Below are 50,105 nucleotides of genomic sequence, written 5' to 3'. Positions count from 1 at the left end.
TTGTTCCATTTTAGAGATTTGTTTAAGATAAGATATAACTCATTGAGATGTGTCATAGTATTCGTCGTTAGAAAACAATTATTGTGACATTATTTCAATGAGTTATCTATTTTTGTCGTGTACAGAGGAATGATTGTTCAAATTTAGTTTTGCAATATCAGTGCCAACCTAGGTCTATGATGTCAGTTACCTAAGTACAGGCCTAAAAAAAGAGGAGCTAAGCTCCTCTTTATCCAAATATTTTTTTACTAGACTGCATGATGTGTATACCAATGTTCCGCGATATCACCACGGCGACAGATCCAGACTTTTTCATGTGATTGCACATAATCTAAGAATCGTTGTAGTGCTTTAAAACGGCCTGGTCGCCCTAAAATACGACAATGCATCCCTATCGATAACATTTTTGGCGCGCTTTCACCTTCTGCATATAGCACACCAAAAGCGTCTTTAAGGTATTGATAAAATTGTTCACCACTGTTGAAACCACCCGGTGAACAAAACTTCATATCATTGCTTTCGAGTGTATAAGGAATAATTAAATGTGGACGGGTTCGACCATTTTCATTTGTCAAACGACTCCAAAAAGGTAAATCATCACCATAGTGATCGCAGTCATATTTAATTTGCGGAAATTCAGCCAATAGCTGACGTGTGTTGGGACTGTCACGCCCTGTGTACCAGCCAATAAGCGTCTTTCCAAATAAAGCTTCAAGCACACTAATTGCCTGATCCATGTGCTGACGTTCTAGCTCTATCGGCATATCCTGATAATGTAACCAGCGTTGACCATGTGAAACGACATCATAGTTGGATTGTCTGATCGCATCGACGATATAAGGATTGCGCGCTAAAGCCATACCAACGCCAAAGATCGTCATGGGTAAATCACGTTTTTTAAATTCTTCATGAATCCGCCAAAAACCGGCTCTGGAGCCATATTCATACATCGAGTCCATCGACATATGTTTGGCAGGAAAACTGGCCGCTCCAATAATATCGGATAAGAATTGTTCTGATCCTGCATCCCCATGTTCGATATGGTTTTCTCCACCCTCTTCATAGTTCAACACAAACTGCACTGCGATACGTGCCTGATTAGGCCATACGACTTGAGGTACATCGCCATGATATCCAATTAGGTCTCTGGAATAATCCTGTTGTTGGATCTGGTCAATTAAGTCTTGCCCGCGTAAGTAGCCTGTAGTCACTTCAACTTCCTAATTTGTTATATCAAACAGTAAAAAATTAGGTAGAAGCAAGCAAATTATACGCCAATATCGTAGACGGCTAAATAACTTTTCATATCAATGACCATTGCCTTTTTTTAAAATATTGAATGGTTGCCCTGAATCATCTGCAATGATTGAAATTTGCCAAATTTCATCTATTTCTGGAAAATTCTGATGCAGTTGATCAATGAAATAGTAATAACCCTGTGTATTTTCGGTAATATAAATGATTGTATTTGAACACAATATATAGAGTTGAATCTCATCAATGGTTCCAATATTTTGGCGTACGACATCTATACTTTGAATATCTTTCCATAATATAGTTTTTGTGCTTATTTCAGGCCCAATTATAGTATATGTGAAACCATCATTAAAATATTCAAAATCACCTTTATCCTGTCTTAGACTCTCAAATTCAATTGTTTTATTCTTTATATCTTGTTTTAAATCAATTGAATCTACAAACCAAATATGAGGATGACAAATTATTGCATTCCAAATAATAAAAATACAAAGTGTAAAAAACCATATAATAGACTTCCTTCATAAATCATTTTTCAATCAATTTAATTGTTTATCTTTCACCCAATCTAAATTGTATATGCCAGCAAGTAAATTAAACCGCAGGTTTAATCTTTTACGACGATTTCTATATACACAAGATAAAATCTTAAAACATTTCATCCTTCCAAATACATGCTCTACTTGAATTCGTCTACGACCAATCTCTCTATTTAACTTTTTTAATTCAGAATCTAGTTTTTCAGTTTTCTTTGCTTTAGATGGCATGAGGCATCCAAAACCCAATTTTTTTATCCCTAAATACCCCTTATCAACGATAAAAAAGGGCTTAAATTTTAATTTCCTCATACTTTTTTTAAATATTTTAAAATCATGCATGCTTCCATGACTTCCACATACACTCAGTATTTCACCTGTTGTATAGTGCATAGATAGCTGAAATTTAAAGGTATGTCGCTTTTTTTTTACCGCTATACCATTTCTTCTGTTTTTTTTGGACGTTGAACTAATATTTCAGTTGCATCAATCACAACAACTTCCCAATCCACTTCATCTCGATTAGGAAGTTGTTTTGGCAAGTTAAATTTTCCAGAACGGATTAAGGTATCTTCAATAATACGTGTGATACGAATTGCACTCGTTTCAGATACACCGTAACTCATACCAAGATGGAAAAATGTTCGATATTCTCTCCAATATTCTATACATAAGAGCAAACGATCTTCCAACGATAATTTATGCGGTCGTCCTTTACCAATATGACCAGGTAAATGCTTATTTAGCTCGGCCAACATGAGGTTAAATGTAGCCCAACTAACACCGGTAAGCCTACGAAACTTAACGTCTGATAATTTTTGAATATCTTTGAATTTCATCCAAGGATTATCTCTTGAATTAAATAATTTTGCTGATTAATTTAAGATCAAATAAATTGTACGTTTTTTGATTTATGACGGAAGTCTATTAGCTGTAATTACTATCGTAAGCACTGCCAATATAAATAAGATAAAACCCAAATTTAGGTTTAAAAATAATATAGTTGAAGTTCTTATTGGTAGTTGTACTTTCATTGGCAACTGCTTGAATAAAATATTACCATCATTCAATTTTTCGTTATATTTAAAGTAAAAACAAATTGCCAGTATTAAGAATGATATTAAACTAATGAATGTAAAATGTTTTTCCCATATTTGCCAATTAGATAAAAAATATATAAAAATGACCATAAATATTGAAATTGAACAATACATCGTAAGTAAGGAATTTAAAAAAATATGCATTCTCATTGTTTGTTTAATCTAGTAATTTTTTAATGGTATAACTATACTTAATTATTGATAAATTTAAAGCGTCATGATGAAATGTCTTTGTAAAACTATCTCATCATGCTCTGGAAAATTAATTTTTATTTAATGATTTTTAAATAAGATTTAATATTTTTCAATGTTTTATAGGTTTAGTTACCTGCTTTCTCATAGGTATGTAGTGAATTCCCCATTGCTGAGTTAATTCACCTACAATCTCAAAGCCAAATTTTTTATAAATTTCTAAAGCATAGAAACTCGAATTTACCGTAATATGCTCAGGCTCATGCTGCATTATTACGCTTTCTATAAACTCCCACATTTGACGTCCAAAACCTTGGCCATGATATTCAGGTTTCAAGAAAAAATGCATGAGATGTGCAGGATGCACATAAGCTACATTGCCAACGATTTCTTGATTTATTTCAGCAACAAAATAATGGATTAAATCACGCTCAAAAATATGTTTGAGCATGTGGGGCTTAAAGCGCTCACGACCTTCTTCACTGCAAATAACATCATCGACAAATGGTTCAATGACTGCCGCGATTCCATCAACATCCTCTACACAGGCTGGGCGTATGATCATTTTTAGCATGTTGTTCTCTTTATAAAAGTAATCCTTAAACTTCCTCCGTCAAAGAAAATAAACTTTCTTAAAAGAGTCATTTAATGAATTATCACTTTTAGCTGTTATTTTTCAATACGTTTAAAAGTTACTTCAGCTAAATTTAAAGTAGATGTTGTACATACAATATGCAATTGTCATTCAAATATTTTTCAGCACAATTTTAAAATATATGTGAGGCATAAATGCTGAATGAATTCAGAAAACATAAAAATCCCCCACGTTTGGAGGATTTTTTACTTTATTTATTGAATAGCCATTATTTTTAATACACATCACGGCGGTAACGACCTGCTTTACGCAGTGTATGCAGTTGTTCAATGCCCAGTATCTCTTGCAAAGTGGCATCTACCGCTTTGGCCATATTCAAACTGCCGCAGATATAGAGACAAGCCCCTTGCTCTAGCCAATCAATCAATTCAGCTTTTTTTACAACTAGGACATCTTGCACATACTTTTCAGCAAATCCATCACGAGAAAATACCCGATCGATTTCTGCAATTTTACCTTGGCTTTGTAATTCATGCAGTTCATCAGCAAAAATTGCATCAAAAGCATGTTGACGTTCACCATAAATAAACCTGTTTTGATAGTGCACCGTTGCGACACGTTGCTTAAGATGTGAAAGCAAACCCGCCATTCCTGAGCCATTGCCAATCATAATTGCCGACTTAACGCCCTCTGCTAAGTCAAAATTTGGATTCGCACGAATATAGGCATGAATACATTGTCCAAGTTTTAAATCGTGCGTTAATAAACCAGAACCTAAACCTAGTTCATCGCCATGCTGCTCTTGACGTACGACGAGCTCTAAATCTTTTTAATTAAATAGAGTTTGATAATTTCACGCTTATACTAAACGACTGAATAAAGACTATAATAAAAATTAAAAATTCATTCGCCATTTGCGAAATCTTCGAGCAATCATGTCCAAAAATCTTGCAACGCTGATTGGATTCAGTGCAATCTTACAATGGTCTTCTATTGTTGGTTTACTTCAGAAAATTAGTTTCAGTATTAGCCCTGATCTTGCTGTGCTCTTTATGTATACCTTGAGCGCAATTATTCTATTGCTCTTATTTAAAATTCCAAACCTTAAACTGGTTCCGCGCCAATTTTTGATATACGCCACCCTTTTATTTGTGATTTATGAGTTGTGTTTTTCGTATGCCATTGCTTTGGCTCAAACTGCTCAACAAGCGATTGAAATCAGTTTAGTCAATTATTTATGGCCGAGTCTGACAATTGCCGCGTTAATTTTATTTAAAGAATTAAAATTTAACTTTTTCGTAATCATTGGTTTAGCCATTTGTTTGGGTGGCATCATTTTGATCCAAACGGGTAATGGAAGTTTTAACTGGTCTACAGTCTTTACGAACATTCAGTCTAATCCATTAAGCTATTTTCTTGCTTTTATGGGAGCGAGTTTATGGTCACTCTACTGTGTGATTACACGTAAATACAGTCTTGGACATAACCCTATTTCATTCTTTTTCGTCGTGATCACGATTATGCTATGGCTAAAAATGTTGATATTTCACGGTATTCCGCGAATGCCTGCCGTAGACTTACATACCGGTAAGTATATGTTAATCGTGTCCATTGTAACCGCTTTGGGTTATGCAGCGTGGAATGTAGGTATTATTAAAGGCAATATTACGATATTGGTGACTTTATCGTATTTTAGTCCGATTTTTTCTTCGGTTATTTCAATGTTTATATTACAGACACCACTGAGTTTAAGTTTTTGGCATGGTGCCATTTTGGTGACATTAGGTTCGCTGGTATGTTGGATTTCAACCAGTTGGCCACAAATTAAAGCCAGATTAATGCAATTGCGCCATGAATAATAAGAAGCAGTCACTTGGCTCATTTATCTTAAACTGAATAGCAAAACCGCGATTAGGCACAGCATATGAAGTAACTGTGTTGGTGCAAAATATAGAAAATATTTCCAGCCACCTGTGAGAAATGCATTCACACATTTTGAAATCGCATGGGCTGATAATCCAATCACCACAGCATAAACCAATGTTAAATTGTCGATATTACCTTGCATCACCACGGTTGCCATAGCTGCATGGACTTCAAAGAGTGATGCTAATAATGTCCCTAAAATTAAGCCTTTATCACCTAAAGCGAGATTTAATCCATAAACAAGTGCTTGGATCAAAGTAAGCGTGATGGCAATGATTGCCGCCTGTTTTAAGCTAAACATTCGACTATCAGTATTTTCTAACGGCATTGTTTCATTCGCCTCTACACGAAGCATTTCAGGTTCTGACTCTTTATTATGCTGAACTTGAGATGAGCCATAAATCAGATATAACGCAGTAAGGACCAATATCAAGATGCCGACGATACTTGGTATAACTAATATTTTAAACCAAGCAAAACTCACCCCAAGGACAATGATCAAAAGTTGAACCAATGTCGCAACACATGAAAAAAGTCCTGCCCCTGCATTACTTTTGGCACTGGCTTTTCCTGCTCGCACTTCCATGCCTAAGCTTGCGATTGTTGCTGTGCTCGACACAAAACCTGATGCCAAGGCCGATAAGATAATCGCTTTATCAGAAGATAGAAGCCGCTTGGCGATGTGCGCTAATGACTGCACCACCAAGATCAATATCAGTAATTTTAAAATCACATAGGGATTTAATACAGAACCCCAATAGGCCTGATTCGGCGTTAACGGTAAGGCAATTAGGATCAATGCCAGTAAAAATACACCATCTCTTAACTCATAGTCTTTGATCCAATGTGCTGCAAAATGATGTAAGCCTTTTTTTCCAACTAATATGAGGGTCAACACCACAGCCAAACACGCAGCCAATGGAATATTAAATACACAAGCAGCGCCGATTAAATAGGTCATAACAAAAGCTAGTTCTGTGGTTGTGCCAATATCTTGTTTTTGCTGGCTTAATCCATAATAGCTAAACATACTGACGACAATTGCACCGATTACACCAACAGCTAAATGGATTAAAAAACACAATGCTCCAAACAGCGCACAAATGGTAAATGAGCGTAAACCGGCAAAGCTCTGTTCACTGTCCAAATTGTTGTTACGTTGACGCTCCAAACCGATGAGCAATCCACAGCCTAAAGCCGAAGCTAAAATAGTTAACAACGCTGGGAAGGATAATGTTTGTATGAGTATTTCCAAATTTAAGCCCTCCCATCAATACATTGTTTATTTTGGCAATATAAATAAAAAATAATATAAAAATTTAACGCTAAAATTTGAAAAAAACATATAAATTGAACAACTTGAGAATTTTCAATCATGTTCAAAGTTTAGTCATACTTTAAATCATAAACAATTCCATGATAAATATGCTAGTGGACATCAAATATTTCTCATCTTTTAATTAAAAAAAATATTCGAAAATCTGACTTAAATTCGGACTTTTTTACCTTCATGTCTGTTTAAAGCACACATTAAGCCCAAATCACCATAATCGCCGCAATCACCACTAGGGCTAAACCCCAATGATCAGTTCTTGCGAGTTTTTCCTTAAAGAAATAGGCAGAGATTAAGAGGCTAAATAATATTTCGATTTGACCTAGGGTTTTGACAATCGCAACCGTTTGCATACTCATAGCAGTAAACCACCCCAAGGATGCTAGAAAGCTACAGACACTAACGCGAAAGGTCAGACCTACTCTCTCCCACATGGCAATGAGCGTTTTACGGCTAAATAGACTGAGGTACAACAGCATAATCACACATTGAAAGCCAATTACACTCAACAACACCCATGCCGCACGATGCAAAGTCGGTAAATCACTTAGCTCTAAACTGGCTTCACGAACCAATAAAGAGGTAATAGCAAAACTTAATCCACTCCCTACACCGATGCATAAAGTTGGCAGAGATAACTTTTGTCGTTGGGAACCTTTGCTTAAAAGAAAAACGGCAACACCACCGACCAAAACACCAATCCAACCAAATAAACTTAAATGTTCACTTAAGAAAATCACCCCAACAATGGCCGCAAAGATGGCTTCACTTTTCGCTAAACCTACACCGATGGCATAATTCTTTTGTTTAAAAAGTAAGACCATTAAAATCGTCGCTAAAATTTGACTTAGTCCTGCAATCACCACATAAACCCAAAACATAGGTGTAAATGTGGTTACCTGAGTCACAGGCTGTTTTTGGTACAACACAAACAAATAAATGCAGGCAAATGGGAGCCCAAAAATAAACCGTGCAAGGGTGACACCATATACATCAACAGTGGTACTGAGTTGTTTTTGAAATGCATTGCGCCATGACTGCATAAAAGCAGCCATTAAAGTGAACAAGATCCAAACTGGAAACATAAGAAAGGTGGTTTAACGGTGGATGCCTCATCAATTTACGCTTTTATTGAATTGAATGCGACCCAACAGGGCTAGATTATTCATTGAACTTGGTTATAGATTCGTTGAAAAAAATTTATTTAAAAACTTGATATTAAGAATATAGTATTTATCAAAATTTAAGTTTTTATAAAAAAATGCAAAGGCATATCACCTTTGCGTTTTGCTCTTTACCAATATTTAGTTGGTAACTTACAGTAAGTTAGCTTTCAAGTAGTACAGCACCAAATTGCTCACGTAGATCTTTTTTCAGCATTTTACCTGTTCCGCTCAAAGGAATAGCATCCACGAAAATTACTTTATCTGGCACCTGCCATTTAGCGACTTTATCTGCATAATAATCCAAAATTTCTGTATCAGATAAATCGACATCTGGCTTTTTAATTGCAATCAATACAGGACGCTCATCCCATTTTGGATGGGTTGCTGCAATCACTGCCGCCATTGCAATTTTAGGATGTCCCATAGCTAAATTTTCTAACTCAACAGAAGAAATCCATTCACCGCCAGATTTGATCAAATCTTTTGAACGGTCACTAATTTTTAAGAAACCATCCTCATTCAGGGTTGCAATATCCCCTGTATCAAACCAACCATCTGAGGTTAATGGAGACTCTGTTTTGCCAAAGTAATTGCCAATAATCCAATGCCCTTGGATCTGTAAATTACCCGTCGTTTCGCCATCACGTGCAACTTCGTGTGTACCGTTTTCTTCATCGGTAATACGTAAATCGACCCCAAATGGTGGACGACCTTGTGATAATCGTACTTGTAATTGTTCTTCTTCAGATAATAACAAATGTTTGGCTTTAAACTGGTTTGAAGAACCTAATGGACTGGTTTCGGTCATTCCCCAAGCATGAATCGTTTCACAGTTAAATTGTTCTTTAAACACTTTTAACATCGCAGGAGGACAAGCAGATCCACCCACCACATTACGCACTAAACTTTGGAGCTGACTACCCGCTTGTTGCGCAGCATTAATTAAACCCTGCCAAATCGTTGGAACACCCAATGCAACGGATACTTTATAGTCATCAATCATTTGCGTCAGGCTTGCTCCATCTAAACCTGGGCCTGGCAGCACTAAAGTACATCCCACCATTGCCGCAGCATATGGCGTACCCCATGCATTGACATGGAACATCGGCACAACAGGCATCATAATATCCCGCGCTGAGATATTTAATGAATCCGGCATACAAATCGCATAACTGTGTAAGACTGTTGAACGATGGCTATACAACACACCTTTCGGATTGCCTGTGGTACCAGAGGTATAACATAAAGAACTAGCCGATAATTCATCTAATTCTGGCCATGTATAGTCTGCAGATTGTCCCGCAATAAGTTCATCATAAAATTTAACATCTGGCACCGCTTCGACAATTGCTGCATCTGGTGCATCTAAACAAATAAAATGTTCAACAGATTTTAATAGTGGTTTTACTGCTTTGATTAACGGCAAAAAGGTTTTATCAAATAACATCACGCGGTCTGCGGCATCATTGATGATAAAAATTAATTGTTCTGGAAATAAACGCGGATTAATAGTGTGACAGACATAACCACTACCTGAAATAGCGTACCAAGACTCTAAGTGACGATGGTTATTCCAAGCGATGGTCGCAACACGATCCCCTAAATTTAAACCGAGTGATGCAAGAACATTGGCAAATCGTTTTGAATTTTTATGGACTTCACCCCAAGTGGTTTTCGTAATCGTCGTGTCTGTATTTTTTGAAATGACTAAACTATCCGCATGATAGCGACCCGCATGTTCAATCATGCTACTAATCAAAAGCGGTTTAAACATCATATTACCAAGCATTCTTTGCTCCCACATTCATCCATATTGAGTTGTTGTTTTTCCGCACTGTCCTGCAGATTTTTTAAAACTTTGCACCATGTCAAAAGTGATTATTCTTTATCGACAAGGTTAAAGCAGTAGATATGAAACGCATATCCAAAACTGATTCTTATGTTTTAACCTTAATTGATTTTAGAATCCACTGTTTTATTGCTCAAAATATGAATGCTTTAGTGGTATATAATGCAAAAATTAATAGCATCATCCCAATTCAAAATATGTTCCTATTTTGTTTTCGCTCTGTTGCTTTAAAAAATGTCGATTTCAGTTATCAAATAATTGACTGAATCAATTGGCATAAAAAAAACCCAGTCTAGATACACTGGGTTCGACGCATTAGCCGTTGTAGTTAAGTTGAAATAGTTACAGCACTTCAAACTCAATACGACGGTTTTTCTTACGACCTTCAGGCGTAGCATTGTCTGCTACAGGCTTATTTGAGCCCATCCCTTCAGTACTTAAGTTCGCCGCTGCAATATTTTTTGAAATCAGGTAGTTTTTAACTGCATTAGCACGATCTTGGCTTAAACTTAAGTTTTTCTCAGGATTCCCCGAGCTGTCTGTGTGACCAATAATTCGTACTTTTTTCCCACCGACGCGATTCAGTGCGACAACCATTTCATCTAAGATCTGTACCCCAGATGGCGCTAAAATAGCACTGCCCGATTCAAATTCAATAATACGATTACGTAAAGCCGCATTAATAATTGCCTGTTCAGCCTGATTGACAGAAAGCTGTGCATTGAAACGAAAAGGTGCTGTGACCAAAGACTGAAACTTGGTGGTCGTGGGTTGGATATCGTTTTGATTCGACATCTTGCCACTTAAATCGACTTGCGTTCCGCGAACAGAGAGTTTTCCCTGTTTTACTTTTTTTAAGTCATCATTAATCATTTGGCTTACGCTATTGCCCCAACCATTGGGTGCAGTAACCGCTCGAACCTGAATTTTATCAACCACATTTGCCTGACCATAGGTCAAATAGGCTTTATTTAATATTTCTTGCTTGGTTGCTTCATTCGGTACAGCGCCTTCAATCACAATAGGCTCTGCCCAAAGCAAAGCCGAACAGCCTAAAATGCACACACTCGCAAGAAATTTGGGCAACATTGGTAAGATTCTTTGCATCATTATTCTTCTATAAAAGTCTGTCTAAAAAGTTTAATGCCATGAATAAGGCTGATCTGACGCTCACTCAAAGACTGTTCCAAAACGGCTAAGCCTGCATTTTGTTCAAGATAAGGATCAATCCAACTGGCATCAATCAAGGAAACCCAATGATCACTTTGCATATTTTGCGTAAAAACATCACTCAGCGCAGTAATATCAGCGCCTTGAAAACCAAACAGTAAAACTGGCGAATCACTGTGTAGGATGCCAATGAGTAACTCAGCATCTTGGTTTTCGACAAAACGACTAATCAGGTTGACCCAAAAAGCCGCAATTTCATAGCAGTAACTAATATTATTGATTGGTAAGATCAGCACTTTATTCAACCGAGACGTGCCCTGATGAATAATCGGTTGTAGCAGCAAACCGAGACCAATCATGCTCTGCGCCAACTGATAAGGCGTAAAATTCAATAAACGCGCAAATGAATGCAAAGTATGGTGCTCATAAAAAGAAGAGGTTTCTTCTGTTCCGAACACTTGGATTTCGTTATTCAATCTGCCTAATTTATCGAGCAAAATATCGGGATCGCGAATAGAACGCATCACTCGGTTACGCTGATATAAGTCAATTAAGGTCTGTTTATAACGATATGGTGCATACAAAATATTATCGAAAGGATCATCGATTTCTAGCAGATGAGCCAGCACCATTGGAAATTGACGCTTTGAACTGTCTTCACTGCTAATCAAATTGGCAACCAAAAAACGCTTATCTTTTGGACTGGCAATAAAGAAATCTAATGAAGGCAGTGAGTTATACGCTGCATTAAAATTGTCTGAACGCATAGCGAACTCAAGCGCCTCCGTGATCCACTGATCGATTAACTGAATCAGTGAATATTGTTCACGGCTCTTTAAGAAGTCACCACGAGCTGGACATTTTCCATAATACAGCGGTGTCGTTCTCACTTCATACATCGTCACACTCCTTGTTCTTTTGCACGAATGCCACCGCTCTTATTTTTAAATTCATCATCATGGTGTTGCTGTTCCTTGTACAACACTCATCGGTGAAGTCGCTGGCGCTACAAGCGCTTGTCCTGCAGGCATCGTTTGCGCTGCGACGACACGAACACCTTTATTCGTCACCACTTGATCAACAAGAGTCATACCTGAATAGCCTGAACCTGTAGTTGGGCCAGATGCGTTACCACTAATCAAACGGAAGTTCACTTTAACAAACACTTTTGGATTTTGTTTGCTACGCCACACCATTTCAAATGAATTACCATTTTGTGTACGCTGAGCGCCTTCAACCAATCGGTTAATACCATATTCACCCGGCTCATCAAAAATCGTATGCGTTTGACCTTCCAAGTCAATTGCAGTAATACGTGCACCCGGAATTGCCCCTTTATTTGGCCAAACGAAGTTCACCCATTGCTGAACACCGTTTTCATACACCATACGCTGACCATCAATATCAATGGTATATGAAAGCAACTGTGTATTTTCTAATGGGAAGAACTGGAAGTTCGATTGATTGGTTGCCGCAGGTGCTGCTTGACTCAATTCCCCTGTAGCAACGCCATTACTTGGCGCAACATAGCGTTGGAAGTTCGCTACAAATTGTGGATTTAAACCAATGCCCAAATCTTTCCATGTTTTCGTGGTTAAGGTATAGCCACGACGAATCACCAATGGATCTAAATATTCTTTTACAAAGCGAGCGATACTTCCGTTTTCACCAAAAATTTGGCTAATTTCATTACTGGTTGCTTGTAAAGTTGCATTGCTATTAAATGGATATTTAGGCGCAAGATTAGTTGTAAATGGTTGATACGCCTGCATTGCCCACAACTTATTAATTTCGTTTTGAGCTGGAATCAAAAGAACTTCAAATGACTGAGTCACCGGCTGCATAAAGAGTTTTTGAATCAACTGTTGATCTAATTCATTTAGACCCACAGACATTTTTTCATCCACAAATTTTTGCGTGCTATTAAAGACAGAGCTTTGATCATTGATGGTTTGTTTCACCAATGTCATGCTTGCAGGGCCCATATCACCACCACTCTTTAAGTCATTGAACTTACTACGTACTTGACTGAGAGACAGCATGTATTCATCTAAAATAGATTTGTTTTGCTGATCATCACGTTTACGAACAAGTTGATAGAACACATCAAACTCTTTTGCAATAACACCTTGACCGGCTTTAGAAGCAACTTGCTGTGCCTGCTGCGCATCATCACGGCTGAGAACTTTACGTTTAAACCACGCAATAAAGCCTTTCTGAGGTGCAGCCAGTTCTGCTTGAACAATTGGATTATCCCAGCTGGTTTCTTTCGCTATACGGTCGACCACTTTACGAATTGGCGAATTTTCAGGTTCACCTAAAATATCGATAAAACGTGACTGCTGAGCAACATCAGCACCCTTGCCATAATGTACTGCATTTAAGAATTTACGCCATTCAGCGATATATTCCTGCTTATAAAGTTCGGTTAACTGTTTACTGATCTGGTCTGGACTACCACTAAACGTCAGGTCATCAGAGCGATTGGTATTGAGTACCCAATCTTGAGTATCCGTCGGATTATTCGCAGCTTGGTTAATCGCATCTTTTACATAATCATTCCAAGCTTGGTAAGTAAAAATACCCGGCAAGGCATAACTACCCAACATGCTGTTTTGGCCGGTTTCACCTAAAATTTGCTTCACAGTTACTGCTGGGAAACGTACCGAACCACGCATTTTAATTTCATTATAAACGCGGTCGCGTGCAGGAATACCCATGGTAACAGCCGTCAATAATTGACGTGTTTGATCAACCAATAAAGGATCAGATTCCATTTGCGGGAACGCAGGATCAGCAGCTAAAGTCATCGCATAAGATAAAACTTGTTCTGCTTTTTGAATCATTTCCCCACGTGGCATTTGACCACGATTTGAATCTAACCATGAACGCCAGAAACGAGTAACTTGGTCACTCAAATGGCTCGATTCCATATATTTATGATTGCTCATCATCAAATACGCCTTCAGTGCATTGTAGGCATCCTGAGGATTAGTATCCGATGGTTCTAAATAGGGCTGATTTGATTTCACAGCTTGAGTGATTTGCACATTGACGTGATTTTCTTTCAACGTCGCTTCATTGGCTTTAACGCGCTGTAAGTACTGCGCCATATTTTGCTGAGATGGTGCCAATACAATTTGTTGAATACCTCGTAAATACTCAACTTTGAGTTTTTCACGAATTTTATTCCCTTGGTATAAACCAAAGCTATATTTCAAAGGACGATCTTCATCAAAATGATCGAGTTGTTGTAAATGCCCTTGTAATATCAGTAATGCATCCAATTGAGTTGAAAGTTCACTTCCGCTACGGCTTTCCATTTGCACAACTTTATCTAGGTCTGCCTGAACTTCCGCCACGAGTTGTTGGTTATTACGATACGACCAAACCCACAACCCAAGCACCACAGCAACCAATAACAATGCAGCAATAAATGCCATAAAGCGCTGACGTTTACGTGCAGGATTAATATGTTGTTTAACCAGATTTTTATCTTTTAAAATGACGGTTGAAAATAGTCCTTTTAAGAAATAACCATGATCTTGCGAAACAGAATTTGTCGGAATGCCAAACTCACTATCCGTACTTTTCACCAAATGGAAATCTTCAGCAATTTGTTCGGTCATCGGACTTTCAATTACACCTTCTTGCAACGCACTGGTGAAATAGAACCCACGGAATACTGGTTTAAACTGATAAGGGTTGTCTTGAAACAACGTACCAATAAAAGTTTTTAACACTGGCTTTAAACTTTTAAACTCAAGTGGAAATGTCATTACACTTGGAGAAATATTTTGCGAATGACGACGACTCAAGTGCGTAGTACTGACGCTCTTCAAACCATCGTATAAAATTGAATAATGCTTTTCGAACATCTCAACGGCATGCTCAGATGAGTCTGGATCATAAGGCAGTGTTGCACCCCAAACTTGATCAAATTCATCCTTATCATAACAATCAAAAAATTCAGTAAAGCCGGCAATCAAATCCATTTTTGAAAAAACGATATACACTGGCGCAAAAATTTCTAAACGTTCAGTCAAATCCTGTATACGTGCGCGTAAGTTTTTGGCTAATTTGATTGATTTTTCAGGGCTTTGACTGACAAGCTCAGCCACAGAAACAATCACGATTAAACCGTTAATTGGTGCTTTAGAACGGTTTTTTTTGAGAATATTTAAGAAACCTAACCATTCTGAATGGTCTTCGGCATAAACAGAATATCGACCTGCGGTATCGAGTAAGACACCATCTGTAGAGAAAAACCAATCGCAGTTACGAGTACCACTTAGACCTGCCGACACCATTTTCTGATGAGTTTCTTCAAATGGAAATCTAAGACCAGAATTATAAATCGCTGAACTTTTACCCGCTGCTGGGTTACCAATCACCATGTACCAAGGCAATTCATATAGGGCTGCATTACCCTTTTTGTCGCCGAGTTTTGATTTACGGATAAGTTGAATCGAGTCTTTCATTTGCTGATTGATCAGCGCAAGTTCTTCTTTATTCTTTTGTTTGCCGTATTCAGCTTCATTATCTTTGGCAATCGCCTCAGCCAGCTCTTCGCCTTGCTGTTTATGACGATAATGCTGCACTAATTCATAAATACCCCACAGAATTAATCCGAGAATATAAACAGCAACCACAATGTAAAAAGTCTTTTGCGGAATCGAATTATGCATAGCCACAATGGCCACAAAAAATGACAAAGCCACCATCGCTTTAGGATTGGTGACGTACTGCCAAACATAACCGAGGATCGTATAAAATAGTGTGTTCACAATGTTCTCAATTTCGTCTTAATTCTAATTAAACAGTTTCTTGTTCAAGTTCATCTTCTACTGAAAATGCTTGAATAAAAGCAAATGTCGATTCTTGGTCTGTGCTATAAATCATGGCAGTTAACTCTTCTGGCAAGTGCATACCCAACATGAATCCAAAAATTTTTGCCAATTGCTGGGTATTTCCAAGATTCTGTTTTGTATATAAAAAATGATAGGTTTCAATCGCGGTTTCATTAAATTTATACTGTAATTTTTTCACCGCTTTCATATCCGTTGCATCATCTAACATCAATAAAAAGGGTTGTTCTTGATCATACTGATCTAAATTATTCAGTGCTTTAAGCTCTAAATGACGTTTCAACTCAGGCTCATGTGCCACCACTTGTAGCACTTTATTTGGAGTTAAACCTCGAACTTGAACGTCTGAAGCAGCCAAACACCAACTCGATGCAAACTCTGCAGCAATGTATTTTTCTTGTAACCACATCTTTTCATCAATCCATTCTTGGTCGATTTCAGAGTCAGCATTGAGAATCAAACTGACTTCAAACTTTTGTTTTGAAATCATCTCTAAAATGCTTAACCATTCTGAATAAGCGACTTGAGTGCCGATAAAATGTGGCTCGATATGAATTTGTTCGGGAATGATCGAAAATCCGTCAGATAGATACTGCTGAATAATTTGAGCATAATCATCATTCCATTGATGAATCAAATTATCAGCAAGCAAAATATGGATATTTAAACGATTTAAACGTGAAACTTGCTGTGCATTGTTCGCCAAATGTTCTGGATGTTCATCTTGCGTATAATCTGGATCCACCCAACCCGGATGCATACGGTACTGATATGCCAATTCACTATCATAAAAGAGTGCTGATTGCTTCAGATGCTCAGCAATTAAAAATAGACTTTCAACGTGTTGCTCTAGTTGTTGCTGAATAAGTGACTGGATTCGTTTTTCACGCATGGTGATGGCACTATATTCATCATCTGCTTCTTCATTAGTGAGTTCATCTAAATCTTTGATTCGAAATGAAAGAACAGGCAAACCGTATGCATTAAATAACTTATCATCGAGTTCAGGACTTTTGAATTGTTGAATATCTTGGATAATTTGTTCGTTTTCACCAAAACTATGCCAAGCCGCTGAAGAATAAACATTTAAACGAAATTGCTGTACATCAATAGGCTTCGGTTTTGCTTGTTCAATGGCCTCAAGTTGTTGTTGCTCAGCTTGTTCTTCTGCACGTTTTTCAGCTTCAAGTTTTTTTTCTTTTTGATGTTGAATGCCTTTATAAATCAAATAAGGCGACAAAATAATTGCACATAAAGCTAAAGGAAGAAGTAAAAAGTATGTGACTAAATCGAAAGCCGTCGGGTCATAGCCTGTATCTCGCCAGTAAAAAATCACGAAAGCAGTACACAAAACAAAAAGCGTACTAAAGGTTCCAATTATTAATTTCAGCATTATTATGAATTCCCCATTAAGGCATAACAGGTTTCTGTATTATCGACCTGTTTATTCGGCTGTAAAAATGCTCCCTGAGCTAAACCAATTCCGCTCAAAGAATTTAAACACACCGGTTTTATTTCTTCTTTTTGTAAAATTAAGCGCACATCCACCATTAATGTTGGACTGCACCAAGTTTGAATCATTTGTTTTAATTTTTGGCTGTGTGACTGATTCGGTAAAAATGTTAAATAATCTTCATGGTTTAAAGGTCCAATCACGATTTCAATTTTTTCGTCAATCTGTTGAATCTTTTCACCACAAAATGTATTTAGTCCCAATAAACTCGGCTGAGATCCACCTAAACATGTTCTCTGATCTTCTTCAAATACAAAAGTTTCAGGGATAAATTCTCGAATATCAAAATTCTGCTTAAAGATACAGTTCAGCATGGTTTTTAATGCATACGCTGTATTGTTTTGTCCCTGCATTAAACCTGAAAACTCAGCAAAATAATCATCTAAATCTGGCTGATCATGCTGGCTACGGATATAACCATTTAATGCATGTAAAATATCAAGATAGTGATTATCCTGCTCGATTTCATAACGAATAGGTAAATGATAATTTAAACTGGCATCAACATAATGTGCTGTTAATTTATGATTAAACAGCCCTAAAAACTTTTGAGTTTCGTGTCGCTGATGTCGCCCGCTGAGCTTAATCTTATTGGTATAACTATAAGGTAATGCACCTTGAATACCCGTTAAACCTACCATTAAATTTGTCAGTTCAACTTTCTCATCGTTGAACTCTAAACTTTCAATTTCAGTGTTCGGGAAGTTCAGATTAAGTGAACTATTAAACTCAAAGTCATTTGCCCAGTGAACTTGAGCCGCTCCATAAGGTGCATGTCTTAACAAACGAGTGGCTTGAACAAACTCGTAGGCTTTCGGTTCTTGGAAAAGTCCGTCAATTACAGAGCTTTCTTGCCACCAACGTTCTGCACGCATTGGTATAACTCCTGTTGACTATTTGCATCAAAAACCGAGACATCGACAAAGCTGTTCATATTGACTTTTAAATTAAAGATATGGGCCAGCAATTGACTAAATATATATAGGCTATGTCCTCTAAATATATCCGCATCGATATCGAGCTGTACTTTTAAACCTCTGACAAATAATGGAAATGGTTTACTATCCACAAGTTTCTGCGTAGTAGAAAACTGAATCTTTTTTATGGAGTCGATAATAATTTGGTTTTCTTTTGATTTAGGTAAATTATACAATTCCAAAAGTTCTTTAATATGAGAGACCGCATCGCCTTTCATTAAAGACATATTATTCAAAGATAAATGTGAAATGACCCGCCACTGTTCTTGTTTATTTTGCTCAAAATAATACGGTAACGACGGTCGTTTGAGCATCAGAGCACGACGTGCCAAATTACTATCATTCAGTGTTAATGCATTTTGATCTTTATTATAACTTTCGTAAGGTAACTCACGATTACTACATAGTAGTTCAGTACTAATAAAATCGGACTGAGTGCTATGTGGGTCTAGAGCACGAGATATGATTGAATAGTTTAATTCCTGATGTTTATTCTTCATCTGCTGCGGATTTAAACTATAAAAAAACTGGACTTTATCCTGATGATAATGACTCATTGCAAAAAAAGGCAGTACCGGATAATACACTTCATCTTGGTTACTTTTTTCACGCACCATATTCATTTTTAAAATGCTATAGGCTTGAAAATATTCAGGATGGTGTGCATCTGTCACCAATGGATATTCCATTCGCTTATGATTAATCTTTTGCGGCTCTGCTTGTTTATTGAAAAGATTAACAATTGGTGTAGCAAACAATTTAAAATTTGCAGCATTTAATTCAGAATAATTTCGAATCGCTGCTTGATCATTTAAATTGAGTTTAAAGTGCATTTGAACATCAAATTCACTATGTTCTAAACTTAAAAACTTAATGAAATCTAAATTTAGATTTAACAAATTGAATTTTTCAGGAACACAAAAATATTCCATCAATAAACGATATGCATGATGCGTATGTTGATCGATAGGTAGAACACTTTGAACTTCTTCAAAACCCATAATTTCAAATGGATTGGCAATATCAAAAATGTGCTGCCCCACACGAATCGAAAAACTCGTAGTGGATTTAAAAATACTATCCAAAACCTGTAAAGGAAAATTAGAAATAGCGTCTAAAAAGATCGGCAAAGTTTCATTTTTAAGTAAAGCGTGCTTATTCGAAAAAATTTCAAATCCTAAGCTCAATGTGGCATTTTGATTTAAATGCATATGTGCCGATGGATGAGTTTTGAAATTGAGCTGTTTTAATTGAATCGGTAATAAAGTGACTTCTTGTACCGTCTGATATTCACATTGAACACCACGCGTACTTTTGGCTTTTAGACTGGTCGCCTTTGGAATAACGTGTCGATCTGTTAATTGCTTAATTTTATTTATATCTTCGAAGCTCACCACAGAACATGCAGGAAATGGTTTTAAATATTGAGGAAACATCACCTCAAAAATTGAACGGGTAAAAACGTCATAACTATCTGCAAGTTTTTTGTCAATCCGTGCAGAAATTAGAGAAAATGCTTGAATTAAACGCTCAATATGCGGGTCATCTATTTGTTCTTGGTTTAAAGACAAACGCTGGGCGATTTTGGGGTATTTACTGGCAAACTCACGGGACTGTTGTCCAAATTCCTGTAGTTGTTTTTCGTAATACGGTAACAGCTCTTCAATCACAGATAACCCACTTCATTAAGTTCTTGGAGAAATAACATATTGTTGTGTTGTTGGTTTTAATAAGGCATCAAAAATAACTGGTTCGTATAAAGGATGAATATTTAAATATGCCTGAATACTTAAACATAGTGCCCCCATATTATGGCCATCCATGAGCATTTCGACTCGAATCTGTTTTAAACGCGGTTCATGTGCAGCAATCGATTGCTCAATTGACTGGCAAATTTTGTCGCGATCCGATGGATTTGCTGTCGATAAGCCCACAAAATCGATAATGCCAAATTGCAAAATAGACTTTTTTGCTAATGGAAAGTCATCAATCAGTTCATCTAATTTTGCCACACGACTATTGAGGAGATCCTCTAAATCGGAAGCAACAGATTCACGAAGTTCTTGCAAAGACAGACCTTGAGTCTGTTGAGCATCTGCTGGTAATAAGCGGTCAAATAATGTCGTTCTAAAACCATAAGGATAAAGCTGATCGAGATTCATATCTTCTTATAAATATTTAAAAAAATGAAAATAGAGGCTACCCAAGTTAGCCTCTATCTGAATCCATCTATTACGCTGCGTATGAAGCAGTGTTGTTAGATAATGACCACTTCTTAGTAACAGCACCTTTCGCAGTACCGTTAATATCTTGTTGGTTATATGTCCACTCTACTGCAGCATATTTCAAACCAAATGATTCGTGTGGAACACCTTCATCATTTACAGTCGGTGTCACGCTAGAAACCAACACATGTTTCAGTTTGATTTGAAGATATTTAATGCGTTTGTCGCCATTCGCACGGTAAAAATCAATTTGAACTTCATCAAATGTATAACCTGCTGAACATGCTTCCCAAAGTTTAGGGCTTGTCGCATCTAAATCTTTAACAAAAACCATGTCAGAATGTTCTACACGTTCTGCGGTGTGACCACCCACACTTGAAGATGTCGCAGATTTCGGCTGACGGATATTATGTGTCCAAGAGTTTACTTCCAACCAATTCTTGTGATCTGCATCACGAGATTCGCCGTCTACTTTGTACTTACCACGAAATTCAATGTATATATCTTTCATTGTTCTGAATACCTATTTATTTAAAGTTATTATAGTGTTGGCCCAAATTAATTTGAGGACTGAGGTAACTCGGTCACAAGTCGTAATGAAACAGACAACTCATCCAACTGGAAATGTGGTCTTAAGAAAACCACAGATTTGTAGTGACCAGGCAAAGCTGGATTTTCTACAACTTTTACAGAAGCTTCACGCAATGGATACTGAGCTTTAGCTTCTTGAGATGCACCATCATCAAGTAATACATATTGCGATAACCACTCATTTAAGAAGGTCTCAACATTACCTGCTGATGCAAAACTACCTACTTTGTCACGCATCATTGCTTTTAAATAATGTGCAATACGTGAAACTGCCATGATGTATTGGATCTGGCTAGACAATGCAGAGTTTGCATTAGCTGTATCGCTGTCATATTTTTTAGGTTTTTGCGTCGATTGCGCACCGAAAAATGCTGCATAATCCGTATTTTTGCAGTGTACCAACGGAATAAAACCAAGGTCACTCAGTTCTTTTTCACGACGGTCAGTAATGGCAATTTCAGTTGGGCATTTAAAGACCACTTCGCCATCATTGGTTTTGAACGTATGGACAGGCAAGCCTTCAACTAAACCACCACCTTCTACACCACGAATCGCAGCACACCAGCCATGCATATCAAAAGCATTGGTTAAACGTGTACCAAAAGCATAAGCCGCGTTCATCCATAAATATTCATTGTGGTTTTCGCCGGAAACTTCTTCAACGAAGTTAAAGCCTTCAGTGGAAATACCTTCTTTTGGATCATATGGCAAACGACCCAATACACGTGGCATTGTCAACGCAACATAACGTGCATCGTCACTTTCACGGAATGAACGCCATTGTACATATTCTGCTGTTTCAAAGATTTTAGATACATCACGCGGACGATCAATATCTGTAAAGGATTCTAGACCCAACATATTTGGGCTTGCAGCCGAAATAAACGGTGCGTGTGCAGCCGCCGCGACATGTGAAATTTGCTCAAGCAAATACATATCAGAAGGTGTACGGTCAAACTCAAAATCACCAATCAGTGTTGCATAAGGTGCACCACCGAATGATCCATATTCTTCTTCATAGATTTTTTTGAACAATGTGCTTTGGTCAAAATCGGTCGCACCTTGGAAATCTTTAATCAGCTCTTTTTTCGTCGTATTTAACATACGAATTTTTGTTAAAGAGTTTGAAGGTGTTTCTTGGCAGAAATAATACAAACCACGCCATGTCGATTCAATTTTTTGAAATTCAGCATGGTGCATGATTTTACTTAACTGAGATGAAATCAACGCATCAATTTCAGCAATACGCTTATCAATCGATAAAGTCATATTGTCCGAAACGGTGATGGTACCTGCCATGACTTCTTTGGCAAGTTCACCGATCAGACTTTTTGCACGATCATGTTCTTGATCTGTACGCGCAATACGACTTTGTTCAACAATTGAATCTAAAAGCGAATATTCTTCAGTTGCTTCAAGGTTTGCAGCAGTTGCAGAATTAAAATTACTCATTTTCTGCCTCCACACTCAACTTACGAATTTGATCAGTGTTATGTAACACTTCATCCAATAAATCTTCTAAGCGTTCATTATTTGAAATTTTATTACGCAAGTCAGACAGACGCTCACGCGCAGCAACTAACTTTTGTAGTGGATCAACCTGTTGTACAACTTGCTCAGGAGTAAAATCGGCCATGCTCTTAAATGTAAGATCTACCGACATTTTTCCACCGTCTTCAGTCAAGGTATTTTCAACTTGAAAATTAGCACGTGGCGCTAAAGACTCCATGACTTCATCAATATTATCTAAATCAACATTAATGAATTTCTTGTCTTTTAGTTTGGTTTTCTCTACTTCAGATGCCGCAGAGAAATCACCTAACACCCCTACAACGAATGGTAATTCTTTAATTTCTTTACCGTCGCCAACTTCAACATCGTAAGTCAATTGAACACGAGGAGGACGAATTCGTTGAAGTTTTTTCTGTACACTTTCACGTTTTGCCATGAGTGCTTTTCCTTGTTATTTATTTTTCAATGTATCGAAAGGTGAACCACTAGCAGCAGGTTTTTTCGCTGTAGTCTGCGGTTTTGCTGTCGTGGTGGTTTTCTTTTTACTTGCTGCTGTAGTCGTTTGTTTAGGCTTGGTAGACGCTGTATTGGTTCGTTTTTTAGTAGATATCGTCTGTTTAGATTTCACATTGCTCGTAGATTCAGCACTTTTTTCACGAACATCTGCTGCAGCAGACGTAGATTTATCAATCGTCGGCTGAATATAACGAATATTATCCGACAACACTTTGGCAGGAGAATAGGTCTGTTCATCTAGAGTACGATTTTCATTACTCCGCATATGATTCAGCGCATTATAAGAAATAGCGATACCTGCTAAAAAAGTGACATCAGTAAGTTCAGGCGACTGATAGTTCTTTTCTCGCAGCAGATTGACCGCTTGCAATGCTTTCAAATTGTAACCATTAGCTTGATATTTTTTGGCAATATCTACAAAAATTTCATTTTTTAAGTTCTCATTTTTCTTATTTTTTTTGTCACATAACTGATTATAAAAACCAATAATCTCTGGATCTGTATCACCTACTGCCAGTGGATAATTCTTTAAACAGGATTTTTTCACAGATGCCGCTTTATCTTTTGCAAAAACGGTTTGTGTTAAACTGGCTGCTAAAATTATAGGTAATAAAACACTAAATTTATTCAAAATTGCCTCTGTATTTCTACGTGCTAAAACTTAATTTATGTGGAGAAATCACCACTTATTTTCCCGTGGGTTTTCTCTTCATTTATCAAAATTAAAAATATGCTGCAGATTTAACAAAAAATAAGCACATAGAGTCAATACAAAAATATGCCAAATACTTCAAAGTTTGTCGACTATTTGTTTTTTTTTGTTTCATTTTATAAAAAAATCTTTTTCCTTTTTTTATTTAGTCTGTATTATATCGCCTAAAGCAAGACACTAATAATATATAAGGTGTTGATTTTAAAGTTTTTATTTTTATAGCAAGAAAAAAGAGATCACAGTCAAACTTGTAAAATTTCGTACTGTGAATTCTAAATTTGATGAGTTATTTATGAATAATTTAAAAGTTTTAATTACTAAACTTTCACCTCACGCCCGCATTTCACTCGAAAAGTCAGCCAATACATGTATTTCACAGCAAAATTATGAAATCGAAATTGAACATTTTTTACTCGAATTATTAACCTATAACAATAAAAATGACCTTCAAATACTCTTAGAAAAATACAAAGTTTCTGCAGATGGTTTGGCAGATGACCTCAAAGAAAGTATTGCTCAACTTCCAAAAGGAAATACGCGCACTCCTATTTTTGCCCAATCCATTGTGCGCTTACTTGAACAAGCTTGGTTATTAGCATCTGCTGAACAAGATCCACAAATTCGTAGTGGTCATTTACTTGTTGCGCTCCTTACCGCGCCAGATTTATACCAAATTGCAGCAAGAGCTTCTTCTCTTTTCGATTTATTACCTATCGATACGATTAAACATAAATTTTTAGATCTTTGCCTAAAAAGCATTGAAAATGAAGATTTAGCAACTGCAACACTTGATGAAAAATCAGCAGCACAAACGAATGCAACTACGCCAGTTAAAACACATGCTCTAGACCAATACACCATTAATCTTACTGAAAAAGCTAAAAATGGTGGCATTGATCCTGTGATTGGTCGTGAGTTTGAAATCCGCTTAATGCTCGATATTTTGATGCGTCGTCGTCAAAACAATCCGATTTTAACGGGTGAGCCTGGTGTTGGTAAAACGGCCGTTGTTGAAGGTCTGGCATTAAAAATCGCAACCAACCAAGTTCCAGATGCTTTAAAAAACGTCAGCATTCATACTTTAGATATGGGCTTACTACAAGCGGGCGCCAGTGTTAAAGGTGAATTCGAAAATCGCTTAAAACAAGTTATTCATGAAGTTCAAGCCTCTGCACATCCAATCATTTTATTTATTGATGAAGCACACACGTTGATTGGTGCGGGTGGTCAAGCAGGTCAAAATGATGCAGCAAACCTGTTAAAACCGGCGCTTGCACGTGGTGAGTTAAGAACCATTGCCGCAACCACATGGGCTGAATATAAGCAGTATTTTGAAAAAGATGCCGCATTAAGCCGACGCTTCCAATTAATTCAGGTTGAAGAACCGACTGAAGAAGTCGCAATCGATATGCTGCGTGCCATGATTCCCGTGATGGCAAAACATTTCAATTTACAAATTGACGATGAAGCTATCGTTACTGCAGTCCATGCATCACACCGTTATATCACTGGCCGTCAATTGCCTGATAAAGCGATTAGTGTCTTAGATACGGCTTCTGCGCGTGTTGCGTTAACGCAAAATGCACAACCTGTAAAATTGGATCAACTTCATGCTCAATTACATAATTTGAAGCTTGAATTGGCGATTCTTGAAAATGAACATAAGAATATTCCTATTCACCACGAACGCATTGAAAGTGTAAAAACACAAATATCCGCGCTTGAACAAGAAATTCAGTCGACAGAAACGCAGTGGAAAAAAGAACTCGAATTCGTTCAACAGATTAAAACGCTTGAACAAGAGTCCGAGCAAAAACCAGAAAATATTGAAACTTTAAGCAATATTCGTAACCAACTGGCAACTTTACAAGGTCAAACGCCGCTTGTTTTTGAGCGTGTGAATGCACAAATTATTAATGAAATCATTTCAGACTGGACCGGTATCCCTGTTGGGAAAATGGTTAATGATGAAATTCAGCAAATTTTGAAGCTTGAAGCACAGTTAGAACAACGTGTGATGGGTCAAGATTATGCACTGCATCAACTGGTACAAGGTATTAAAACCTCTAAGGCAAAATTGGAAGATCCAAATAAACCTCAAGGCGTTTTCATGCTGGTTGGCCCAAGTGGTGTGGGTAAAACCGAAACTGCACTTGCGTTAGCAAACGAGTTATATGGTGGTGAGTCACATTTAATCACCATTAACATGTCTGAGTATCAAGAAGCACATACCGTCTCGTCTTTAAAAGGCGCTCCTCCGGGCTATGTCGGTTATGGCCAAGGCGGCGTATTAACCGAAGCAGTTCGCCGTAACCCATATAGTGTGGTTTTACTCGATGAGATTGAAAAAGCACACAGCGATGTTCAAGAGCTATTCTACCAAGTATTCGATAAAGGGACTCTGGAAGATGGCGAAGGTCGTGTCATTGATTTTAAAAATACTACGATCTTATTGACTTCAAATGCAGGCTCAAGCGCCATTATGCAGGCCTGTTTAAATCAGCCAGTAGAAGAATGGCCGTCAGCAGAAGAACTTTTAGATGTATTAAAACCAGCTTTATATAAACAATTTAAGCCGGCATTTTTAGGTCGTATGCGTATCGTGCCGTATTTCCCATTGCACGATGATCTGCTCGTACGCATTATTCAGCATAAATTAGGCAAAATCACCGCGCGTATTGAAAAACAATATGGTACGCAAACACGTTATACCGATGATTTAGTCGAATTATTATTAAGTCGCTGTACTGAGGTCGATAGTGGTGCGCGTAATGTCGATAACATTTTAAATGCGACGGTCTTGCCTGCTTTAGCCACTGAATTACTCATGGCAATGAGCGAGCAAAAGATTCCATCAGTCATTGAAATCGATGTCAAAGACGATGAAATTATTTATGTTTTAGATCCTAAAAGTAAACCTGCGAAAAAACGCAGCAGCAAAAAGACTAAAACCTTAGAAGCATAAGCTAGGAACGATGTAGAATATGAGTTTAGAGCTCGACGCTTTATTGCAACCGATTACGGATGATTTACCTTGCGGTAGTGATTTTTCATTTTCCAATGATTTTCATGCAATTAAAAAAGCTAAAACACAAGATGACCCACTCTTGGATCAAGGCGACTGGATCGCAGAACCGAAACAAGCAGATTGGGGCTTTGTGCACCAAAAATCGTCAGATCTACTTCGCGAACAAACTAAAGATATTCGCTTATATGGTTGGTTGCTTGAAGCGTGGACTCACATTCATGGTTTTGAAGGGATTGCCAAAGGGATTGAACTTACACAAAAAAGTTTGCAAGACTTTTGGCTGCAGCTTCATCCTGAAATTGAAGATGATGACCTTGATCAACGTCTAGGTTTATTACAAGGGATAATTAATCAAATCCCAACATTAATTAAATCAGTTTCAATCGTTCATGGCGCGGCAGCTTATTCCCTATCCGACTATGATCGACTACTTCATGTTCAAAACCAAAGACGTAAATCCAACCATGAAGATGATGATCTAGAAGAGTCTTTTAATGGTATGGAACAGTTTGAACATGCCTTGTTCAATACGTCAAAATCAATTCAATACCAGTATTACCAACAGTTTTTAGATATTTTAAACCATTGGGAAAACTTAAAAACGACTCTTGATGATTTGATGGGTTTAGATGCGCCAAGCTTTGCTGGCATTGACTCTCAAATCGATATGATTCACTTGAGCTTGAAAAAAATCTATAAAGCAGATGCTTTTATCAATTCATCGAGCGCTGAACAGGTTCAATCAAATTCTCCAATTGAAAGCCAAACACTTTCCACTGTAACTTCCGTGCAGAATGATATGCAAATAATACAACAACAGCATACACAGCAATTTAAACCTCAAGTGCAAAATCATCTTGAAAACCGTGAACAAGCCATGAAAGTCTTGCAAGATATTGCGGACTATTTCCAAGTGAATGAGCCGCATAGCCCTGTCAGTTATATGCTGCAAAAAACCATTAAATGGTCACAAATGCCACTGCATGAATGGTTAACTCATGTGATTAAGGATGAAAACCCTCTTGAAGCTGTACAAGAAATGTTAGGTGTTCAGCAACAAAGTAATGAATCGAATAGCGACTGGTAAAAACAATGTTTAAAGCAGAAAAAATTTTATGGGGTGAAGGATTATTTTTACGCCCACAACACTTTCAATTACAAGATGCTTATCATGAACAGCGTTTAAACCATACGGTTCGCGCAACGATACCGTTCGCTTATGGTATTCAAAGTTTAATTTTTGATGAATCGCAACTCAGTACCAACACATTAGCTTTGAATAAAGTTGAAATGATTTGGCAAGATGGCGAGATTTATCAAGCACCTGCACAAGACTTATTACCTGAGCCTGTACTACTTGATTCATTAAATTTACGCGGTGAAATGCAAATTTATTTAGCATTACCGATCGTTCAACCGAATAAACGAAACGTCAATTTTGAAGAAAATACCCAATCGAGTCGCTATCATTCACATTTGACTGAAACTCATGATTTGTTTACAGATGCAACGGCTGCTGAAATTACCTTATTACGCCGCCGTGCAGAGTTCAAAATCTTTGAATTAGGCCAAGAACCACAGCACAATCTTGATGGTTTTCTTTATATGCCAATAGGCCGCATCAAGCGCCAAAGCTCTGGTAATTTTGTTTTAGATTATCAATTTATCCCACCAATATTACATATTAGTTCGTGTGATTCGCTGATTACTGGGCTTAAACGAACGCTCAATATTATCAAAGCTAAAATTAAAACCATTCAATCGAATAATCGTGAAAACGAACAAAAGTTAATTGAATTCCGTTCAGGTGATATCGTGTCATTTTGGTTGGTTAATGCGCTAAATACTGCGCATGCGACCCTGAACCATTTATTGCAATATCCACTGATTCATCCTGAACGTTTGTATTTTGAATTATTGCGTCTGACAGGTTCCTTGCTCACCTTCTCGACAGCTTACGAAGTAGATCAGCTTCCGCAGTATCAACATCATAATTTGCAAGAAAGTTTTGCTCAATTAGATGTGATTTTACGTGAGTTGCTCGATACGATTATTTCAAATCGATATATCAGTATTAACTTGAAAGAAACCCGTCAATCTTACTGGGTCGGCAGTCTTGAAAGTGACAAAATTACTCGTGATTCTCGCCTGTATTTAGCTGTTTCAAGTAGCGTGATGCCTACACATGACATTATTTCTTATGTACCGCTGCGCTTTAAAGTCGGCAATACTGTCGATGTTGAACAGCGAGTCATGGCGGCATTACCTGCTGTTCCATTGCAACATATGATGCAAGTGCCAACAGCAATTCCAGTTCGTTCAGGTGTGAGTTATTTTGAAGTTGAGCCAAATAATGATTTGTATCAGCGTATGCTTGATTCTGAATCGATCTGCGTTTACATACCAGCTGGTTTCCAAGATATCTCGATTGAACTTATTGCAGTGATGAATGGTTAAGGAGCAATCATGAATATTTCAAATAATGCCCCTTCACTTTTTGACGACGGTCAAATTGGATTAGGCTCTTCAAAACCAAGTGCTGAACCGAAAATCAACAGTTCAACTAATTTAGTTGATCTACTGCATGATGGTTTTTACATTGTTTTCTTACTCAAAAATCAATATGTTCCATCAAGCCCTGAAAGCTTCAGGACAAAAATTATGGATCTATTAAACCGATTTGAAAGCCAAGCTCGTAAGCTTCAATTCAGCAATGAAGATATCACGGACGCAAAATATGCTTATTGCGCTTTACTGGATGAAACCATTGTCACCCAACAAGATGCTCGCTTTTTTGATTTACAAAACAATTGGATGATGAATCCACTGCAATTAAGTCTTTTTGGTTCTCAGCTAGCTGGTTATCGTTTTTTTGAAAATTTAGAGCAAATTCGTTCTAAAAATAAAGATCGATTAGCTGCACTTGAAGTTTATCATTACTGCATGCTCCTTGGTTTTCATGGTAAATACCGCCTTGAATCGATTGAAATGCTCAATTCACTCGTTGCACGTGTCGGCGATGAAATTGATTATATGAAAGGTAAAAAGGCGTTTTCGCCTTTCGCGGCATTACCGGATCAAATTAAAAACATTATTCACCGTGAATTACCATTTTTTTGGATCATTATCTTTTGGGCTTTGTTTGCTGTATTAGCATTTGGTGGACTGAGATATATGTTATCTAGCCAAAATAATCAGGCGTTATCACAATATCAAAACGTCATAACTGCCCCATCGGAACAGGCTTATATCACCATTCATTTACCATAAGACTTAGACACCATGGCAAACGAAAAATCGAATAACGTTAGAATTTTACAGTCGACTCAAAAAAATAATTTACCGCCTTTAGCTCATGCTGCTATCGGCTTTCTTGTTGGTGCAGCGGTGATTATTGTTGTTGGCCTGGGATATTTTTATCTAAATTCTGACGATCAGCCTACAAATGCAGAAATGACTACTTCTTCCCCAACTGAAGATAAAGCTGAAACTGAGGCATCCGCTGTACCTCGTCAAAACGAAAATGAGCAAGCTTCAGCTGAAAAAGCGCAGCAAACCGTTCATGCAACTGAAGAAAAAGATCCGGATAATGACTTATATTCGAATGATTTAGCTACTGCTTTCAATCATGGTAACACGGCTAAGGCAACTCAGCCTGTTCAAGCTGTGGCGAATAACCGTTCACCTTTTGAAATTACCCAACCGCAGCGCCCTGTTGTAGCTGCTACAACAACCGTTAAATCACATATTCCAAATACTATAGCGAAACCAAAAGCTTCGCCAACAACGGCCAAGGTGACCAAGCCTACAGATCCATCTACGAAAGTAGTGAAAGAAGATGAGCACTTCGAAGAACCGATGGGCGGAACGCAAATTTCTGAAACCAAACGTCCAAAAGTGGTTGCTGCAACAAGCACTGCCAATGCGACTGTGAGCGCTACAGTTTCTCCATGATCATTTTTTTGGTTAGTTGTTTCTTTGTCTTAGCACTGGTGACAGTGCTTTGCTTTTCTTATGAGCTAAGAATTAAAGTTCAAGATTTTTTCTTTCAAATCATTCCACAAAGTAAAAAAAGAATTCAACACGCCAAAAATTTTGCTTATGAACTGAACTATGCTGCAGCACCACAACAGATTCAATCACACTGGCATTTACAACAATGGTGGATTTTATTTGCAGGCTTTTTACTGTTTGCCAGTATTTTATTATTTGCTTTTACTCGCCCGATTACTGCAAGTAAAGTAGAAGCAGATTATTTACGCAAAGTCGATCCTCAAATTTACTCGATGCTCGATGGGCAAGTTTTAGATGCACCTCCTGAAGTCGAAGAATATCTTGTTCAAGAAGCAATTGCAGAAGAAGCTGCAATGATTGAGCAGCCATCTGTTATGGCCTCAAGCTTTAATCCAGAAGTTCAAGATATCCATACGCATTCATACTCTACGGATGTGCCTTCAGCAGATCGTAAATGGCATAAAATGAACCCTCGTTATAAGCAGCGTTTATTGATGGTGTTCAAAATCATGCGTGAACAACATGGCTATGAAATGATTTTGCTTGAAGGTTATCGTAGTCCAGAACGTCAAAATAATTTAGCCACCAATAAAAATACCACTCGTGCCCGTGGCTTCCAAAGTTATCATCAGTTTGGTTTAGCAGCCGATGTCGCCTTTAAACGCAATGGAAAAGTGGTCATTACTGAACGAGACCCTTGGGCTATGCGTGGTTATCAACTTTACGGTCAAGCCGCTGAGTCTGTCGGTTTAACATGGGGCGGACGCTGGAAATCCATTCAAGATTATGGCCATACAGAATATCGTATGCCAGGCCTGAAAAAAACTGCAGAGATGGCGGCACTACTCACCTCTGAAGGTCAGCTTCAAGCCAATAATATTTCAATTGAGTAATATTTCGATGTTGTGCCTTCAAAATATAATTGAAGGCACATTGTATTATTCTAGATAATTTTGTATTTGCTCTATTGCTTCAGTTGTTTTTTCTGCATGTAACCAATGGCCTGCGCCTTCTATCTCTACAATTTTCGCATTTGGAAATTGTTGTTCTATCGTATTGGTATGTTCCACTTTTGAAATATAAGGTGACTCTCCACCTTTGATGAACAATACAGGCTGTTGCCAAGTATTTTCAATATTTTCCCAACCAATAATCTGGTCATATTGTTTATACAACGCATCTACATTAAACAACCATTGTCCTTTGCTAAAAGACTTGAGCAGAAACTGTATCACCATATCGAAATGAATATACTCACGCATAATTTCAACCGCTTGTTGTCTAGATTGAATTTGTGCATTTTGTACAGCGATCAAAGCTTTAAATATTTCATCATGATGACGTTCTTGATATGCAAAGGGCGCGATATCCAGTACAACAAGTTGCACTACCCGCTCTGAGATTAAAGCCAATTGCATTGCGACCTTTCCTCCCATGGAATGGCCAATCACTGAAAACTTATCGATGCCAATTACATCTAATGTCTCAAGTACATCGTTTGCCATTTCACGATAATTCATTTCTGTACTTTGAGGTGATTTACCATGATTTCGTAAATCGAGCTGAATCACTGAATGTGAATTTTGAAAAGCTCTGGCAAGCATCCCTAAGTTGCTCAGGCTGCCAAATAAACCGTGAATAAAGACTAGTGGATGCGTTTCGCCTTCTAATTTTTGATGATATTCGTAATTTAGGATCATTTCTGAATACTATGTTAAATTGGCATTATGATGCCTAGTTGATGGAATGAAATCAAATGACCGTTAAAATTTATTAATCACACTTAGGCTATTTTATGTAACAACTATTTAATTTGCTTAGGCTATTTAATAAAATGAAATAGCGAGCTACATTCAACCTAAAGGATTTTTGTCTTTAATTTGCAGATTTAAAGTGATTAAAAGGAATTTTTAAATAGCGAATACCATTCCCTTCTGGTTTTGGAAATTTACCTGCATCCATATTGATTTGTATTGCAGGTAAAATCAGTTTTGGCATAGCCAAATTTGCATCACGCTGAGTTCGCATTGTGACAAAATCTTCTTTTTTCGTACCAACGTGGATATGAATATTCTGCTGTTTTTGCGCATGTACACTGCTTTCACAGCAGTATTCTGACCGATTTTCTGGTAAATAGTCATGGCATAAAAACAAACGCATTTCAGGTGCTAACTGATAAATCTTTTGTACTGAATCGAATAATACTGCTGCACTGCCCTTGGGAAAATCACAGCGTGCTGTGCCATAATCAGGCATAAATAAGGTATCACCGACAAACACAGCATCATCACCAACCACATAGCTCAGACAAGCAGGTGTATGTCCAGGCGTTGGAATGTTATAGGCCTTTAACTCACCGATTTTAAATGCCTCATGATCTGCAAATAAATAATCAAAAGACTGATGTGAATTAAAATATTTCACATCAAAATTATAAATGGCGCTGAATGTTTCCTGCACAATCTTGATGTTATGGCTCATCGCAATTTTACCACCAAGAACCTGTTTTAAATATTGAGATGCGGTTAAGTGATCTGCGTGCACATGCGTTTCTAAAATCCATTCTACGCTTAGGCTATTTTCTTGAATATAATGAATAATCAAATCTGCATGCTTCGTTTGAGTAGTTGCAGAAGCAGCATCATAATCCAATACACTGTCTATAATCGCACATCGGTTTGTTTGCGGATCGGCTACCACATAACTGAATGTATTGGTATTTTCATCAAAAAAATGTTGTACCTGTGCACGATTTGACATTAATTTGCTCCCGAAAATTTACGATGTATATAGACGCCCGCAAACATCGCTACAACGAAATAGATCGCTTGATAATAACCAAGCCCGATCAAAGTAAAGGCTGGCGCAGGACAAATCCCAGCAATGCCCCAACCTATTCCAAAGATAACACTCCCCATGACGAGTTTTGCATCAATTTGATTATTACTCGGTAATTCAATCGCCGTCCCATCAAAGGTTGTCGGTTTTGATTGACGAACGGCCATTTGAAATGGAATAAATGCAACTGCAATGGCTCCCACCATCACAAAAGCTAAACTCGCATCCCACTGCCCTGTTATATCAAGGAAACTTAAGACCTTTTCTGGATTAGACATGCCCGAAATCATTAAACCTAATGAGAAAATTCCACCAAAAATAAAAGCCAATATATTTTTCATCATTAAGCTCCGATTACATGTCTCATTACATAAACTGTGATAATCCCAGCCAACATAAAACTAGCAGTTGCAACGAATGAACGCTTAGAAAGACGACTAATACCGCAAATGCCATGACCGCTTGTACAACCTGAACCTAATCGCGTTCCGAATCCAACCAATACACCGGCAATGATCATCATCCATGGACTTGCATCCAGTTCAATTGTCACAGAGGTCAATTGCCCGTAGATAAAAGGCACAATAAAAAGTCCTGCTAAAAACCAGATCGCAGGTGTTTTTAAAATCGTTTGGATATTCAACGTTTGCGCAATTAAACCACTGATACCTGCGATTCGACCATGTACGTATAGGTAGCCAACTGCGGCCAGGCCCAATAAGGTCCCACCGAGAAAAGCGGTTAGAAAGGGATGCATATTCATCAGTCTTAAAAAAACATTATATGTTTTTATAATATGTTATTTTGAAAAAGATGCAAGCGCTACAGTCTAAATATTCGTTCTGACTTGCCTTTTCCTGATTGAAAAATTTAACGTTTCAAGAGTGTTTAATTAATTTATTTAGAATTAATTTATAAACTTGAAAAATCACGAAATATATCCTCGGAGATTTTTCAATAAAGGCTGTTTATTATGAAGTTAATTGAAATAATAGATAGTTTATAGATCAATACTGATATCACTGAGTGCATCGCTCACCCACGTGAAAGCATCTGAACCCAATTCTATAATGTTCGAACCAATTTCAGCTAAGTCAGTCAAATCTACAGAAGACAACGGATCAGATGATGTGCTATTTTTTTGCTGTTCTTGTTCAGCTTGCTGCTCAATGGCTTGATCAAGATGAGTTTGATCTAATGGAGATGAGTTTGCATGTTGTTGTAATTTATAGTCGTTATTTTGCATAGGGTTATCCTGTTATTTTGTTTTATATTACGTTCAGTTGATATTAATTTGGCTCAAACTCTTTAAGCACCTTATCCACAAACCACCACGGTAAACGCTGAATACCTGAATTCATCTTTAAAATTTCAGCTTGTTCAATTTCCGCAATGAAAGAAGCATGCTGTCCATCGGCAGAGTTATCAAATAAATAACTTCGGTCCGTTGCTTCTACCGCCTGCATTAACAGATCCATACTTCGATAATAACGTTCGCGAATTTTTTGTTCTGGCACACCATGCCCACCTGTTTTTACTCGGTACTGAACACGTGAAATATTGATAACAGGATCAATAGTGGAAACATAATATAGATAGGTTTTAAAGCCTTTTCTTTTTGCTTCGCGTAGAAATTCCACCTTGGAAATATGGGACATCACCGTTTCAAAGGTAAAACTAATTTTTAGTTCTAGAAACTGCAAACGGATGTAATCGATAATTCTTGCACAAAGGTATGAATCAATCTGATCTGGATGAAATTCTATTTTCCACGGATCTAATATCTGAGGTTTTCGTGCTAATAGCGGAATAAATTCTCCATTCGCGGGACGTTTTTTCGTATCGAGAAAGTCAATTAATTCTTCTGATTTTAAAGCGGGATGGTAATCCAACAAATTGAGCCGGTGTGAATGTTTCAGTTGAGCTTCGAGTTCATCCGCATTTAAATATGCCCCAATATGATGGGGCAATAAATATTCTTTAACTGTGCTTTTACCTGAACCATTTGGACCCGCGAACATTCTAATGCGAGGTTGTGGAGGCATGTATTAAACAAATTCCTCTGTTTTCTTTTTACGTTTTAAAATTTTAGGTAGATCATCCACTTGTACAAAGTCGGCTGATACATCTTTTAATTGTACTTCTTGACCATTTTGCAGACGTTGAACCAGTTGTAGACCTTTTACATAAACCACAGTGGATGACGCACTTGCTTGTTCAAAAGCATGGCGAAATGCATGTATAGCAAGGCTCGGGATCATATCGTCCTCATATTTGCTTGCTTTCATTACTGAAGTATAAGCTGTCATGGAAACAACTCCTCAAACATCAAAAATAATGTGTCCAATCATCTTATCATACTCGCAATATTTGTCTATTTATCCATCAGTCATCCTGAGAAGAAATTGATAATAATTCAAAGTGCTTAAATCATTTAATTGTATTGCTCGAAAAGAATGTCGTATATGAGTCAATGTGTGTGGATAGTAAATCAAGAATTATGTAAAAGTTACCTACATTGGATTTATCACCCAATTAAGCATTTAATTTTTCACAAAAAAAAGCCACTTATTCAGTGGCCAAAAGAGAACGACATCAACAAGTTGATGTATTAGTACTGATCTATGCAACAGGACCAGGGATGTTTGTTGCATATAAATCGTTCTAACTTGATCATAATAATGTGATGGACTTATCATTTTAAGCATATTTCATATCATTTTCTGACAATCTACATTTTCAACTTCTAAGATTATTAGAAACTGCACCTATAGTGAATAATGCTGTAATAATTTTGAAATATTAGACCATTTCGAATTATGAAAAATAGAACAAAATGAAAGAAAGTTAGACTAGAGCCCAAAAGTTTTAGAAGAGAAATTTAAACCTAAATTATTTTGTAGGACTCGAACAAAATGCACTTTCGTTTAAGCCAAATGACTGCATACTCTGTTGCTGTTGTAGTAAATAATGTTGTGAAGCCACTTGCATTAGATTGGCCATTTCAAGAGCTGAGTTTTGCTGAGATATTTCTAAAATCTGCCGATATGCATTCAATCTTAAACAAAAAGCTTGAGTTTGCTGCTGACCCGTTGCTGTAGATACAGGGTCATCTAAAATGGCTTTGGTTGAATTAATTTGCTCAGTATATGCTTGTATCTGAGCATTATATTCAGCTTGGGTCAGTTGTGGAGTAACCGCTTCATTCACATTTGCATATGCTACAGAAGCAGTAAACACAGAGAAAATAAGGACATAAAGTTTATACATCAATGGAGAATGCATAAATTAAGCCTCATCACCTTCTTTCCAGACATCTTCATAATCATCAGCATCGATCATAAAACGATAGCCTACATCCAAAGCTAAATACGGTAGCACTTCAGGCACAACATCTTGCAGTTTACGCACAGTCATTGTTTCAAAATTATCTGCGCCTTCAAGCTCGCCGCCATAAATATACCAACTGACATTTTCATCACCTTCTGCAGGCTTACGAATACCAACTATTGGATCTTTATTTAAGGTATGGACAGCCACAGCAATTACATCATCGCCCTGCACTTCTACATATGCAGAACCCACTTCTTCACATAAAAGTTTTTGTTCTGCAATCAGTTCTGCCAAAGGTGATGAATTTTGCGTATGTTTTGCCATGTTTGTTCTCAGGCCATATAGGTTTCGGGCATTCTACCGTGAATTACACTTATATAGATAAATTTTTTCCGTGCGAAAGCATTCGAGCCTTGTTTTATCAATTCATTTATAGAAAAGACTCAATGCGGTAGATTCCACCTAAAAGTATAAACAAGAAGAAAGGAAACTTATTCAACACATATACCGCTAAAACATAGAAATAGACGAATAAAAAATAGAATCAGCATGCAAACAGCAAACTTCTTTATCACCACAGATTTAACTTTTGCCAATACCTGTACAAATTTAGACAAATGCCCGATTTTCCAAACTTACATGATTTATGAAAGAAATCGTCAATGCCTTGCACGCTTCATACATTCAAAACACTGACTAGAAAATACACAGGATGGTTAATACGCTTATATATAGGACTATAAAGTATGACGTAGCTAGGCAATAGATGCTCAGCTTATCTAAAGCTGCCTACTTATAAGGAAATGCTCCCACAGAATATTCAATTCACTGAGGCAAACAAAATATCTAGCGTGAGCCCTATCATTTATGAAAACCTTTTATTGGCCTAGAAATATGCTTTATAAACCATAGAAAAAGTAACTATCTTTTAATTTTTATATACTTAGCACACAAACCTGATTTATTCTTTCAAATAACTCGATTGAAAACTGAGAACAATTTAGATTCCTTTACGCGTGAAATAAGTTAAACCTTAGAATTTTTTAAGTCGCTGTATAAATACCATCTTTACGACTATGCATGCGTAGGCAGTTCAACTGACGATCTATAAGACAAATGTACAGGCCATCTCACCTTTCAGATCATTTGTACTGGTTATTGCTAAACGTACGCACCACGATAAAGCAAGTTTACACAAAAGATATCAACAGTTTTAGCCAATTGGGTTTAAAATGATGCCCTACAATATAATGATAAAAAATGTAATCTTTTAACATTGCCAATTCTCTGCAAAGTTCGCATTATATAGCCCATTCTCGGCACATGCTTTTCACGTCAATTCAAAGAAATTATAAAAAAAATGTGGAATTTTATGCCATAATGAGCAAACTTTGCAGGTATCTTGCAAAGTAAATTTGCAACTTTTTATTGGAGCAGGCTGAATGAGCTCGACCATTTTGGTCATTCATGGACCGAATCTCAACTTACTGGGAAAACGTGAACCCGAAGTTTATGGCTATCTAACACTCGAAGATATCAACCAAAAACTGATTTCACAGGCTCAAAACGCTTCCATTTCTCTCGACACTTTCCAAAGTAATTGGGAAGGCGCTGTCGTCGACCGAATTCATCAAGCACAACAAGAAGGCGTTCAATTCATCATTATTAACCCAGCAGCCCTAACACATACTTCGGTTGCTGTGCGTGATGCCCTTCTTGGTGTAGCCATTCCGTTTATCGAAGTACATCTATCAAATGTCCACGCTCGCGAAGCATTTAGACATCACTCCTATCTATCTGATAAAGCCGTTGGCGTTATTTGTGGTTTAGGTGCAAAAGGTTATGCCGCAGCACTAGACTTCGCCATCGAAAAAATTCAACCAACTTCTCAATCTTAATTAGGAATACTGTTCATGGATATCCGTAAAATCAAGAAACTCATCGATTTGATGATTGAATCTGACTTACAGGCGATTGAAGTTAAAGAAGGCGATCAATCTATCGCTCTAACTCGTCGCAATCCAGTTGTTGCTGCCGCTGCGCCTGCTATGGCTGCTCCTGCTGCTGCGCCTGCTGCACCTCGTTCACCACGTGGTGCTGTTGAGCCGTCTCCTATGGTTGGTGTGTTCTATGCTGCGCCAAATCCAGGTGAAGCACCATTTGTTAAAGTTGGTCAAACTGTATCTGCTGGTGAAACACTCGGTATCATCGAAGCAATGAAAATCATGAACCCAATTGAAGCAACACAAAGCGGTGTGATTGAAGAAATTTTGGTTAAAAATGGCGAAGTGATCCAATTCGGTCAACCATTATTCCGCTATCGCGCTTAAGACCACGGGGAATCACAATGTTGCAAAAAGTTTTAATTGCAAACCGTGGTGAGATTGCGCTCCGCATCACCCGCGCTTGCAAAACTTTAGGAATTAAAACCGTAGGGATTTATTCCGATGCCGACAAAGACCTAATGCATTTACGCTTCTGTGACGAAGCAGTGTGTATTGGACCAGGTGCCAGCAGCGAAAGTTATCTTAATATCCCTGCCATTATTACAGCGGCTGAAATCACCGGTGCAGATGCCATCCATCCAGGTTATGGTTTCTTATCTGAAAATGCTGAGTTTGCTGAAATTGTAGAAAACTCAGGTTTTATCTTTATCGGTCCGCGTCCTGAACACATTCGCTTAATGGGGAACAAAGTTTCTGCCATTATTGCGATGAAAAAAGCCGGCGTACCGACTGTTCCGGGTTGTGACCATGCTGTAACGATTCACAATGCTTTGGCAGAAGCCAAAGAAATTGGCTTCCCATTGATCGTAAAAGCAGCTTCTGGTGGTGGTGGTCGTGGTATGCGTATCGTTGAACGTGTAGACACACTCCTGGAATCTGTACAAGCTGCTCAGCGTGATGCGGAAATGTGGTTTGGTGATGACACCGTTTATATGGAACGTTTCCTTCAAAAGCCACGCCATGTCGAAGTGCAAGTTCTTGCAGATGGTAATGGCCATGCGATTCACCTTTATGATCGTGACTGTTCATTGCAACGTCGCCATCAAAAAGTGCTTGAAGAAGCACCTGCACCGGGTTTACCTGAAGAAGCACGTGCGCATATTCTTGAAGCATGTGTAAATGCTTGTAAATTAATGCAATACCGTGGTGCGGGTACATTCGAGTTCTTATTTGAAGAAGGTGAATTCTTCTTTATTGAAATGAATACTCGTGTACAAGTAGAACATCCTGTTACTGAGCAAGTGACTGGCGTAGATATTATCGAGCAACAATTACGCATTGCTGCCGGTTTAGGTTTGGATCTTCAACAAGAAGATATTCAACTTAAAGGTCATGCGATTGAATGTCGTATTAATGCGGAAGATCCATCTACATTTATGCCTTCACCGGGCAAAATCGATCATTTCTATGCACCGGGTGGCGCAGGTATCCGACTAGATTCTCATATCTATCAAGGATATAGCATCCCACCCTACTATGATTCAATGATTGCAAAACTCATTGCGCATGGTAAAGATCGTGAAACCTCTATTGCGCGCATGAAACAAGCTCTAGAAGAGATTATCTTAACTGGCGTGAAAACCAATATTCCGCTACATAAAGATTTGATTCTTCAAGATAAAAATTTCTGCGAACAAGCAATGGATATTCACTATCTTGAAAAGCATCTATTAAAGAAAGTCGAAGGACATGAAGAGAAATAAAACTTCAGCGTCAAAAAAACCACTCAAATGAGTGGTTTTTTATTTTCATAAGAAAGATCTATAGTCATGCTTAAGGCAAAACTCGACGCAATGTCGCAAAACACTGCTGAGCCTGATCATTGGCACAGAAATTAATAACCGATGGACTTTTCCACTTTACAAAGTACTGTGAAATTTCGCCGGTTTGATCTTGAATATTGCCCGAACAATCCATCTGATTATTGTCATATTTCACTTGTAAAATCAGTGCTGGAATTTGCACATTCGGATCTTGCGCAGGTTGATAGTCATATACCCCAGATGACCACTCTTCACCGCTTTTGATCACAACATCATTATTGCTCTTAAAATTATAATATTCAACGCACTTTTTATTGGTCGGAATTTCCATACCCCATAAGCCGACCAATTCAGAACGTGTTGTCACCCTAAAGCTATTCACCGCTTCAACTTGATTTTTAGCCTCTGAATTTTGAGTTGTATTCTTATTATCTGCCGCCATCACCAACGATGAACTCAACATGAGTAAAACTGTAAGATATGCTATTTTCATACATTTAATCAGTCATATAAATCATGCTCTTAAAGTAACACATTTTTTTACAAATCCGCGGTTTATCACATTTTCATAACAATCATTTTTCCTATTTATCCAAAAAATCAATCTCGGTTAACGAAACTACAAATCAGCTAAATGCCAAACAAATCACACTATTTACAATAAAATAATATAAAATCTTTTTTATCGTTTAATATACGAAAAAAACGAATTCTCCCATATTTAACTTAGGCTTACATAAGCTAATGAAACTGCATTCGAATAGTCTTGCTCCGCTTAATACACGCCACAGCATGGCTTTTGTCATAGTCGCTGCAGTTATTTTTTGCTGCTGCTTAGTCGGTATTTTCAGCCGCCCATTAAGCTATTTAGCGATTTTTTGGCCTGCGAATGCAGTATTGTTAGCAATATTCTTAAGGTTTCCCAAACTGAGTAATCTGGGGGGATGGTTAGGTGCATTTACCGGTTATATGCTCGCAGATTTAGTGACGGGTAATTATTTCCAACTCACTCTATTCCTTACTTTTTCAAATTTAATCAACAGCATGGTATCGCTATTTTTTATGCGATATTTTCAGGTGAACTATCAAAACTACAATAAAGGTTTCACCTTTCTGACCATGATTGCCATCATCGCCTGCGGTGGATGCCTTGCAGGTGCTCTTTTTGCAATTTTCACTGTGCCTTATTTACCCAATACCTTTATGTCGACCAATCGTTTATCGATTGATTTTAGTATGTGGTGGATTACCGAAATATTAAATGCTCTCATTGTTTTACCGCTTATTCTGTCATTTCCTAAACTGGCCGATCTTAAACTGTATTGCAAAGACCGACGCAATCAAAGCTTTCAAATCAACAAGATATTTCCAGCTATTGCGGTTATCTTCTGCGTATTTTTAACGACAGTGACTACTGGTCCGGGCGCAATTCTCTACCCTTTAGCGGCTCTGATTTGGGCAGCTTTAACCTATCGATTATTTACCCTATCTCTGATTAATGCCGTAGTCATTTTAGCGACCTATTACAATTTAAATGCCTTCTATTTACATGATTCATCACTCACCTACTTGTCTACAGCCATTTCTGTACGCATTGGCCTTGCCATGCTGATAATCGCTCCATTAATTCTTTGTATTATTAGCCGCAATCGGCACGAACTGTATAAAGAAGTTTTATACCTTGCAAATCATGATAGTTTAACGCATGCGATGAATCGTCGATATTTTTTCGAGCAAGGTGAGCTTTACCTACAAAACCAAATTCAGCTTAACTTTTCCATTATCATGATAGATATTGATCATTTTAAACAATTGAATGATCAATATGGGCATTATGTCGGTGACCAAGTTTTACAGGAATTTTCTGGTATTGTACGTAAGAATTTGCGTGAAACAGATTTATTTGCACGTATAGGTGGTGAAGAGTTTAGTATATTACTTACCAACATTGCAGCACCTGAAGCCCAAGGTATCGCTGAACGTATCCGAAAAGTCGTTGAAACCACACCTATTTTCATTGATGAACAAAATACGATTTATATTACGGTGAGTATTGGTCTGATTCATCAGTCTTTGCCCAATGCTCCAAGTTTGCAAAGTATGATTAATCAAGCCGATCAGGCCTTATATCAAGCCAAAGAGCTCGGCCGTAATCAGGTGATTTTAGTCCATTGAGACTTATCAATATACTGAATTGCTTCAAGCTGGCTTTTGAATCGTTTTAGGCAAGCCCACGACCAAAAACATGGCAGGTAGAACCGCCAGTCCTGCGATCATAAAAATAACGGGTCCCGAAAGCATGTCCCAATATCGACCTGCTAAAATACTGCCACTCGCAACACCTAAGCCCCACATGGTACTGTATAGCGCTTGACCTCGCCCTTGTTGACTTGCGGTAAAATTTTGAAAAATGATTCGCATCGCGATTAAGTGGAATAATCCAAAACTGAAGGCATGAATCGTTTGCGCAGCAAATTGAGTGATAAACACCGCCGGATATAAGCCTACAATCAACCATCGCATCCCTGTTAGCCCCAAACAAATGAGCACTAAGTTACGCCAAGAATATCGATTAAAAAAGACATTGGCATAGGCAAACATAATGATTTCTGCAATGACTCCGACAGACCATAAAAAACCGATTTGGCTCGTCGAAAAATCAGCCTGCTTAAGGTAATTGCTATAAAAACTATAAAACGGTGCATGCGAAAAGAGCAGAAAAAATTCAATGATAAAAAAACTCGCTACAATAGGCCGTTTTAAGATAGGCCAAAGTGGTTCAAGTTTTTTCTGTGAAGATGGTGCAGTAGCGGGCTCTTTAATCGTAAATGACCAAATAAATGCGAGAAATGCAATGCATAACAACATGATAGGAAGCATGGAAACAGGTATTATTTCTAGCAAAGCCCCTATTCCAAATACCCCAACAATGAAACCAACTGATCCCCATTTTCTGACTTTTCCATAAAGTTCTGCACGACGCTCAGCGAGCCAAAATAAAGTTACTCCTTCAAATTGAGCCAATATGGCATTTTGAAAGAAACTAAAAACCAGCATGAGTAATGCAACAGACTGAAAACTATTGGGAATTATAAAAATCAGAAACCAAATATAGGCTTCCATCCATGTTGCTATTCGAACTAAAAGCATGCGCTTGCCGGATTTATCTGCAATCCAACCCCAAATAAACGGTGCAAAAAAACGTGTGACAATTGCAATCGAAGATAAAATACCTATTTCTTGATAATTAAACCCTTGATCCTCTAGATACAAACTCCAATACGGCATGAATGTACCCACTATTGAATAATAGAAAAAGTAGAATCCACCGAGTTTGGAATGGATTGGAATGTTAAGCATCAAGCTGTATTCCTTTGTATTTACAATAGGTTATAAACTTTTCAGAGTTGTATACTTTTGCATCTAAAAGGCTTGGTTAGGATATGGCGAGTATACAAATTTATTTTAATTAAATTATTTCAAAATTTGTATAATTTTATCAAAATATCAAATTTCCTCATTATTCTATTTATTAAACAATATGTTATTTTTACTTATAAAACTTTCATATGTTAATAAAAACCGCCCATTTGGGCGGTTTTTTATCTATTGGTTCTTGGTTCGAACTAAATTTAAAAAATGCAGATGACGCTCATATTGATCAATGACATCTTGCAAGATATCTTCTTGCGTCCATTCGATGATGTCATAATTTTGACCACCTTCCCTCAAAAATACTTCAGCTTGATAATCTTGCGTAATTTCTCCTGAATCAATCATAAAGCTTGGTGTATTTTTTTCTTGGACAACTACTTGGTAGATAAAGTTAATCTCATCTTGATGGTTTACACGAAGCTGCAAGCCATCATCTATCGTGTTTACCGTCACATCTAAATGACGACGCTTAAACTCTTTCTGTAGATTTGAAAATGCCTGGCTTACCGTTGTATCAATATATTGTTCAACTTCTTCACGTGTATGCGGATAATGCATAATCAATCCTAAACGTTGCTGCCAACTTCTTGGATTATGAATTGCTTTAGGTGTAATACGCGCATCCTGTAATGCTTGCATCTTGGTTGCATCTAAATGTAGAGCCTTGACTAAGCCCCAGCAAATTAAAAGCATTACGAAGGTGAATGGTAATGCACTCAACATTGTTGCAGATTGCAAAGCTCCTAAACCTCCTGCAAACAACAAAACAATCGCAAGTACAGCCATTAACGTTGTCCAAAACAATCGCTGCCAAGTTGGAGAGTTTTCAGATTTTGCAGTTAGATAGTCTGTAACTAAAGCCCCAGAGTCTGCCGAAGTCACAAAAAACAACATGACCAGAATGGTCGCCACAAAACTCATCACGCCTGAGAATGGCAAGGTCCCTAAATATTCAAATAACGCAACGGATGAATCTCGTTGCACTGCAGAAATCAGCGAGGTGTTCGCTTCGTTTAAAATACTATAGAGTGCAGCATTCCCCATGACTCCCATCCAGATCAGCGTGAAGCCTGTTGGAATAAGTAAAACACCTACAATAAACTCACGAATAGTACGTCCTTCAGACACACGCGCAATAAACATACCTACGAATGGCGACCATGAAATCCACCATGCCCAGTACATAATTGTCCAACCACCAATCCAACCATCAGATTGATAGGCATATAAATTAAAGGTCATGTTGAATAAGTTTGAAAAATACTGGCCAGCATTTTGTATAGTCGCTTGTAATATGAATATCGTAGAACTAGCAAAAAATACAAATAATAAGAGGGTTAATGCTAAGCCTAAATTGATCTCTGATAATCGTTTAATACCCTTGTCTAAGCCCATAAATACGGACAAAGAGGCCATAGCTGTAACAATGACGATTAGAATTAGTTGCGTCGTCGTTGAATATTCAATCCCGAATAGATAATTCAGGCCGGAGTTAATTTGGGTTACACCAAAACCTAAAGTCGTTGCGACACCAAATACAGTACCGATCGTTGCAAAGGTATCTACACCATCACCAATTGGACCATAGATTTTTTTTCCAATGAGAGGATATAACGCAGAGCGAATTTTTAGAGGTAGATTGTGTCTATAAGCAAAGTAAGCTAACGCCAAGCCAACGATGGTGTAGATTGCCCAAGCATGAAGTCCCCAATGGAAGAATGTTACACGCATAGCTTGCTGAGCTGATTGGATAGTTTCTGGTTCACCGGTTGGAGGTGATACATAGTGCATCACTGGCTCCGCGACACCGAAGAACATTAAGCCAATACCCATACCAGCAGTAAATAGCATAGCGAACCAGGAGCTATTACTATATTTTGGCTGGCTATGGTCTAAACCAAGTTTAATTTTACCCATATTTGAACAGGCAATATAAATAAGCACTAAGAGAAAAATGGCTACAGATAGTACATAGAACCAACTGAATGAGTTTGTAACCCATTGATTCAGTTGTTTAGTTATTAAATCAAAAGCATTGGGAGCTAAAAATACAATGGCAATAAAAATGCCGATAATGACAACTGTGCTAATAAACACATTTGGATTCACATTGGAATACCATGACGGTTTCAATGAAGACATACCTTCCCTATTCCGTTTTATTTGTAAGACAGATCTAAATTGATCAAAGAGATATCCGCTACTTGCGAAAGAAACAGGCTTGTAAAGATGAGTGCTGGCGATTGTAATTTCGCCCTATACGATAAATATTAAAAATATTCATGTGCATAAATTGAAAATTAAAGGCTGACTCAATCTAAGCCACTGTTTAGAATGTGCACATGTTATCATATTTTTAGATACTAAATTAAATATTAAGCAATTTATTAAATTAAGAAAACGATCAATTTAATGTCTTCATTCTAAATTCATTATATTTATCAATATCATTTTTCTTAATTTCTTATAATTTTCCAATTAATACAAAACTCAAAAAACCACTTTTTGGTGGTTTTTTGAACATTTTTTATCACTTATATAATTTCATCTGGTTGGTTTTTCTTCGGTTACTTTCTAAGTTATCCAGATCCAGATAAAGTAAGTTTAGCGAACTGCTTCAACATGCAATTTATAATTAACCGTTCTATTATTCCGTGCCGTATTCCGCATTTGGTAGATCTGAATCAAATAATTGCCTGATTCTGGCAGCTTGAATTTTCCAGATACTCCTGTTGTAGATCCAATCACTAAAGCTTCTGTTTTTCCTGGTTTATCACCAGGAGCATATATATTAATTTGGGCTAAATCATGATTGCTTGTCAGCTTATAGCTTAAAGTTTGTCCAGCCTTAGCATTCAAACTATACTGAATGTCATCGTAGCCTTTAAATGATCCTGCAACTGTAGTACCAATAGCACCTTTTGCAAACTGAATGGGTTTTACTGGTGCAGCAGATACACTTGGCGAAACCGCCGCAGACAAAGCCAAAGTTATTGAACCTAACAAAGTTAATTTTTTCATCACTATGTGCCATTTTTAAATTGATCATTTTTAATCATGTGAAATTCTAAATTTCATCAATAGATTTCTTTCATAAGTCATTTTTCACTCAGCTCCAAGTTATAAATTCCAGCAATTAGATTGAATCTCAATGCTAGTCTTTTGCCTCGATTGCGATATCGCTCAGCAAGAATTTTGAAGGTTTTCAAACTGCCAAATACATGCTCAATTCCAATTCTTCTTTTATTGATTTCCTGATTATAGATTTTTAGTTCGGAATCCAGTTTACAGTGCTTCTTTGCTTTTAATGGCAACAAGCTATTCGGATACACTGTATAAATTCCCTGATAACCCTTATCCGCAAGGATAAATGCACCTGCAGGAATCTGATTCAAGTTACGTTTGAAGAGTTCGAAATCATGTACGGCACCACGACTCGTACATAAACTCAGGATTTTTTGAGTTTGATAATGAATGATGGCCTGTACTTTGAAAGTGTGGGTCTTTTTCTTGCCGCTATAGCTTTTCTTCTGTTTTTTTAGGCCTTTGGATTGGAATTTCTGTGGCATCCACGATCACAACATTCCAATCGATGCCTTCGCCCTCGGGTAAATCTTTGGGTAAATTAAAGAGATTGGACCGAATCAGGCAGTCTTCAACATGACGGACAATTCTTGAGGCTGTGGGCTCTGAAACCCCGTAGCTCGTCGCAACGTGAAATAAGGTTCGGTATTCCCGCCAATAGCTTAGACAGAGCAGAACCTGGTCTTCCAGGCTTAACTTGGGCGGTCTGCCTTTGGCAGGGACATGTTTCTTCTATTGCTCAACCATCAAATAGAAAGTTGACCATGAGATGCCTGTGTATCGCTTGAACTGAGGATCAGAAAGCTTGTTTGAATCGATGTATTTCATCCGCAGATTATGCACGAATGCTAAGAAATCCGGAGTGCAAATATTAACCAAAAAGAAGATCGTTTTTTGATTTATGAAAGAGATCTAATGATTTTTCATTTATATCGTAAGATGTACAAAGCACTTTTGTCATTTCCTTTTGTTATCCATTGATATAAAAAAACCGTACGAAGGTGGCTTATTTTTTACTTGAGCAGTCCGTATCTTGCATGTGAAAGTGTCTGTAATTCAAACATGTGGTCGTAATCATAGTTTGGCATTATGAATCCACATTTTTACTTACGTTTGATATGGCACTGCTCATAGAGAACATATTGTCGTTGAGCATGCTCATCAGTAATGAATTGAGTAATGCTGGGCTATGTGTGTTCCACCACGCTTGAAAGACTCGTGCATGTACGCAGAGCATTTCTAGGAATTGTTTTTCATCTATATAGATATTTCCTTTTGACTTAACTTCTAAAGTTTCTAGGTAATTTACTGCGTCGTGGAAATGAATGGGCAACAGATCGCTATAACGTGCGATGCGGAAGTGTTTTTTGTGACGTGACCACATTTCTGCATGTAGTTTGCTTTCACCTTGGGCACGTCGGTCGATAATTTCTTTGAGTTCTGCTTGCTGCTCTGCGTTGATTTTTACTCGTGTGTCGATTTGCTGTTTTAGAACTTCTTTTTCCAGTACATCGAGTACCCATTTGCGGAATTCTTTAGCGACTTGTGTGAGGGCGAAGATTGCTATTAAATGAGAGCGCCACGTTAAGAAAATATTCGTAACACCCAATTGGGGTAAAGCACCTTAAGGTGCTTTTATTAGCGGTAACTCTTATTTCCTTTGAACCGTACCGGGTTTGTCGGAGAGTCAATATTCTGAGAGACTACCCCGATGACAAAATTAAAATATACCCCTGAAATCAGAGAAAGAGCGGTTCAATTATTGATTGAATCTGAAAAAGATTATCCTTCTACTTGGGCTGCGATCACAGCTATTGCGCCTAAGATTGGTTGTACTCCTGAAACACTTCGTGCCTGGCATCAAAAGCATTTAGATCAGCAAAATCCTATTAAAGTACAACAGATATCTGATCAAGAAAAAATGAAGCAAATGGAACGAGAAATTAAAGAATTAAAGCGTGCCAATGAAATTCTACGTAAAGCAGCCGCTTTTTTCGCCCAGGCGGAGCTCGACCGCCCACACAAATAATGGTGGATTTTATCCTTAACAATAAAGATCGATATGGTATTGAGGCGATTTGTAGGATTTTACCAATCTCAGCTTCTACCTATTATCGAACGCTAGATATTGCTGAAAACCCAGAACATCGAGCAAAGCGAGATCTACATGATTTGCATCATGCTGAACAAATTAAACGAATTTGGAAAGAAAGTTCAGGTCGATATGGTGTACGTAAAGTTCGGCAACAACTGAAACGTGAAGGTTATGTTATTGCACGCTGTACAGTGGTTCGCTTGATGAAGAAGCTAGCTATACAGGGTGTTTGGCGTGGGAAGAATAAATACACCACCCGTAGCCGAGATGATCAAAAAAGAGCGGATGATTTAGTGAAACGTAATTTTACTGCTGATTATCCTGACCCTTGCGAAGCAGTGCTTCTTGTATCTTGATTGATATAGTGATTAGCTACCACTATACGCAAATTGTAGAGTTTGGAGTGCTGCTAAAATCTTAAATTTGAACCTGAGATAAAACCTACAATTTGCCCTTATCCCTCATACAACT

46 protein-coding genes, 1 pseudogene and 1 other annotated feature are annotated in these 50,105 nt (G+C 37.6%); of the genes and pseudogenes, 12 read left to right on the top strand and 35 right to left on the bottom strand.

Features of this window, described 5'->3' with window-relative positions; all coding sequences use genetic code 11:
- Window positions 1-248: 248 nt before the first annotated feature.
- The 5 genes from puuE to FTU05_RS12535 all read right to left on the bottom strand — a co-directional run bounded on the left by puuE (window position 249) and on the right by FTU05_RS12535 (window position 4,350).
- Window positions 249-1,211, bottom strand: coding sequence for an allantoinase PuuE (puuE, locus tag FTU05_RS12555; protein ID WP_180165543.1), 963 nt, complete (start codon window positions 1,209-1,211; stop codon window positions 249-251).
- Window positions 1,212-1,796: 585 nt separating this feature from the next.
- Window positions 1,797-2,186 (bottom strand): transposase family protein, encoded by a 390-nt coding sequence (locus FTU05_RS12550; protein ID WP_079270576.1) that lies wholly within the window; start codon window positions 2,184-2,186, stop codon window positions 1,797-1,799.
- A 41-nt stretch (window positions 2,187-2,227) separates the two neighbouring features.
- Window positions 2,228-2,551, bottom strand: a complete 324-nt coding sequence (locus FTU05_RS12545) for a transposase family protein (RefSeq protein WP_180165542.1) — start codon at window positions 2,549-2,551, stop codon at window positions 2,228-2,230.
- Window positions 2,552-3,197: 646 nt separating this feature from the next.
- A complete protein-coding gene (locus FTU05_RS12540) occupies window positions 3,198-3,650 on the bottom strand; it encodes a GNAT family N-acetyltransferase (RefSeq protein ID WP_180041450.1) in 453 nt (150 codons plus the stop codon).
- 304 nt (window positions 3,651-3,954) lie between these two features.
- On the bottom strand, window positions 3,955-4,350 hold the full coding sequence (locus FTU05_RS12535; RefSeq protein ID WP_180054665.1) for a hypothetical protein: 396 nt from the start codon (window positions 4,348-4,350) through the stop codon (window positions 3,955-3,957).
- 265 nt (window positions 4,351-4,615) lie between these two features.
- Between FTU05_RS12535 and yddG the strand changes: the two genes are divergently transcribed.
- The gene (yddG, locus tag FTU05_RS12530) at window positions 4,616-5,539 is read left to right on the top strand and encodes an aromatic amino acid DMT transporter YddG (protein ID WP_180165541.1); all 924 of its coding nucleotides are present in this window, start codon (window positions 4,616-4,618) and stop codon (window positions 5,537-5,539) included.
- 23 nt (window positions 5,540-5,562) lie between these two features.
- Here yddG and FTU05_RS12525 read toward each other — a convergent pair whose 3' ends face one another.
- From FTU05_RS12525 to FTU05_RS12460, 14 genes are all read right to left on the bottom strand, one after another.
- Window positions 5,563-6,861 carry an MgtC/SapB family protein gene (locus FTU05_RS12525; RefSeq protein ID WP_180165540.1) on the bottom strand — a complete coding sequence of 433 codons (1,299 nt, stop codon included), beginning with the start codon at window positions 6,859-6,861 and terminating at the stop codon, window positions 5,563-5,565.
- Window positions 6,862-7,136: 275 nt separating this feature from the next.
- Window positions 7,137-8,024, bottom strand: a complete 888-nt coding sequence (locus FTU05_RS12520; protein WP_180165538.1) for a DMT family transporter — start codon at window positions 8,022-8,024, stop codon at window positions 7,137-7,139.
- 241 nt (window positions 8,025-8,265) lie between these two features.
- On the bottom strand, window positions 8,266-9,894 hold the full coding sequence (locus tag FTU05_RS12515) for a long-chain-fatty-acid--CoA ligase (protein WP_180022639.1): 1,629 nt from the start codon (window positions 9,892-9,894) through the stop codon (window positions 8,266-8,268).
- Window positions 9,895-10,296: 402 nt separating this feature from the next.
- Window positions 10,297-11,043 carry an OmpA family protein gene (locus FTU05_RS12510; RefSeq protein WP_257224678.1) on the bottom strand — a complete coding sequence of 249 codons (747 nt, stop codon included), beginning with the start codon at window positions 11,041-11,043 and terminating at the stop codon, window positions 10,297-10,299.
- A 20-nt stretch (window positions 11,044-11,063) separates the two neighbouring features.
- Window positions 11,064-12,023, bottom strand: coding sequence for a type VI secretion system-associated protein TagF (tagF, locus tag FTU05_RS12505; RefSeq protein ID WP_180012036.1), 960 nt, complete (start codon window positions 12,021-12,023; stop codon window positions 11,064-11,066).
- Window positions 12,024-12,080: 57 nt separating this feature from the next.
- A complete protein-coding gene (gene tssM, locus FTU05_RS12500) occupies window positions 12,081-15,911 on the bottom strand; it encodes a type VI secretion system membrane subunit TssM (RefSeq protein ID WP_180012034.1) in 3,831 nt (1,276 codons plus the stop codon).
- Between the two features lie 28 nt (window positions 15,912-15,939).
- Window positions 15,940-17,385, bottom strand: a complete 1,446-nt coding sequence (locus tag FTU05_RS12495) for a hypothetical protein (RefSeq protein ID WP_180012032.1) — start codon at window positions 17,383-17,385, stop codon at window positions 15,940-15,942.
- A gap of 2 nt (window positions 17,386-17,387) precedes the next feature.
- On the bottom strand, window positions 17,388-18,380 hold the full coding sequence (gene tssG / locus FTU05_RS12490; protein ID WP_180012030.1) for a type VI secretion system baseplate subunit TssG: 993 nt from the start codon (window positions 18,378-18,380) through the stop codon (window positions 17,388-17,390).
- The gene (gene tssF / locus FTU05_RS12485; RefSeq protein ID WP_180012028.1) at window positions 18,344-20,152 is read right to left on the bottom strand and encodes a type VI secretion system baseplate subunit TssF; all 1,809 of its coding nucleotides are present in this window, start codon (window positions 20,150-20,152) and stop codon (window positions 18,344-18,346) included. Before tssF ends, tssG begins: the two co-directional genes overlap by 37 nt.
- Before the next feature lie 15 nt (window positions 20,153-20,167).
- Complete coding sequence (tssE, locus tag FTU05_RS12480; RefSeq protein ID WP_180012026.1) at window positions 20,168-20,644, bottom strand: type VI secretion system baseplate subunit TssE; 477 nt, start codon at window positions 20,642-20,644, stop codon at window positions 20,168-20,170.
- A gap of 70 nt (window positions 20,645-20,714) precedes the next feature.
- On the bottom strand, window positions 20,715-21,218 hold the full coding sequence (locus FTU05_RS12475; protein WP_180012024.1) for a type VI secretion system tube protein Hcp: 504 nt from the start codon (window positions 21,216-21,218) through the stop codon (window positions 20,715-20,717).
- A gap of 47 nt (window positions 21,219-21,265) precedes the next feature.
- On the bottom strand, window positions 21,266-22,750 hold the full coding sequence (gene tssC, locus FTU05_RS12470; RefSeq protein WP_180165536.1) for a type VI secretion system contractile sheath large subunit: 1,485 nt from the start codon (window positions 22,748-22,750) through the stop codon (window positions 21,266-21,268).
- The gene (gene tssB / locus FTU05_RS12465; protein WP_078193364.1) at window positions 22,743-23,246 is read right to left on the bottom strand and encodes a type VI secretion system contractile sheath small subunit; all 504 of its coding nucleotides are present in this window, start codon (window positions 23,244-23,246) and stop codon (window positions 22,743-22,745) included. Before tssB ends, tssC begins: the two co-directional genes overlap by 8 nt.
- 15 nt (window positions 23,247-23,261) lie before the next feature.
- Complete coding sequence (locus FTU05_RS12460; protein WP_180165535.1) at window positions 23,262-23,957, bottom strand: hypothetical protein; 696 nt, start codon at window positions 23,955-23,957, stop codon at window positions 23,262-23,264.
- Window positions 23,958-24,330: 373 nt separating this feature from the next.
- Here FTU05_RS12460 and tssH point away from each other — a divergent pair, with 373 nt between their 5' ends.
- The 6 genes from tssH to FTU05_RS12430 are packed head-to-tail and all read left to right on the top strand — an operon-like array spanning window position 24,331 to window position 31,973.
- The gene (gene tssH / locus FTU05_RS12455) at window positions 24,331-27,003 is read left to right on the top strand and encodes a type VI secretion system ATPase TssH (RefSeq protein WP_180165533.1); all 2,673 of its coding nucleotides are present in this window, start codon (window positions 24,331-24,333) and stop codon (window positions 27,001-27,003) included.
- Between the two features lie 19 nt (window positions 27,004-27,022).
- Complete coding sequence (tssA, locus tag FTU05_RS12450; RefSeq protein ID WP_180114219.1) at window positions 27,023-28,153, top strand: type VI secretion system protein TssA; 1,131 nt, start codon at window positions 27,023-27,025, stop codon at window positions 28,151-28,153.
- Window positions 28,154-28,158: 5 nt separating this feature from the next.
- A complete protein-coding gene (gene tssK / locus FTU05_RS12445) occupies window positions 28,159-29,523 on the top strand; it encodes a type VI secretion system baseplate subunit TssK (protein WP_078193368.1) in 1,365 nt (454 codons plus the stop codon).
- 9 nt (window positions 29,524-29,532) lie between these two features.
- Complete coding sequence (icmH, locus tag FTU05_RS12440) at window positions 29,533-30,336, top strand: type IVB secretion system protein IcmH/DotU (RefSeq protein ID WP_111885479.1); 804 nt, start codon at window positions 29,533-29,535, stop codon at window positions 30,334-30,336.
- A gap of 12 nt (window positions 30,337-30,348) precedes the next feature.
- A complete protein-coding gene (locus FTU05_RS12435; protein ID WP_180165530.1) occupies window positions 30,349-31,020 on the top strand; it encodes a hypothetical protein in 672 nt (223 codons plus the stop codon).
- Entirely contained in the window at window positions 31,017-31,973 is a 957-nt protein-coding gene (locus FTU05_RS12430) for a M15 family metallopeptidase (protein WP_180005377.1), read from the top strand. The genes FTU05_RS12435 and FTU05_RS12430 overlap by 4 nt, the downstream gene beginning before the upstream one ends.
- Window positions 31,974-32,018: 45 nt before the next feature.
- Here FTU05_RS12430 and FTU05_RS12425 read toward each other — a convergent pair whose 3' ends face one another.
- The 9 genes from FTU05_RS12425 to FTU05_RS12385 all read right to left on the bottom strand — a co-directional run bounded on the left by FTU05_RS12425 (window position 32,019) and on the right by FTU05_RS12385 (window position 37,575).
- A complete protein-coding gene (locus FTU05_RS12425) occupies window positions 32,019-32,780 on the bottom strand; it encodes an alpha/beta fold hydrolase (protein WP_180165528.1) in 762 nt (253 codons plus the stop codon).
- A 175-nt stretch (window positions 32,781-32,955) separates the two neighbouring features.
- Window positions 32,956-33,840 carry an MBL fold metallo-hydrolase gene (locus FTU05_RS12420; RefSeq protein ID WP_180050776.1) on the bottom strand — a complete coding sequence of 295 codons (885 nt, stop codon included), beginning with the start codon at window positions 33,838-33,840 and terminating at the stop codon, window positions 32,956-32,958.
- A complete protein-coding gene (locus tag FTU05_RS12415; protein ID WP_180041451.1) occupies window positions 33,840-34,259 on the bottom strand; it encodes a DUF6691 family protein in 420 nt (139 codons plus the stop codon). The genes FTU05_RS12420 and FTU05_RS12415 overlap by 1 nt, the downstream gene beginning before the upstream one ends.
- A 2-nt stretch (window positions 34,260-34,261) precedes the next feature.
- The gene (locus FTU05_RS12410; RefSeq protein WP_180165526.1) at window positions 34,262-34,675 is read right to left on the bottom strand and encodes a YeeE/YedE family protein; all 414 of its coding nucleotides are present in this window, start codon (window positions 34,673-34,675) and stop codon (window positions 34,262-34,264) included.
- A gap of 243 nt (window positions 34,676-34,918) precedes the next feature.
- Window positions 34,919-35,164 carry a hypothetical protein gene (locus tag FTU05_RS12405; protein WP_180165524.1) on the bottom strand — a complete coding sequence of 82 codons (246 nt, stop codon included), beginning with the start codon at window positions 35,162-35,164 and terminating at the stop codon, window positions 34,919-34,921.
- A gap of 43 nt (window positions 35,165-35,207) precedes the next feature.
- Window positions 35,208-35,963, bottom strand: a complete 756-nt coding sequence (locus FTU05_RS12400) for a zeta toxin (protein WP_257230120.1) — start codon at window positions 35,961-35,963, stop codon at window positions 35,208-35,210.
- A 3-nt stretch (window positions 35,964-35,966) separates the two neighbouring features.
- Entirely contained in the window at window positions 35,967-36,227 is a 261-nt protein-coding gene (locus FTU05_RS12395; RefSeq protein WP_180165522.1) for a hypothetical protein, read from the bottom strand.
- Between the two features lie 583 nt (window positions 36,228-36,810).
- Window positions 36,811-37,203, bottom strand: a complete 393-nt coding sequence (locus FTU05_RS12390; protein WP_180165520.1) for a hypothetical protein — start codon at window positions 37,201-37,203, stop codon at window positions 36,811-36,813.
- 3 nt (window positions 37,204-37,206) lie between these two features.
- Window positions 37,207-37,575, bottom strand: coding sequence for a hypothetical protein (locus tag FTU05_RS12385; protein ID WP_078190788.1), 369 nt, complete (start codon window positions 37,573-37,575; stop codon window positions 37,207-37,209).
- Window positions 37,576-38,693: 1,118 nt separating this feature from the next.
- Between FTU05_RS12385 and aroQ the strand changes: the two genes are divergently transcribed.
- The 3 genes from aroQ to accC are packed head-to-tail and all read left to right on the top strand — an operon-like array spanning window position 38,694 to window position 40,960.
- A complete protein-coding gene (aroQ, locus tag FTU05_RS12380) occupies window positions 38,694-39,149 on the top strand; it encodes a type II 3-dehydroquinate dehydratase (protein WP_078190789.1) in 456 nt (151 codons plus the stop codon).
- Between the two features lie 15 nt (window positions 39,150-39,164).
- Entirely contained in the window at window positions 39,165-39,581 is a 417-nt protein-coding gene (gene accB / locus FTU05_RS12375; RefSeq protein ID WP_078190790.1) for an acetyl-CoA carboxylase biotin carboxyl carrier protein, read from the top strand.
- 17 nt (window positions 39,582-39,598) lie between these two features.
- Window positions 39,599-40,960 (top strand): acetyl-CoA carboxylase biotin carboxylase subunit, encoded by a 1,362-nt coding sequence (gene accC / locus FTU05_RS12370; RefSeq protein WP_180005521.1) that lies wholly within the window; start codon window positions 39,599-39,601, stop codon window positions 40,958-40,960.
- A 70-nt stretch (window positions 40,961-41,030) separates the two neighbouring features.
- Here the strand turns inward: accC and FTU05_RS12365 are convergent, their stop codons facing one another.
- A complete protein-coding gene (locus FTU05_RS12365) occupies window positions 41,031-41,513 on the bottom strand; it encodes a hypothetical protein (RefSeq protein WP_078190792.1) in 483 nt (160 codons plus the stop codon).
- A 251-nt stretch (window positions 41,514-41,764) separates the two neighbouring features.
- Here FTU05_RS12365 and FTU05_RS12360 point away from each other — a divergent pair, with 251 nt between their 5' ends.
- Window positions 41,765-43,195 carry a GGDEF domain-containing protein gene (locus FTU05_RS12360; protein ID WP_180165518.1) on the top strand — a complete coding sequence of 477 codons (1,431 nt, stop codon included), beginning with the start codon at window positions 41,765-41,767 and terminating at the stop codon, window positions 43,193-43,195.
- A gap of 24 nt (window positions 43,196-43,219) precedes the next feature.
- Here FTU05_RS12360 and FTU05_RS12355 read toward each other — a convergent pair whose 3' ends face one another.
- From FTU05_RS12355 to FTU05_RS12330, 6 genes are all read right to left on the bottom strand, one after another.
- Window positions 43,220-44,380, bottom strand: a complete 1,161-nt coding sequence (locus tag FTU05_RS12355) for an MFS transporter (RefSeq protein ID WP_180165516.1) — start codon at window positions 44,378-44,380, stop codon at window positions 43,220-43,222.
- 246 nt (window positions 44,381-44,626) lie between these two features.
- A complete protein-coding gene (locus FTU05_RS12350) occupies window positions 44,627-46,597 on the bottom strand; it encodes a choline BCCT transporter BetT (RefSeq protein ID WP_180165514.1) in 1,971 nt (656 codons plus the stop codon).
- Window positions 46,598-47,059: 462 nt separating this feature from the next.
- Window positions 47,060-47,476 carry a DNA breaking-rejoining protein gene (locus FTU05_RS12345; protein WP_180005517.1) on the bottom strand — a complete coding sequence of 139 codons (417 nt, stop codon included), beginning with the start codon at window positions 47,474-47,476 and terminating at the stop codon, window positions 47,060-47,062.
- 77 nt (window positions 47,477-47,553) lie between these two features.
- On the bottom strand, window positions 47,554-48,024 hold the full coding sequence (locus tag FTU05_RS12340; protein ID WP_180165512.1) for a transposase family protein: 471 nt from the start codon (window positions 48,022-48,024) through the stop codon (window positions 47,554-47,556).
- Window positions 47,972-48,229, bottom strand: a complete 258-nt coding sequence (locus FTU05_RS12335; RefSeq protein WP_108676007.1) for a transposase family protein — start codon at window positions 48,227-48,229, stop codon at window positions 47,972-47,974. The genes FTU05_RS12340 and FTU05_RS12335 overlap by 53 nt, the downstream gene beginning before the upstream one ends.
- A 397-nt stretch (window positions 48,230-48,626) precedes the next feature.
- Window positions 48,627-49,148, bottom strand: a complete 522-nt coding sequence (locus FTU05_RS12330; protein WP_180165510.1) for a hypothetical protein — start codon at window positions 49,146-49,148, stop codon at window positions 48,627-48,629.
- A gap of 102 nt (window positions 49,149-49,250) precedes the next feature.
- On the opposite strand from FTU05_RS12330, the pseudogene FTU05_RS12325 reads away from it, so the two are divergent.
- A pseudogene (locus FTU05_RS12325) lies at window positions 49,251-49,960 on the top strand (IS3 family transposase); the annotation flags it as partial.
- Window positions 49,526-49,639: a sequence feature (AL1L pseudoknot), on the top strand. Its footprint overlaps the pseudogene before it by 114 nt.
- Window positions 49,961-50,105 lie beyond the last annotated feature (145 nt).

The sequence above is a fragment of the Acinetobacter sp. YH12049 genome (assembly GCF_013419875.1).
Taxonomy (GTDB): domain Bacteria; phylum Pseudomonadota; class Gammaproteobacteria; order Pseudomonadales; family Moraxellaceae; genus Acinetobacter; species Acinetobacter amyesii.
The sequence above is the reverse complement of the archived record's forward strand: the minus strand, read 5'-3'. Positions and strand labels throughout refer to the sequence as shown.

Bases quoted from the DNA above. Each gene is read 5' to 3' on its own strand.
- tssA (WP_180114219.1), top strand. From the start codon at position 27,023: ATGAGTTTAGAGCTCGACGCTTTATTGCAACCGATTACGGATGATTTA.
- FTU05_RS12345 (WP_180005517.1), bottom strand. From the start codon at position 47,476: ATGAAAAAATTAACTTTGTTAGGTTCAATAACTTTGGCTTTGTCTGCG.
- FTU05_RS12410 (WP_180165526.1), bottom strand. From the start codon at position 34,675: ATGCATCCCTTTCTAACCGCTTTTCTCGGTGGGACCTTATTGGGCCTG.
- FTU05_RS12545 (WP_180165542.1), bottom strand. From the start codon at position 2,551: ATGTTGGCCGAGCTAAATAAGCATTTACCTGGTCATATTGGTAAAGGA.
- tssE (WP_180012026.1), bottom strand. From the start codon at position 20,644: ATGAATCTCGATCAGCTTTATCCTTATGGTTTTAGAACGACATTATTT.
- FTU05_RS12540 (WP_180041450.1), bottom strand. From the start codon at position 3,650: ATGATCATACGCCCAGCCTGTGTAGAGGATGTTGATGGAATCGCGGCA.
- FTU05_RS12435 (WP_180165530.1), top strand. From the start codon at position 30,349: ATGGCAAACGAAAAATCGAATAACGTTAGAATTTTACAGTCGACTCAA.
- FTU05_RS12355 (WP_180165516.1), bottom strand. From the start codon at position 44,380: ATGCTTAACATTCCAATCCATTCCAAACTCGGTGGATTCTACTTTTTC.
- FTU05_RS12385 (WP_078190788.1), bottom strand. From the start codon at position 37,575: ATGGCAAAACATACGCAAAATTCATCACCTTTGGCAGAACTGATTGCA.
- FTU05_RS12430 (WP_180005377.1), top strand. From the start codon at position 31,017: ATGATCATTTTTTTGGTTAGTTGTTTCTTTGTCTTAGCACTGGTGACA.
- tssG (WP_180012030.1), bottom strand. From the start codon at position 18,380: ATGCGTGCAGAACGTTGGTGGCAAGAAAGCTCTGTAATTGACGGACTT.
- FTU05_RS12395 (WP_180165522.1), bottom strand. From the start codon at position 36,227: ATGACAGCTTATACTTCAGTAATGAAAGCAAGCAAATATGAGGACGAT.
- accC (WP_180005521.1), top strand. From the start codon at position 39,599: ATGTTGCAAAAAGTTTTAATTGCAAACCGTGGTGAGATTGCGCTCCGC.
- FTU05_RS12390 (WP_180165520.1), bottom strand. From the start codon at position 37,203: ATGCATTCTCCATTGATGTATAAACTTTATGTCCTTATTTTCTCTGTG.
- FTU05_RS12550 (WP_079270576.1), bottom strand. From the start codon at position 2,186: ATGCACTATACAACAGGTGAAATACTGAGTGTATGTGGAAGTCATGGA.
- FTU05_RS12400 (WP_257230120.1), bottom strand. From the start codon at position 35,963: ATGCCTCCACAACCTCGCATTAGAATGTTCGCGGGTCCAAATGGTTCA.
- FTU05_RS12350 (WP_180165514.1), bottom strand. From the start codon at position 46,597: ATGTCTTCATTGAAACCGTCATGGTATTCCAATGTGAATCCAAATGTG.
- FTU05_RS12425 (WP_180165528.1), bottom strand. From the start codon at position 32,780: ATGATCCTAAATTACGAATATCATCAAAAATTAGAAGGCGAAACGCAT.
- tssB (WP_078193364.1), bottom strand. From the start codon at position 23,246: ATGGCAAAACGTGAAAGTGTACAGAAAAAACTTCAACGAATTCGTCCT.
- FTU05_RS12475 (WP_180012024.1), bottom strand. From the start codon at position 21,218: ATGAAAGATATATACATTGAATTTCGTGGTAAGTACAAAGTAGACGGC.
- aroQ (WP_078190789.1), top strand. From the start codon at position 38,694: ATGAGCTCGACCATTTTGGTCATTCATGGACCGAATCTCAACTTACTG.
- yddG (WP_180165541.1), top strand. From the start codon at position 4,616: ATGTCCAAAAATCTTGCAACGCTGATTGGATTCAGTGCAATCTTACAA.
- icmH (WP_111885479.1), top strand. From the start codon at position 29,533: ATGAATATTTCAAATAATGCCCCTTCACTTTTTGACGACGGTCAAATT.
- FTU05_RS12520 (WP_180165538.1), bottom strand. From the start codon at position 8,024: ATGTTTCCAGTTTGGATCTTGTTCACTTTAATGGCTGCTTTTATGCAG.
- FTU05_RS12420 (WP_180050776.1), bottom strand. From the start codon at position 33,840: ATGTCAAATCGTGCACAGGTACAACATTTTTTTGATGAAAATACCAAT.
- FTU05_RS12515 (WP_180022639.1), bottom strand. From the start codon at position 9,894: ATGCTTGGTAATATGATGTTTAAACCGCTTTTGATTAGTAGCATGATT.
- FTU05_RS12535 (WP_180054665.1), bottom strand. From the start codon at position 4,350: ATGATTGGCAATGGCTCAGGAATGGCGGGTTTGCTTTCACATCTTAAG.
- FTU05_RS12360 (WP_180165518.1), top strand. From the start codon at position 41,765: ATGAAACTGCATTCGAATAGTCTTGCTCCGCTTAATACACGCCACAGC.
- tagF (WP_180012036.1), bottom strand. From the start codon at position 12,023: ATGTATGAAGTGAGAACGACACCGCTGTATTATGGAAAATGTCCAGCT.
- FTU05_RS12510 (WP_257224678.1), bottom strand. From the start codon at position 11,043: ATGTTGCCCAAATTTCTTGCGAGTGTGTGCATTTTAGGCTGTTCGGCT.
- FTU05_RS12365 (WP_078190792.1), bottom strand. From the start codon at position 41,513: ATGAAAATAGCATATCTTACAGTTTTACTCATGTTGAGTTCATCGTTG.
- accB (WP_078190790.1), top strand. From the start codon at position 39,165: ATGGATATCCGTAAAATCAAGAAACTCATCGATTTGATGATTGAATCT.
- tssH (WP_180165533.1), top strand. From the start codon at position 24,331: ATGAATAATTTAAAAGTTTTAATTACTAAACTTTCACCTCACGCCCGC.
- FTU05_RS12415 (WP_180041451.1), bottom strand. From the start codon at position 34,259: ATGAAAAATATATTGGCTTTTATTTTTGGTGGAATTTTCTCATTAGGT.
- tssK (WP_078193368.1), top strand. From the start codon at position 28,159: ATGTTTAAAGCAGAAAAAATTTTATGGGGTGAAGGATTATTTTTACGC.
- tssC (WP_180165536.1), bottom strand. From the start codon at position 22,750: ATGAGTAATTTTAATTCTGCAACTGCTGCAAACCTTGAAGCAACTGAA.
- FTU05_RS12340 (WP_180165512.1), bottom strand. From the start codon at position 48,024: ATGCCACAGAAATTCCAATCCAAAGGCCTAAAAAAACAGAAGAAAAGC.
- FTU05_RS12405 (WP_180165524.1), bottom strand. From the start codon at position 35,164: ATGCAAAATAACGACTATAAATTACAACAACATGCAAACTCATCTCCA.
- FTU05_RS12495 (WP_180012032.1), bottom strand. From the start codon at position 17,385: ATGCTGAAATTAATAATTGGAACCTTTAGTACGCTTTTTGTTTTGTGT.